Here is a 56,727-nt window from a genome sequence, read left to right as displayed (position 1 = left end):
GCACACAAACCATCGTCGCCGGCGGTTCGTCGATCGATACGACGGTCAGTGGCGGCGGCAACGAGGTCGTCTCGTCCGGCGGAACGGCGACCAGCACGATAGTCAGCGCTGGCGGAACGCAGACGATTTCAAGCGGCGGTTCGTCGATCGATACTACCGTCCGCAGCGGTGGGAATGAAGTGGTCTCGTCCGGGGGCACGGCGACCAGCACGACGGTCAGCGCGGGTGGTACGCAGACGATATCGGGCGGAGGCTTGTCCGTTGACACCTCGGTCAGCAGCGGAGGCGTTGAAGTGGTCGCGTCGGGGGGCACGGCGACCAGCACGACGGTCAGCGCGAGTGGCACGCAGACGGTTTTCAGTGGCGGCTCGTCGGTCGATACCACCGTCAGCAGCGGCGGCAACGAAACCGTCTCCTCCGGCGGCACTGCGACCAGTACGACGGTCGACAGCGGCGGCACCCAGACAATTTCAAGCGGTGGCTCGTCAGTCGATACGACCGTGAGTAGCGGCGGCAACGAGGTGGTTTCGTCCGTAGGTACCGCCACCAGCACTACGGTCGACAGCGGCGGCACCCAGACGATTTCGAGCGGTGGCTCGTCAGTCGATACCACCGTCAGCAGCGGCGGCAACGAAACCGTATCCTACGGCGGCACTGCGACGAGTACGACGGTCGGCAACGGTGGCGCCCTGACAATCTCAAGCGGCGGCTCGTCGGTCGATACGACTGTCAGCAGTGGCGGCAACGAGGTGGTTTCGTCCGGGGGCACCGCCACCAGCACTACGGTCGACAGCGACGGCACACAAACGATTTCGAATGGTGGCTCGTCGGTCGACACGACCGTCAGCAGCGGCGGCAACGAAGTGGTTTCGGCCGGGGGCACCGCGACCAGTACAACCGTAAGCGGGGGCGGCACGCTGACGATTTCGAGCGGCGGCTCGTCGGTTGATACAACGGTCAGTAGCGGAGGAAACGAAGTGGTCTCCTCCGGTGGCATTGCGACCAGTACGACAGTCGGCAGCGGCGGCACCCAGACGATTTCGAGCGGCGGCTCGTCGGTCGATACCACTGTCAGTAGCGGTGGCCACGAAGTGGTCTCTTCAGGCGGCACGGCTACCAGCACAACCATTGACAACGGTGGCAGCCAGACCGTTGCGAACGGTGGCTCAGCTGTCGATGCGACCATCAACAGCGGCGGGACCCAGACTGTCCAGAGCGGCGGCTCTGCTATCGGCAGCATCCTGAATAGCGGAGGTACCGAAACGGTTCTGTCCGGCGGAAGCGCCACAAGTACTACTGTCGGGAACGGCGCGACCGAAAACGTTTCAAGCGGCGGCGCTTCCACCGGCACGATCGTTGATAGTGGCGGCAGCGAAGTCGTATCGGCAGGTGGGATCGCCAGCGGCACAACCGTCGAGGGCGGTGGCACACAAACCATCGTCGCCGGCGGTTCGTCGATCGATACGACGGTCAGTGGCGGCGGCAACGAGGTCGTCTCGTCAGGCGGCACGGCGGTAAGCACGACGCTTGATGCCGGTGGCCAGCAGACGGTCGGCAGCGGTGGCGCAGCAACCGGTACCACCGTAAGCGGTGGTGCCCAACAAACGGTCCAGACTGGCGGCTCGTCCACTAATACCACCGTCAACAGCGGCGGAGCGCTCGATGTAGAGGGAGGTGGCACCGCCACAGGCGTGACGCAAAACAGCGGCGCGGCGATCGTGACCAACACCTCCGCCAATGTATCCGGAACCTACGTATCCAGCGGCACTTCCTCCACTTTTACAATCGCCGACAACAACGCAAGCGGTGTGGTGGTGGAAAACGGAGGGGCCCTGACCGTCCTCGCAGGTGGAACCTCAACCGACACAACCATTAATAGCGGTGGTTCCGAGACTATCTCATCCGCGGGCGTAGCAACGAGTTCCACGATCAACAACAGCGGCACCCAGCACGTACTGTCAGCAGGATCCGCTGTTGACGCAGCGATCAACGGCGGTGGCCAGCAAATCGTCGATAACGGTGGCGTCACCATCAACACGCACGTGAACAGCGGCGGTGATGAAATTGTATCCAGCGGCGGCTCGTCGGTTGACACGATTGTGAGCGGCGGCGGCAACGAAATCGTCTCCTCAGGCGGGACCGCCATCAGCACGACCGTCAGCAGTGGCGGCACGCAGACCATTTCGAACGGCGGTTCGTCCGTTGACACCACAGTCAGCAGCGGAGGTATTGATGTGGTCTCCTCCGGCGGCTCGTCGGTCGATACCACTGTCAGCAGCGGCGGCAACGAAACCGTCTCCTCCGGAGGCACGGCGATCGGCACCATTGTAGACGGCGGCGGCACACAGACGATTTCAAGCGGCGCTTCGTCGATCGATACCACCGTCAGTAGCGGTGGGAATGAAGTGGTCTCGTCCGGGGGCACGGCGACCAGCACGACGGTCAGCGCTGGCGGGTCGCAGACGATTTCGGGCGGAGGCTCGTCCATTGACGCCACCGTCAGCAGCGGAGGCGTTGAAGTGGTCTCCTCCGGCGGCTCGTCGATCGGTACCACTGTCAGCAGCGGAGGCAACGAAACAGTCTCCTCCGGAGGCACCGCGATCGGCACCATCGTAGACGGCGGCGGCACACAGACGATTTCAAGCGGCGGTTCGTCGATCGACACCACGGTTAGCAGCGGCGGAAATGAAGTGGTGTCGGCCGGAGGCGTGGCGACAAGCACGACGGTCGACAACGGTGGTACGCAGACGATTTCGAGCGGTGGCTCGTCAGTCGATACCACCGTCAGCAGCGGCGGCAATGAAATCGTCTCCTCCGGCGGTACCGCTACCAGCACCACGGTCGACGCCGGCGGCGCCCTGACGATCTCAGGCGGTGGCTCATCGGTCGATACCACGGTTAGCAGCGGCGGCAACGAAGTCGTCTCCTCCGGTGGCACGGCAACCAGCACCACGGTTGACAACGGCGGCACCCAGACGATTTCGAGTGGCGGCTCGTCGGTCGATACCACTGTCAGCAGCGGCGGCAGCGAAGTCGTCTCCTCAGGTGGTACGGCAACTAGCACCACGGTCGACAGCGGCGGCACCCAGACGATTTCGAGTGGTGGCTCGTCGGTCGATACCACCGTCAGCAGCGGTGGCAACGAAATTGTCTCGTCGGGCGGCACCGCGACCAGTACAACGGTTGACGGCGGAGGCACTCTGACTATTTCGAGCGGCGGCTCGTCGGTCGATACCACCGTCAGTAGCGGCGGCAATGAAATGGTGTCTTCGGGAGGCATTGCGACCAGCACAACGGTCAGTAGCGGCGGCACCCAGACGATCTCGAGCGGTGGCTCATCGGTCGATACTACCGTCAGCAGTGGCGGCAACGAGGTGGTCTCCTCCGGCGGTATCGCAACCAGCACAACGGTCGACAGCGGCGGCACACAAACGATTTCGAGCGGCGGCTCGTCCGTTGACACAACGGTCAGCAGTGGCGGCAACGAAGTGGTTTCGTCCGGGGGCACCGCGACCAGTACGACCGTCAGCGGGGGCGGCACGCTGACGATTTCGAGCGGTGGCTCGTCGGTCGATACGACTGTCAGCAGCGGTGGCAACGAAGTGGTCTCCTCCGGTGGCATTGCGACCAGTACAACGGTCAGCAGCGGCGGCACCCAGACAATTTCGAGCGGCGGCTCGTCGGTCGATACCACAGTCAGCAGCGGTGGCAACGAGGTGGTCTCCTCCGGTGGTACCGCAACCAGCACGACCGTCAGCAGCGGCGGCACTCAAACGGTTTCGAGTGGCGGTTCATCGGTCGATACCACCGTCGGCAGCGGCGGCAACCAGGTAGTCGCCTCCGGTGGCACGGCGACCAGCACCACGGTCGACAGCGGCGGCACACAGACGATATCGAGTGGCGGGTCTTCGGTCGACACGAACATCAGCAGCGGCGGCAACGAGGTGGTCTCCTCCGGCGGCACCGCGACAAGCACAACCGTCAGCAGCGGAGGGACGTTGACCGTATCGAGCGGAGGGAATGCAAGTGGCACCAACGTGAGCAGTGGCGGATCCATCAGTACGGGTAGCGGTGGCACCGTCAGCCAGATTGTTGTCAACAGCGGAGCAGTCGACGTGGTGTCTTCCGCAGCGTCCCAGAACGACGTTCTCGTCAAAAGTGCAGGCCTGCTGGATGTCCGCACGGGTGGCAGCGCCACGAACGTGGTGCAACAGGCAGGCGGTGAAATGAGCGCCACGACTCTCTCACTTGTCTCTGGCGTGTACGTGTCGGGCGCGACCTCGAGCCATTTCTCGATCGGGAACAACAGTGCTTCCGGTGTTGTCATCGAGAATAGCGGCTACCTGGGTGTACTGGCGGCCGGTATCGCGGTCAACACGCGCGTCAACAGCGGAGGCGAGCTCGTCATCGCCGATGGCGCAACTGCAACCGGCATCGTGCAAAACAATGGTGCCGATCTGCGCCTCACCACCCTCTCCGAGGTGGCGGGCACATACGTCTCGGCCGGCACCTCCCGCACGTTCTCGGTAAACAGGGGCACGGCGTCAGGTGTCGTCGTCGAAAACGGTGGCTATCTTGGCGTGCTTGCTGGCGGCTCATCGCTCAACACAACGATCAATAGCGGCGGTACGGAAGACGTGCGCTCAGCCGGAACGACGATAGGCGCAAACATCAACAGCGGCGGTCAGCAGCTGATTCACTACGGCGCATCGGCCGTCAATGCCACGGTCAACGCCGGCGGCGTCCAGACGGTTAGCAGCGGCGGCTACGTCATCGGTACGAATGTAATGTCCGGTGGACAACAGAATCTCCTGTCAGGCGCCGAGTCCGTCAGCACCACGCTCAATAGCGGGGCTTCGGAGAACGTCGCATCGGGGGCGATCTCGATCAATACAATCATCCGGGAAGGAAGCACTGAGAACGTCATTGTCCAGGGGTATGCCTCCTCCTCCACCGTGCTCGGCGGCGGTACGCTCGTCGTCTCCAGCGGGGGCGTACTAAGCAATGGCGCCGTCAGCTCAGGCGGGACGGAAATGGTCCTGGCCGGTGGTTCGTCGACACAAACCACGGTCAACGACGGCGGGCTGCAGTACGTCGATGGCGCACCGGAGGGCTATGCCTACGCTGCGACGATCAATAGCGGGGGCACGCAGGAGGTGGCGACTGGGGGCACCGCGATCGGGACGCTCGTCAACGCGAGCGCATTCCAGCTCGTCGACAAAAACGGTATCGCGGTTTCGACCACGGTCTACGGCACACAGATAGTGTCGTCCGGCGGGTATGCAAGCGCGACAAACGTTCTCGCCGGCGGCACCACGCACCTTCTGGCCGGTGGTTCATCCAGCGATATCACCGTCACGTCCGGTCAGGCCATCATTGACGGCGTTGCAGACCATCTGCAGGCCAACGCATCAAGGATAGGAGGGACAGGCTCTGTACTTGGAGCGCTTGAGTTGACACCAGGAAGCACGCTCATCGCCGATACTCCTGGCACAGGCCTGCACGTCAGCGGTAACGTCTCGTTCGACACGGGATCAACGTACAACGTGACTCTGGTTAAGGGCGGACAGGTCGGCGTCCTCACTGTGACCGGTAACCTCACGATCGCCAGCGGCACGAAAATGGTTGTCACCGCTCAGGACGGCGCCTATTCGCCGGGCATCATCTATACGCTCGTGCATTATTCCGGCACTGAAACCGGCAGTTTCGTCCAGCCGACCAGCAACCTCGCCTACCTGACGCCGGTGCTCACTTACCAGCCGGGCTTTGTCAATATGCAACTGAGCGCGAACTCAACGTTCTCGCAAACGGGATTCGTCTTGCCGGGAGCCACTGTCAACGAAAGTAATGTCGCCAGCGCGCTCAACCGGATCTACGCTGGCAACGGGAATGTTGGAAACGCCATTACCAAGCAGTTGCTCGTCGCGTCTAACCCGGAGGCATCGAACGCCCTGGATCAGTTGTCAGGCGATGAGTCGGCCGTATCGCGCCAGATTGCTGAAGACCGGGTCGCGCAGGCGCAGGGCGTAATTGCCGACCGTATGGCTGCAGCAGGCTCCGACAAGCCGAACGGGTTGTGGGTGTCAGCTGCAGCTGAGCATGACAGCACAGTCGCGAATGGCTCCCTTGGGTCCACTGCGTGGCAGGACAGATCGGCGAGCCTGTCTATTGGCTACGACCATCAGATCAAGCCAACGACACGGGTCGGCGCCGCCTTGATTGCCAACAATGACGTGGTCGATTTCACGGACAGGAACGCTAATTCCTACATTAATGGTGCGCAGGTTGCGGTCTACGGGGCTTACACGCCGGAACACACCGCGGTCTATCTGTTTGGTATGGCCGGAGTTGGATACTGGAACAACGGCACGTCCCGTACTGTCACTGTCGGGCCGCTTTCAGGAACAGCGAAAGCTTCGTTCGATACCCTCAGTGAGGCAGTCTACGGTGAAACCGGGCTTAACCTGCAAGCTACTCTCGGCACCGTTCAGCCCTACCTCGGCGTACGAGCCGCGCATTACGCACAGAACGGCTACCGTGAAACCGGCAGTGACATGTTCGACCTGAACGTCCAGAATGCCAGCGATAACATGGTATCCAGCGTACTGGGCGTCCGGTTTACGGGCAACTCTGGCAGTCTGTTGAACCGCCCTATCCAGATGCAGACCAGCTTCGCTTGGGAGCATCGCCTGACCGGTACAGGACGCTCGGTGGTGGCCGCACTCTCGAGCAACCCCGACCAATCCTGGAAGGCATTTGCAACACCCGCGGATCGTGATGTTGTGCGAGCCTCCCTCGGTGCATCGTGGCAGGTCTCCCCTCGCACGACGGTCTATGGCAACGTCAACGGTGAAATCGGGTCCCACACCGAAGACTACGGTGTGCGCGTCGGCGTCCAGTGGAAGTGGTGACGAATCACTCGATGCGTTGACAAGCCGGGAAACCACGCAAGATGCATCGCTTGGTTCCCGGCTTGTTTTTTCAGGTCGCGCTACCGCAGCGCCCTCTCTGATTGACCTACGCCACAGGCCCTAAAGCTAGGACTGGATCGCCCAATACGGCATCGTTCCCAAATCCAGTATGTCGTTGCTCTGGATTCCGAAATAAATCGTCTTTCCGTAGAAAAATGGCATACCCAGGTCGAGATACGCCTGACCGAACAGGTTCGTATCGACGCCGATGTTGTTATAAGCCACGAAACTGTTGTTCACCATCGTGCTCATGGCGTTGGCGATCGAAAACGTCACGCCAGTTATCATGCTGCCGTTTGACCCGCCAAGGGCAGCCGTCAACGTTAACGCGGAAGTCGGACAATAGTAGGCTTGCGATGAGAACGTCGTTGGGCACTGTGTGATGGTCGCGTCAGGGAAGAAATACGCACCGGAACCGCTATCGATGATCCCGTTCATGGTTTGGCCGCCGTACGAAGCGCTCAAAGCGCTATCGGAATGAGTCAGCTGCGTGAGGGACGACGCCATCGTGTTGTCGGGTTGCGTGTCGATACCAAAGGTCATGGTCCCCGTTACCAGAGCACTCCCGGTTGCCGGAATACCAGGAAAGGTCAACACCACTCCATTATTGTCGCTTGCGAACCGCGTGGCCGGATTCGGCACCTGGTCTGATATCGGCATCGTCACCGCATGGCAGATTTGCCCCACGCAGTCGTAATAGATGGTCTGCGCGACTGATAAGCAGAGGCTGTTGCAGTCCCGCCGCAATGAACTGACGCCCAGAATCCCTTTTGCGCCAAGGGACTGTGCGCCGTTTGCTGCCATGTCCGCACCAAAGCCTGCACAATCGGCCGGCACGGTCGCGAATGAGTCATCGATGATCTGGATCGGGAGCGAAGACGCAGTTTCACCGGCTATTTTCAGATCGACCGATGAAATCGGACCCCACGAGTGACCAGAACCGAACTCCGAACATTCAGCAAGCGGCAGTCCCGTATTCGGGTTTGTTGAATTCGCAAGCCCCAAAGACGAAGGAAGAGCTGAGCGCAGCAGGCGTAGACCGGTCGAACCGGTGTCTACAAGCACATGATCGATCGTGGTGCAGTTGCTAGTGCCTGGAGCGCAAACCGTCAACGTGACGTACGGCGTGTTGAGCTGCGCATACGTCGAGTCAACTGTAACCGCCACCGTGTTCTGAGCCAGTGCGGTCGTAGTCGTCGCAGGTTGCTGAACCGTTGAGTTGCCGCTTGAGCTGCCAGTCTGTGTCGATGGTGCCGTGCCGCCACCACCGCCACCACATCCCGCAATGGCGAGTGCCAGCAGCCATGCTAAAAGCATCTTCTTCATGGTAGTCCTCGCTTATCGGATATCGGACAGGGAAACGCCAGACGGCACGGCGGCCGGAAGATAGGCATAGCCTTGAAAGTCGCCGGCGTGTCCGTACGACTGCACAACCAGATCGGATGAAGACAATCCGCGCTGCGACGGCCCTGCTGAATGAAGACCCGGGTCGGAGAGTTTGGCTTTTGAGAAACGGCTAAAGTAGCTTCCCAGCAATACGTCGAGGTTTGGCAAACGCGGGCCCGTCCAGGCGACCGCAAATACCAAATTGTTCGCCTTGGCGACGAATTCGCGGACAACAGTTCCCGATTCCAGGGTGACGGTGTTCACGCTGTATGCAGATGTTGCCCCGCTGTTTGCCGACGAGGCGCCCGATGCGCTGTAGCTTCGGGCGCTGATCGCTGCTCTGGGTGATGCCAGAACTGCCGACTGCACGTGAGCACTTCCGCCGCTGAGAGGAAAGCTGCCCAGAGCCGCATGTGCGAAGGTCGCGGCAAAAAGGCTCACCGGCATGACCGCCACAATGACAGCCCGATCGAGCATCCGCCGTATCGTTGCTCCTGACACTGCATATGATTGAATCACTTCTTATTTCCCCGTTTTTATTGGATTCTATTTGTTCAAAACGAATAGATAGAATCCTTTGGCCATTGATTATTCTACTGGTGGAACAAATGCATTGAAATATATCGGTCTGAAAGTTCCGCCTTTCCGTGGTCAATCTCGGATCGTTGGATCCATGGCCAAGACTTTCTCCCACGTCCTGGAAATCGGGTCTCGCTCGAACGCGCGCCTAACCCCATCGGCAAATACGATCTTCATCAAATCAAGGGGCGATCCGGTTACCAGGGGTTTTGCTTGAAACACTCTCAGCTGGTTCGCTTGTCCACAGGTCACTCAGCTTGAGATCTGTGTGTTCACCAGAGTGATGAGCTCTTCGCGAAACGCCTTTGTCCTTTCGACGTTAGCCATGCTGTTCCTCGCTATGCATCTGTTATCGGCACATGCACGCCGACCATGAGGAATTTTCAGTTATTTATGTTTCCCGGTCAACATATATTCGGCCAGAATCGCATCGAGCGCAGCGCCTAAGTTACGCAGCCCGTGTTGTTTACGATATGCCTCCAAAAACGCCTTGGAACGGGCCTCTACCGCTGCGTCGAGGCGGACCTTGCCGACGTTGGCCACACGCTCGCGGTGAGCCACCTTGCCCGCTCTAAGCTGTTCCTGTCGTCGCTCTGGTGTCAGGGACGCTGGGCGTCCACGACCACGCTTTTCTTCACTCATTTAAACGACCTCAAGCACTTCGCGAACCGCCGTTTCCAACTGGGTAAGTTCGACATACAACGACTCACATAACGGACTGTCAAACGCGGGTGACAGGAAACAGCACGAAAACCGAATCATGTTGTTAGCCGTACGAACCGCACCGGGACGTGTCGTGCTGAGCAGGCTAATCGCCTCTTTAGTCAATGTGGTTTGTGCGGTCACTATGGTTTCCCGGCTATTCGCCCACTTGCTGAATGGCGAGGCATGCCGCGATCTGATATTCGACCGGTTCAAGTATCCAGAGGTTGTCGTTACCCGGATACGCACCCAGCATTGAAAGAGCACGGTTCATCTTGGCCCCAATGGTTTGCCCCCACGAAAGCTCCTTGACAATCTCGGCAAACGTCCACTTCACTTTCGTCATTCTGAGCAGTCCTTTCTGGATTGAACCCGTGGGAGACCATTCAGCCGGTCCAACCTAACCAGCAACAGGCCGAGCCTTCAACAATGAACAGGCGACGCCCAGGACAGCTTGCTCGTCAGGTTCTCTCGAAAAAGCGACGGCAACTTTTGGGGTTTCGGACCGCGATCCGACTTGCGCACCCGCTTTGTCGTACAGGCGTGACGCCTGAATCCACGTTGAATCGCCACCACACGCACCGACGCGCTGATATTCGATCACAGCAACTTTGCCTTCCGGTGCTGTCACTGTGCGGCGCTCCCAGTAACTCACGCGTCCATCGTTTCGAAGCGCAATGGAGTTCGCATCCACGTAGAGCCCATTCACTTGGTTAGGGCTCCACTGAACAGCCCTCCAATCCGATCCAGAGTCCGGGGGAAGCTCCGCTTTGGCAGCAATTGCGACCGTCATCAGTCCAGCAGCCAGAGTTAGTTTTTTCATAGTGTTTTGTTCCAGTTTAAAGAGTGGCGACGCGCAGCTCGCGGCCTATGGGCATTCCACGTGGCGGCTTTTCCGCTGCCTACTGATACTCAGGAATTGTCGCAAACTCAGCGGAGGTCGTCTGTTAATCCACACCGCGCGCATTTCTCGCGAGCGTAATCTAGATCGCCGACGATTTTTCTGTCGGTCTCTTCCCATTGCGGCCCGACGAGACAGCATTTGACCTTTCCAACAATGTCTGATGCCTTGCAGTTGTCCGGGGCCTTGCATAGCTTCATCGCTTTCGCTCCTTTTCCTATGGTTTGCCAACTCGCTTCGCCGCTGGCAAATCGCCACAACGCAGCCAGCTCGATTCGTCTTCTACCCACGACCGTCGGTCATGTGCCGTGTAGTCGAAGTTGCGCAGCCTAAACCACACCCACCACGCGACAAAGCGGGATTCAGTTTCGCGGACTGCGTCGCCCTGCGCATCTGTGAACGAACAATAGAGTTAGACACAACGCAATCAATAAAATCAGTCACCTAGCGACTCACGTGATCGCGCTCCTTCGAAATAGAGTTTGACACGATATCAACTCAAAGCGATCCGAGAAGATATCTTGCGACAAAACAGTTTGACACAACCTCGTGGACAAAATCGAGACGTCATTGCTCATGCCCGCAAGCGTCATGCTCGCGCGTCTCTTTTCTCGCCGAACGCCCGCTGCGGGGAACAGGCTATCGGTTGGGTCGAGCGCGTCCCTCGTACAGAAAGCTCATCGACTTCGGGCCGGGCGCGTAACCCGTGTCGAGGTGGTCAATGACGAAGCCGCCGCTCTCAATCATGAGCGCAATAGGCCGATTCAGATGGCAACCGCCGCTGATGCACTTCCAGGCGGGCGTCAAGCGGTTCTGCCATTTACACACGCGTTCGTCCGGCGCGAGACCGTGCTCGACGAAGAGCAGGTGCCCGTCTGGTTTCAGCACGCGGCGCATTTCTTCCAGCGCACGAAGCGCCTCCGGGATCGTGCAAAGGGTCCAGGTGGTGACGACCGTATCAACGCTTCTGTCTTCCAGCGGGATGGCTTCTGCCGAAGCGTCCAGAAAAGTCACCGGTCGCCTCGCCTGCTTCGCGTTGCGCCGCGCCATAGCCATGAGCCTAGGATCGGGCTCGAGTGCGAGAACCTCTCTCACGCCCGCTTCGTACAGCGGCAAGTTCAGGCCTGACCCCGCACCGATCTCGAGCACCGTGCCTTGGGCCCTACCGATGACCCGCTCCCGGTAGGGCCCAAGGAACGTATTGCGCATCGCGAGATCGCAAAGATGCGGTAGAACGACATTGCGGTAGAAGCCCATGTCCTGTCTCCCCTCTCCCATACAGCGACGCGTGTCCGAGGTGCGCTCGTCCCGCAATCGTCGAACCGCCTTTGGTACTACTTGGGGCGCGTGCACGCGTTGGGCACCGCCGGTCCCAAAGGGCATCGATATCCCCGGCGCCCGCGCCTCACCGTGCGTCTGATTTCACCTACTTCGGCTGCGCGCTACAACCCGTAAATACGGCTTGAGCGTCTTGAAGCCCTGCGGATACTTCTTCCTGGCGTCTTCATCGGAAACGGACGTCGGGATGATGACGTCGTCGCCCGGCTTCCAGTTTACCGGAGTAGCAACAGAGTGTTTCGCGTTCAGTTGCAGAGCATCGAGCAGGCGCAGCACCTCATCAAAATTGCGGCCGGCGCTCATCGGATAGACGAACATGGCCTTGACCTTCTTGTCGGGCCCGACGATGAACACTGCACGTACCGTGGCATTGTCTGCTGCGCTTCGCTGTCCGCCGCTCGCGTTCGGGTGAATCATGTCGTAGAGCTTCGCGACCGTGAGGTCCGCGTCGCCGATCATCGGATAGTTAACCGCGTGCCCCTGGGTTTCTTCGATGTCACCGACCCATTTTTGATGGTCGCTGACGGGATCGACGCTGAGTCCGATAATCCTGGTGTTGCGCTTGTCGAATTCCGGCTTCAGACCGGCCATGTATCCCAGCTCGGTGGTGCAAACGGGGGTGAAATCTTTTGGATGCGAGAACAGAATAGCCCACTTGTCTCCGATCCACTCGTGAAACCGGATCGTTCCTTCAGTTGTCTCGGCCGTGAAATCGGGCGCTTCCTCGCCAATGCGGATCGACATGTCAAACCTCCACTACGTGTATGAATCGGAGTAACCATGCCGCGAAACAGCGGGCACTCCGGGTTGAGAATCACGAATATTCGGCAATAGCATTCGTTGCGACAGTTCCAACGAAATGACCATCCCGTGACCGCGGCGTCATGAGAATTTCGCCGGGAACCGCCGACTACGGCGATACCCGGCTATTACCCGGCTCGGATCACGGCTGTATAGCCAGCATCCGAAATGGCTCTGACCATCTCACCGGACGACACGTCGGAAATGATGGTCACGCATTTCGCACCAACATCCACGGTGACCGAAGCCGCGGGGTCTGCTTCCCTCACGGCCTCCGTGATTGCGCGCGCGCAATGCTCACAGGTCATATCATCGACTGAGAACTGCATGATCTTGCTCTCCAGTTTTACGCCAGCATGTGGGTCTTGTCACGTATTGACGCGACCAGCGGTCGGGAGGAAGGATGCTCAGCCCATTGGACGGCGATCGTGTATGAAAGTATCCGTTTCCGAATCAACGGGGCGGACGTTGTCCGCCTCGATCCGTTGTATGCCTTGCAGAATCGCGCAGCTTGACCGGCTGTCGCCCGCACATTGCTGCGCGAGTTGATCGAGCGAATCGCGCATGGACGTCAATTCGGCTATCTGGGCGTTGAGTTCCGCGATGTGTTTCAAGGCAACGGCCTTGACGTCGGAGCTGGCCCGGTCCTCGTCGCGCGACAGGGCCAGCAACTGCCGGACGTGTTCGATGGGAAAGGCGAGCGAGCGCGCTTGCCGGATGAAACGCAGGACGTGAACGTCGCTATCCTTGTAGATCCGATAGCCTTTATCGGTGCGCCCGTGCGGCTGAATCAGGTCAATACTTTCGTAGTACCGGATCATCTTGACCGACATGCCAGTGGCCTTGGCGGCGTCTCCAATGTTCATGGTTGTTCCCCTCCAATGGTTATCCATAGATTTAAACGCGTTCGTGGCGTTCACTCGGCGAGCGCCACCACTTGAGAAGAAGTGCATTGCCCACGACGCTGACGCTGCCAGGCCTCTCGCTGCCAGAGCGTGCCTGTCTTGCATGTGCCGGTTGTACATCTGCCGCATCGTCATGAGAAAGTTCAGGCGGCGACGTGCGCGTACTCCCAATGCGGTCATGAGAGCATGCCGCATGGGCGTTCTTGCCGGGGTGAACGCACGCGATGGCGCATTCGCCCAGCACGGCACGGCAGCCGTCGCGTATCGCTACTTGGTGATACGCGATTGGGGCTGCCGATCCTGCGCCGTGTCGCTCGAAGGCGATCGATGATCGTCCTTGTTGGAGTGCATGCCCTTCATCATGAAAAGCATGGAGAGCGGGCACAGAAGGAACAGCAGGTAGGGACCGAGGCCCAGCACCAACGTCCGGAATTGCGGCAATGCCGCGTAGGCGAGCGCCAGGACAGCCAGCATGGCGACGCCCGTGATAACCATTGTTTTCGTGCATTTCATGGTATTGCTCCTAAATCAAAGCCCGGCGATTGCCCGAATCAACAGGCACTACCGAGTCATTTCGCGGGTGGGGTCTGGATCTTGTCGGCGTACTTGAGCATGATGTCGCCCATCGCCTTCATCATTTCCCCGTGCATCTGCATGGCGAGTCTTTCGTTCCCAGGAGGGAGCTGCCCCATCATCGGGCAGCTGCGCATCATCTCACCGCTCATCATTCCCCCGCCCATCATGGCGCCGCCATGATCGTGCATGCCCGATGGCGGTGTTCCTGCCGCCGAGCTGAAACCACTCGTCCCCAACAGCGCAAGGGCGAGCAACACAGCAGCCACGTATTTGGTATGCATATCAATCTCCTTGGTTATTCCAGAAATCGAGAACTGAAGTTCGTGTGTCCACCCCCCGTGGCATCGGACGAATATCTCTGGCTGAATCCGGCAAGCCGAGATGTCACCGTGCCGGCTCGAGGACGTACGCGCGCGTTGACGCCTGCGTACCGTCTTGACGCCCAATGCCAGCGAAGGGAGCTACAGAACCTGAGGGGGGCGCTGCGGAAGGTCGGGGATGAATTGCGGAAGAAGTGCGGCGTCGAATGACGCGTAGACGGGCATAGCGGTGGCGGCGACCACCGCCACCAGGGGTGCCGGGATCGCTGCAAGATTGCAGCCAGCGCTGCCGATACTGCCGTGGCAATCGGACTGGTGCATGGTTGATACGGGAGTGGCCGCGTGGGTCGCGCCAGCCGGGGCTGCCGTATGCTGCACTGCCGGTTGGTGCATCGTCGTAGGCGATGCGCTCATAGCGCCTGACATATCCGGACAAATTGATACCGACGCGGCAAAGCCCGCCAGGGGCAGCCAGGCGATCAGCAGATACAGTATCAATTTAACGGCGTGTTTCACGTGTCGGTTCAGACTCAGAATAATGACTTCAATCAGGCGATGCTTGTACCCGGACTCGCATCATGATGCGAGCGCCGCACCGCGGTCGGCGGTTTTATGATCCAGTATCTGCCGGATATCGGGGCGGCTGATCCCTTCCAGAATCGGACAGTGAGGCCGTCTGTCGCCCGAGCAATGCCGCGCGAGATAGGAGAGCGTGTCGCGCATTATGACGAGCTCGGCAATGCGGGCGTCCAGTTCGCCGATGTGCCGTGTCGTGATCGCCTTGACTTCCGCGCTCGCGCGATCCCGATCCTGCCATAACGAAAGCAGTTGCCTGATCTGCTCGATGGGGAATCCCAGCGTGCGTGCTTGCCGGATGAAACGCAGCACGTGAACGTCGCTGTCACCGTACGTCCGGTAACCACTGTCGGATCGCGCAGCGACCTGTACCAGGTCGATACTTTCGTAGTATCGGATCATCTTTGCCGAAACACCCGATGCGCTGGCCGCCTGTCCGATATTCATTCCACACCTCACCTATTCCATTGCCGCGGCTTGCTAACAACATCGCCGGAGCGGCATTTAAACGCTATGCGCCCCACGCTCCGACAGAGCGACCCGAGGGAAAGCCCGCGACGCCGTTTGCGTCCTGCGCCGTTCCAACCTGATTTCACTCTAGACCTTCCAGTTACGGGAATGTCAAGGTTTTTTGAGGGAATTGCCCCATCAAAAAAGACCTTGACCTGCCCCCTTGACACTCCAGCGGTGGGAGTGTCTAGACTCCGCTCCATCGTTCGATTACGCGGTGTGCAGGCACGGCAAGACAGTGGACGCCTGTGAATGTCATCAGTCGGCGTTGCCCTCTTCGAGGGCGATCCGGATGGCCAGAATCACGGCAATCATGCCGCCCCAAGAGATGAAAATAATGCAGAGTGCGATAACAATGAAGGCGACGACTGTGCAATCCGGGGACCGGATGGCCGGACCTGCTGCAAGCGAATTCGCATGTCCCACGCGATGGTTTGCCGGCGTGCCGGGTGCGTTGACCCTCCCCCAACGCGAGGCCTGACCCGACTCATGCGCCGCCGCACCAAGCGTACGTTTACTGTCATAACGCTGCTCATCGCGCTGTTCTTCAGCCAGATGTGGGTCGCGGCGTATGCCTGCGCAACAACACCGCATTCCACGTCGACACACCAGACGGTAACGGCCGTCGCCTCTGATGGACACGGTGATCTCCGCGATCATCACACTGCCGCGGTTTGCCATGCTCACTGCGACAATTCGGCCCAGCCTGATCATGCCGGACAACCGGCGCCGTCACCGCTCGCCTGGCTGCCGCTCATCTGGGGCGGCTCCGCGATACCCGAACTGGCCGTCCAGCAGCACCTGCCCGCGCAGTTCGAGCCGATCATGATATCGGCGCCTCCCCCTCCTCGAATCCTGTTCCAGGTTTTTCGCACGTAGCCCCTGACGGCTGAACGTTGGTCGTGCCTTGCGCAAGCTGGCACGCGATCCCGCTCACCCGTTCGGAGGCCTCCATGCCCTTCCCACCTCGTGGTCATTCGCCGTGCGCGACAGCATGTATTGCTGGCACGGCTGCCGTCCTGCGTGGACGTGCTCACATCCGACACGTTGCCGCCATCTGGCGAACCAGACATCGCTCTGGCGATCGCGTCGGTGCGAAATCGCGCCCTTCGCACGATCCGGGTCGACGCTCCGGGCTCTCCTGAAACCGGGTGATCGCAGTGTTTGTTTAGCCCTGGCGGAAAGGCCTGCAGGCCCGGCTGTGCGCGCCCGTTTCCAGGCATTTCTCGCCGTTGATTTCCGTCACTGCGCATCCGCGCATGACGCTGTTTTCCTTACTTCTGATGGAATCGATCATGAAAGTTACTATCCTGCTGAACCGCACGGTCCTCGCGACATTGCTCCTTTCTGCCTCCGTTACGGCCTTTGCCGGTGGTGGCGGTGGCCCCCGTGGCTCCGGCCCCACCCCCTATTCGTCACCTGCTTCGCGCGTCGAGCACGTTTCGGCGAACACCGAGCGGGCCGTCCCGCTCGCGGCGGATACCGCACCCGTCGCCGATGACCAAGTCACCCACGGCAAGACCCGGGCGCAGGTCCGCGCGGAGTTACTGCAGGCCGAAGAAGCTGGCCTTGTGCCCGTTCGCAGGAACGACTACCCGCCCAGCGCCGAGACGGTCGCTCGCAACCGCGTGCGATTCCAGCAGATCGAGCAGGCGTGGAAGGCGGGCGGACAGCTCACCGCTTCGGACCAGTAACGGGCGCACTGTCATGACCCCGGAGCTGAGCCGATGAACGCGGCCGTTCGCACGGTCGGAGAGTCGGCGGCGCTCCGGGTCGACGCATGTCGACGACCCGTAAGTCGCGCGGTCGCCACAACTTGTCCGGGCGCGAAGGTCCGCGCCGGCACGTGCCTTCACGAGAGGACCGCGCATCGCCGTCGCGGCGTATTAACGCGCGACGTCTTTCAGACATTCAAGGAACCAACCATGAAACTCACTACCTTGCTCAATCGTTCAGTCTTCGCGACGCTACTGCTGTCAGCGTCCGTATCCGCCATTGCCACTCCTCCCCGTCTCCCACAACCGGACTGGCATCCGTATGTCAACGCGGCGTCCACGTCTGCTCCGTTACTGGCAGAGGTTGAGGTCACCCGCGCATCTGAGCCGACGGTAGCTGCCAACCCCGCGCAAGACACCGGGACGGTCGTCAGCGCAGGGGCAGCCGCTCATGGCAAAACGCGGGAACAGGTCCGCACGGAATTGCTGCAAGCGGAAGAAGCGGGCTCAATACCGATTGGGAACGTTCGCTACCCGGCCAGCCCGGACTTGATGGCGCGCAACCGGATGCAATTCCAGCAGGCGGAAAAATGGTGGCGAGCGAGGGGACAGCTGAACGCTTCAGGACAATAAAGGCGCGTCCGGCTCGCGAGAGATTAGTAGCCGCCAGAACGTCTCTTCGCGAGGTCGATCATGTGGCAAACGTAACGATCAGCACATTGTTCCAGCTGCGTTCTACCGTGAAAGCTGGTGCTTCGTCGCGGGTGCAAATCGACATGTTTACTCTTCACCGTATGCGTGAGTCGGAGCATTCCGGCGACGAGTGGCGTTGCACACTCCGGATTGAGAAACACGAATGATCGTGACGTTCCCCTCAGGAGCGAGATGCCGATTCGCGAACGAGATGCGGTCATCGCACCCAGCCGCGCTTTGGCCGCACTAGGTGCGGTTCGATGGCTACCGCGGACGACTTGTTACACGCGTACCAGAAGCCGATCGCGTCCAACTGAATGCGACCCACTCCGAGTAAAGTCGACGATTGCTGAACGCTGCATTACCGAACATCTCAATGTCATGGTTCATCGCGGCAAAGGCGTCTGACTCAAGGTATAGTCCCGCGCACGCACCGGATCGGAAACGCCAGTCCAGCCAGGCGTTGCCAGATTCTCCGAATCGTGTCACGTGACCCCGGCGTCGGTGGAGTAGACCGTCGCTGAGGTGAACTCATAGGCGGCGATGTCTTTGCACTTTCTAGACGCTGCAACCAACTGCAGCGGATTGTTGGGGTTGATGGTGATACTGCTTTCACTTCTTGCGTCGCTCCGACTGGCGCCGAGAGTCACCTGAATGTTGGCCGTTGCTCCCTATCCTTTTCGTGCGCGCTTGTTCACGGATCCGCACGGCTGGCTCGCGCCTGCACAAACGGGCCGACTCGATCGCGCCTGTCAGATCTGAAGCGCACCGCCACCAACGCAACGCGATCCACCGCCGTCGATACGGTGGATCGTGCACGCCGCTCACGCTGACGCACAGCTGCGCACGTCTATCCGAGGTAGTCTTGCATCGCGCGAAAATGCGGACGCCGATATGCAGCCGCCGTGACGACAGACGTCAGCACGTTGGCGAATCTTCACACTTCGCGCTGGTCGCCTATCCTTTGCCTTCAAGACGCTTGACTTCCTGTTGAGCTACATGCGCCACCATGGCCATGGCTGCTCTCTGAATGCCGATACCCCCGGGACTGGCGACAAGCGTGGCGATCCGCTGGATCGCGACACCCAGCAGAATATCCAGTTCGGGTCCCCAGGGCGGAATATGTACGATATGCCCGCCCACGATCTCGTCGCCACCGCCGTCCTGAATGATGCCGTCCAGAATCTGGGCGACCTGCCCATACAGGCCGGGTGGAATCCTGACCTGTACACGGGCCGGCACGATGTCGGTCCAGAGTTCCTGGATACCAGTCCGGGTGTCCGTCCAGAGCGGATAGAATCCCCGCGTGCTGGCGTCCAGCCCGAAGTAGTCACCGATGAAGGTGACGTTGGAATCTCCATGGGACCACGGTGCGTCGATGGCCGGATCCCATGGCTGGTCCGTCACGGTGGCACGATCGAACGAGATCCCGCCATCAACCGACTGGGCAATCATCACATCGATGAGTGGCGTCGATGGCTTGGGTCCGAACTCGTAGAAGGCGCACCCGATCACGCCGTTGGGATCAGTGACGATCTGCGGGTGGAAGTGCTGCAAACCCGAGGGTAGCGGTCCTGCCAGCAACGGCTTTCCCGAGAGACCGGTGGGCCAGCTAGCGCCACCGTCAGGCGACACTGCGCAGTAGATACGGGACACGCCTTCGCGGAAGTCGGCCCATGCCACGGCGACCGTGCTCCCGAAGACGCTGACCGATGGGATCGTCAGCACGCGAAAGTTTCCGCCCGGAAACACCGGCCACCCATGAGGCGCCGGCAATCCGGCATTGAGCGTCGTCACGCCCGTGGCCGGCGATACCGCCGGCGCAAAACTGTCGCCCCCGTCCGTCGACACGATCATCTTGATCTCGCTTCCCGCGATCCAGGCGATATAGATGTCACCGTTGGCCGCGACTCTTATGTCCGGTGAAAACGAATCATTGACGAGCACCGTGCCGGCGGGCGTCACGCCAGGTCCCGCACCGATCCAGGTCGCGCCATGGTCTGTGGTGCGTGCGAACCGCATGTCGGATCCGTCGTCCCAGACTGCATAGACACGGCCGCGAAACGGACTCGACGGATTCGTGTCTCCTGCCGCCCACTGCTTGTCATCGCCAGCGCTGTTGTGGATCGGCAGCGGAGCGCTCCAGGTCTGTCCACCATCCGACGACTGGTAGATCACGATACCGACAGTGTCGAAGGTCGGCGGATTGTTGCCCGACAGACCCACCAGATAAACGTTTCCCACATCGTCCCAAGCAAGCGCAGGGTCGGTGAGAAGCGTAAAGCCGGGTAGCGCTAGGGCGGCAGAATCATGCCATGAGAGGCCGCCATCCGTGGAGTATTCGGTGGCCAGAATGAAGTCGTAGTTGTGAATGTCCCGGAACTTCTTGGATCCCGCCACGATCTGTTTCGGGTTATTGGGATTGACGACGATATTGCTTTCGCTTCTCGCGTTGTTCACGCTCGAATCGTGCGTGACCTGGATATTCGACATGATCCCCCCTTATCGGTTCTTCGAAAGGTCGAGTGATTGTCCGCCGCGAAACCTCCATTCATGGTTCTGGTCACGAAGACGTGACCAGAACCATGAAAAGGTCCCGGACGGTAACGGCTGGCCAGTGGAGCCCGACAGCCCGGCTCGATCAACCCAGCTGGGAAAAGGTGCTTCACAAAATCATGTGTAGTCAACGATGCGGGCAGGCCGATTTTGTAACGTGCACGCAGTAAGAGCGGGAGGCCGATGGTACGTGGCGTCATCACCCCTTTTTGCGCGCCGAAGAAGCACGTTGTTTCGGTTCGTGGCTCGCGTGCTCGGCATGGCCGCGAACGAGTTCCAGGGTAGCGCTGCCGGTGGTGACATGGCCGTCATTGCGCTGGAAGATGGTCAGCTTTGTCGGCGCGTCGAGATCGAATGCCGTGGGAAGCTTGACCGATAGCTTCAGGCGAACCGTCTGCCCTGGTTCAACCGCAAAGCCGACTCCGGCCACTCGATGGGTCAGGTTCCAATGCTTGCCAGTAAGCTTGGCGCCGTGCATGTGATTCCCGTCAGGTACAGGCGGCTTCTCCCCCTTCCTGGGCGGAAGCACTTCAAGAATCATCGGAACGTCCTCGAGCCGGTGGCCCTTTTGGACGAAGACCTCGATGAGCTTTGTATGGCTGTACGGGCTGCCGATGATGAAGGGCAACTCGATCAGGCTCTCGGCATCAGCGAAGACATGTGCATAGGACAGGTTGCGCTGACAGACGTTGTTGTCGCCCCAGAAGTAGCTGCCGTAGTCGCACGTGCCGGGCGAGACCAGCAGGGGCGCACCATCAAGCCCGCCTGCGGAGTCGTTGTTGTCCCCGCGCGCCTCGGCCAGGAGGCATGGGTGCCAGGTGCCCTCCTGAGGAATCTGGGCGGCTGGCCAGCGAATGGGTCCGAAGATACGGGTGGCGCCCACTGCCAGATTCATCGGCGCACTCTCACCGAGGTACAGGTGCCTCTGCTGGACCGCTGCTGTCTGCCAGTCGCCCGGATACCAGTCCTGCGGATAGCGAAACTCCAGACCGGGCAGCGCATCGAGTGCGGGATAGTTGCCCACGGTGACCGCGAGCGTGACGTTCTCCGCGGGATTGGGCCCGAGGTTGCTGATCTTGCCGTAGATGAAATGATCCGTCACACCGTCGCGCAGCAGATCCTGATCGACCCAGACAGCATTGCCGTCCTGCTGCCGGCGCACGATCAGATCCGGAGCCTCCCAGTGATTGCCGGGTGACGGGACAGTTCCAGTGTCGCTCGAGGAGTCCCTGATGTAGACGTTCGCGGGACGGACCGCGACACGCGCAGTGAACATTTCCTGGGTACCGGTGCGAGTGTCCATCCAGAACGGGAAGAACCCGAGCAGGCTCGCGGCCAGACCGAAGTAATCGCCAATGAAGGTGACGTTGGGATCTCCGTGCGCCCAGACGGCATCCACTGTGGGGTCCCACGGCATCTCGGTCACCGTGGCCCGATCGACGAAGGTTGCCGCGTTGTCGGCCGACGCTGTCAGGACAACGTCGATCAGCGGTGTCGTGCCGCCGCCCTTCGGCCCGAAGAGATAGAAATCGCAGCCGACGTCCCCCTGTGGCGTGCAGGCAAGCTGCGGCTGGAACTCGTGCTGATCAGGGGCAGAGACAGCGCCGCCGCTCATCAGCGGCATGCCGGAGCCACTGCCCGCCTGCCAGACGGCTCCGCCATTGTTGGAGCGCGCATAGTAGATGCGGGCGACTCCCTGTCGATAGTCGGCCCAGGCAACAACCAGGTCGGTCGCATTGACGCCGACACAGGCCGTCGCTACCGTGGGCGTCCGGAAAGTGCCACCAGGTAGCTGGCCGGGCAAGCCCGTGATTCCGCTCGCAACCGTGGCCGGGTTCGAGAACGAATCCCCGCCATCGGTGGATTTGACGAACTGAATGTCGGCGCCGGCGATGAAGAAGATGTAGACGTTACTGTCCGCGGCCACGACGACCTGGGGTCCGAACGATGCCGGAGCAAGCGACGTTCCGACCGGGTTCGCTCCGGTCCCACGCCAGCTGGTTCCGTAGTCGATCGTGCGCCCGAAGAGCAGTCCACCCGGACCGTCCCAGGCAGCGTAAACACGGCCATGATAGGGGCTGCCGGGATTGGTATCGCCTGCGGCCGACTGCTTGTCATCGCCAGGCGCCGAGTGAATGAGGTTCGGAGCGGACCAGGTCAAACCACCGTCCGTAGACTTGTACACGGCGATGGCCATCGGCTCGGGTCCCTGAAACGGAAGAGCGACGAGATACGCGCCTCCGACATCATCGAAGACGACCGTCGGATCCGAAACGCCGTCCCAGCCCGCGAGGAGCCCGAGGGGCGCAGCCTCCTGCCACGATCGACCCGCGTCGAATGTCGAATACGCGGCGAGCGAGAACGCATAGGTGTGCGGGTCGGTGAACCGTTTGGACGACGCGACCATGTTGTACGGATTGGTCGGATTGACTTCTATCGTCGATTCACTTCGGTCATTGCTGGGGCTGGCATCGCAGGTGACGCGGATGTTGTATCGTGGTCCAAGAATGAGCGGGAGCATCGTTCCTCCTAGCCCTACCTTCGCAAGCTCGGCATTGTTCGCTGGTGAGGCCGAGGCGGAATATGGCGTAGATATTGAATTTCGCTTGATTCTTTGACTCGGAGATGCTACATGAAAGAACATGCATATCTTCGAACGGGAAGTCAACGGTCATCGCTACCGTATCGCGGCGCAGTCCGTGTGGGATGCCCAGCGCGGCCGCTCCGTTGCACGCCAGATCGTGCTGGGACCGGTCGATCCGCCGCGAGTCGCGGATCTGAGTGCGACCCAGACGGTAGGCACGCGCAGCGTCGGCGACGTCGGGGCGTTGATCTGGGTCGCCGAACAACTGGACCTGGTCGGGCAGATCGATCGGGCCTGCGGCGGGGTTGGCGCCAAAGGCGGCCCGTCGGTGGGCGAGTTGGTGGTGGCGGTGGCGATCCAGCGCGCCTGTGCACCGGGACCCAAGCGGGAGCTCGGTGAGTTTCTCGATGCGAGTCTGCCGCGCCTGTCGTGCTTGCCCGGCTCCGCGTTCACGGGCCAGGCCTATCATCGCGTCGCGCAGCAAGTGACCAATGAGCAGTTGGAGCAGGCGCAGGTGGCCATCGCGAAGGCTGCCGTCGCGCGCTTTGGGCTCTCCGCCGACGTGCTCGCGTTCGATACGACGAACTTCGACACCCACATCGACACGCAGACGCCCGGCGAGCTGGCCCGACGGGGACACGCCAAGAGCAAGAGAAGGGACCTGCGCGTGGTCGGGCTGGGCTTGCTGGTCAGCGAGACGGGCCATGTGCCGCTGTTGTACCGGACGTATCCCGGCAACGGCTCGGACCAGGCGGTGCTCGCGGCGTGCCTGACAGGGTTGGCGCAGTTGCACGAGGCGCTGGACAGTGCCGAGGGTCGCGAGCGGCGAGCGCAGCGCACGGTGGTACGAGACGGCGGGTTCTGGAGCCCGCAGCTCGAACTCGATCTGGATGCAGCCGGCTACTACAGCCTCATCTCGTTGCCGCTGGGGCACAAGGCCGCGGAAGAGGCGCTGCAAATGGCGGCACAACGCGGTGCGATGAAGCCGCTGTCGGGGAAGCTCGGTGACGTGCGGGCGGCGCGGATGCGAACGACCGTTGGCGAGTTGGACCGCACGCTCGTGGTGGTTGAGAGCCAGGAGCTGCTGGCGGGCCAGAAGCGCGGGATCGCGGTGGCGCTGCGCAAGGCGAAGGCGGAATTGAGCACGCTGCAGGGGTTGGTCGAAAAAGGCCGCATCACGCGCAGTCGGCTGGAGCTGCGGGTCAAGAAGGCGCTCGCTCGGGAACATCTGGCGAGCTTCGTGGTGACCACCATCGCCGGGAGCGAGTCGGCACCGACCTTGCACTGGCACGTCGATGACGCATTGCGTCGCACGCTGGAAAGGACACGGCTGGGCAGACGGGTGCTGTGTACGGATCGGCACAACTGGAGTACAGGGCGTATCGTCCACGCCTTCCGGGGGCAGTGGAATGTCGAGGAGTTGTTCCGCCGGGCGAAGAAAGGGGGCGTGGTTCCCTGGGGCCCGTCGCACCAGTGGGCCGACGGATCGCTGCGGCTGCACACCTTCGCGACCGTGCTCGGCCTGATGCTCGTGAGCCTGGCCAAGATCGCACTGCACACCGAGGCTTCGGCCCGTCGGATGATGGAGGCCCTGGCCGAAATCAGGGTGACCCTGGTGAGGACGAAGACCGGAGCAACCGGACGACGGCCCACCGCGATGCTGGCGCCGGAGCTCACGGCCGAGCAGCGGCGTGCCGTGAAGGTCTTCGAGCTGCAGCGCTGGGCACCAACATTATTTCATGTATGAGTTCAGAGCCAAATTTGGCCATCAGTGAAGGACATAATCCGTCGATTTGACACCTTGTTTTGCGAAAGTCGGGCTAGGTAACGCCATTGGCAGTAGCCTCTCTATTTTCTAATCCACCTCGGGAAACAGTTTTGCATCCGTGGTCGACACTCAGAGAGGGATTGGACTACGAATCCCCGTTGTTGTTAGCTCTAAGACGAACTGACCCGGCTAGATTCGCAGTCGACCACCGCAAATTTTTCGATGACCCGGGCGACCCTGATAGGGGAGCGGTGGTCGGTAGGCATCACGCACGGTGCGGGCGTACTCGCGTACCATGTATATCGTTTCGCGCCGGGCCAGCATGCGGCAATCAACTGAGGGTCGACAACGGCAGTTCGACCGTGGGTTTTCGAGACATGGCTGTCAGCGCTGACCCAGGGGCTTCGCGGCCAGCGGCTGCAGACATGTGCATGACTTGCATCACCGCTGTTCACTCCTTCAGCAGACGCCCAACATCGGCTGCCATCGCATCGATGCTCGTCCCGGGGCTCATCAACAGACGCAAGTGGCCTGTCGGATCGAAGACATAGATCGCGCTCCCGTGATCGACGCTGTAGTTGCCATGCGCGTCGGCCTTCTGCGCGCGGTAGTAGAATTTGAACTCGCTGGCCACGGCCGCGGTGCTGTTCTCGTCGCCGTAGAGGCCGAGAAAGCTCGGGTCGAACGCGGAAACGTATTGCGCAAGCACCTGCGGGGTGTCGCGCCTGGGATCGACGGTGACGAAGAGGCCCTGCACCCGGTGGCCGTTTTCCCCCAGCTTGCCGCGAACCCCGGCTATCTCGGCCATAGTGGTCGGACACTGGTCGGGGCAATGGGTGTAGCCGAAGAAGAGCATCACCACTTTCCCCCTGAAGTCGGCGAGGCTCCGCGGTTTGCCAGTGTGATCGATCAAATGAAAATCGCGCCCCCAGCGAACGCCGGTGATGTCGGAGGACACGAATCGTGGCGGTGTCGATGGAGAGCCGGCGTGGTCGTCGCAGGCGACCAGTGCCAACGCCAGTAAGACGGAAAGGACGCCCCGGGCGATATACATACTTCGATCTGTCGGCAACTTACTCATGGTCTTTCGTCTCCTCTCCTACGGTCTACGCCGGCAAGTAGCGTCGTATCAGCTGTAGCATTCGCGGGTCGTCCCACGTTGCGGGCCCAAGCTTGCGGCCCGCCTCGCGGCCGTTACGGTCGACCAGCAGGGTGATCGGAATGCCGGTCGTGATCACGGCCGCTGCGTCGTGGAAGGTGTCAAGATACGGGTGCAGGTGCTTAACGCCAGTCTCGCGAAAGAATGCTTGAACCACCGGCAAGCCGCCCGCGTCGACGGACACCGCTACGACTTCGAAGTGCGGTCCTCCCAGCGCTGCCTGCAGGCGGTCCAGCGTTGGCATCTCCTCACGGCACGGACCGCACCAGGTAGCCCACACGTTGAGCAGCACGACCCGGTTGCGAAATGCGGCGAGGCTCGTCGCTGCGCCGTTCCCATCCGTGAATCGCAGCGACGGCAATTCGCGCGCACGCGCATGGACCACGACGCCACCTACGATGTCACCAGACAAGAGGCGCCAGTACGCTGTCGCGCCGGCGGCCAGGCCCGCGGCTCCGAGCCCTGCTATCAAGGCTCTTCTCGTTGTGCGCCGGTTGCGCCCGGCTCCAGGTTTCGCGGTGGCGTCGCCTGGAGGCATTGGCGCATCGGAGTGGCCGGGGGGCTCGTTGTTCATGCGCACTGCCTCCGAATGAAGCCGGAGATTTCCTCGGGGCGCGAGAAGACCACTGCGGCACGGTCGCCACGCATGCCGGTGCCGAGGAGCACGGGCTTGCCAGCGGGGGGCCCCTCAGCGCTGCCATCCGTTTTGAATCGCAGGTTGAACTCCCAGAAGGCGTGGGTTTTCCCGTCGGCCGTAGTGAGGCGGTAGGTATCGCCGCAGTAGCGGATCGCAGTGACCTGCGAAGCCGCGTCGGCCTCCTTCAAGTTCGGCAGGCCCCGATCGGGTGCGGACACGCGACCGCTGGACACCGCCTTGACGTAAGCGAGCAGATCGGCCCGAGTGCGTGAATCGGCAATGCCGGGAAAGTCCATCGCATTGCCCGGGACCACCGCCGCAGGTTTCGTGAGCCACTCATCCAGGTGCCGTTCGTCCCACACCAGACCCGATCGTTTCAGCGCATCCGAGTAGCGCGCGAAACCGGCGGCGGTGCCCGCTTTGCGACCCCAAACACCGGCCAGACTCGGCCCCGTCATGTGCCGCCCCGGCGCAAACGAATGACATTCCATGCAGGCGCGGGCGGCTTGCGCACCGCGCACGAGGTCGCCTTCGCCGTGAGCTGGCGCACCGAAGGCAAGCGTGGCCAGTGCGGCCAGGATCGCGCGTCGGCAAGGTTGCCGCTTCATTCGACAGATCCAGTTTGTGCACGAGATCAAGCGTTGACCGTGATGTGGGCGTAGCCGCGCAATGGCGTGCCGAGTCGCTGCCGCTGCGTCTGCCAGAACCGCTGGCGCAAGGGCAAACAGCGCAGCGGTGATCGTAGCGTGTGGCCGTATCATGTTCTCGCTCCTTCCGTCGGCTCTCATACACAGATCCGTCCAACCTTGAGCCCAGGTCCCAGCAGGCGGCCCGACCTCACGTCTTGAGCGCGCTCTCCTTACTTCGACTCCGAGAGCGCTTCGCCAATCATCCGGTTCAGTTCGGGAAAATCGGCCTCTCCAAGAATGCGCTTGAGGACTCTGCCTTTCCCGTCGACCAGGTACGTTGTCGGAGTGAGTTGCACGTTATGAAACTGCTGTGCAAGGCTGCCGTCCGCGTCCATCACTATCCTGAACGGCAGATGATGGGTCTCTGCGTAGTTCCTGACATACAACGGCTGGTCATAGCTCATCGCCACTGCGACGAAGTCAAAGTGTTCGCCCCTGAACCGGTTGTAGGTCTGAATCATCTGCGGCATTTCCTTGATACAGGTTGCGCAACTCGTGGCCCAGAAATGAACCAGATACACCTTGCCGCGCAGGTCAGTGGTACTCAGCTTTTGCCCCGATATCAACGTGAACGTAGCGTCGGGAACGGTTTCTGTCCTGCCCAGAGTCATGTACGCCGCCGCGGCAAGGACGGCGATCGCGAGAACCGTGAGAATCCTGCTAACTGAAAACCTGAACCTGCGAAGGCCTGCCATGATAAAACTCCCAACCAACAACCTACCGGTCAGCGTTTCGGGCTCCAGATCCCGGCAACCCGCGCAGACCATCTCGGCGCAATGCAGTCTGTCACCGGACAACCGATGTTGCTGTTTACACGGCCAGCGTTGCAGCGACCACGACTTGAGATCAAGCCCGCACCTGGACCGCCAATCGGGACTGCCGGCGCCCAGACCGCATTGCTGATCGTAATCGCATCACGCCTTCTTCACGTACGCGCTGCACCACCCTTTCGCGTTCACCACCTTGCCGGCAAAAATCGTACAGGGCGCCGTTGCATCACCGGCCTTGCCCTGGAAGAACTGGCAGTTCGCACACGCCTGCCCTGCCTGAAACTTCGGGTACTTCGCACGGTCGACCTTCCCGACATCGGTTCTGTACCCGAGCGCCTGTGCGTTCGCATCGGACTCGAGGACTGGCGCGGCGTCGGCCCATGCCTCGTGCGGCAGTACGAGCGACGACGCAACGCCCACAACACTGATCATGAAACTACGGCGGGATGATTTCATGGTTTCACTCCAGATGACCTTTCACTGTTTTCGCTTCGCGACCGGATAGCGCAATCGCGGATAGCGGGCGCCACCTCGTTACGTCTCGATCAGATAGTTGCGCATCAAACCGGTATCCTCGTGCTCCAGCATGTGGCAATGGTAGAGAAACATGCCTGCATAGTGCTCGAACCGGAGCAGCAACCGGATGCGCTCGCCAGGCATTAGCAGCACGGTGTCTTTCCACCCGTCGTCGACCAGTCCCGCAGCCACGGTGCGGTGCGCGGAAACGAAGTCAGGCAGTACGGTACGGCCGAGCACGCGGAACTGCAGGCCGTGGACATGCATCGAATGAGCCATCAGCATCATCGACTTCTCGTTACGGAATTCCCAGAGTTCCGCACTGTTGCGCCTCACGGTTTCCGTCTTCGTCACGTTGCCCATGTCGAAGCTGCGCCCGTTGATCCCCCAGACCATCATTCCCATCGTGATGTTGAACACCTTCGGAGCTCGCGCATTGATCGCGTCCCGAGGCAAAGCCACCGGTAGCGACGCGAGCCGCTTTGGAAGTTCGGCCTTTGTATTTATGCGCTGTTCGACCCGAACCTTCAGGACGGGGAACGACGCACCGTTCGGTAGTGATGCATTACCCATCATGCCGCCCATTGCCATCTCGCCATCGAACGCCAGGCTTTGCAGCGTGAGTTCAGTTCCAATTGATCGCTGACTGAAATCCACCCAGATGTCCGCGCGTTCCGCGGGCGACAGCGTGACGTACGGACGCGTCGCCGGCCTCTCCAGCAGTCCACCGTCGGTACCGATAATCGCGAGAGGCGAGCGGTCGCTCCACCCCAGCTTGTAGATGCGCGTGTTCGAGGCATTCAGCAGCCTCAGGCGATACGCACGGGTCGCTACCGGCAACACGAAATCGGGTTTCCCGTTGACCAGAATCCGGTCGCCCAGGAAACCCACCATCCGCGCCATCATCTGCCCCATGCCATCACCACCCATCATGCCTCGACCCATCATCCCGCCGCCGCTCATCATCCCCTGCGCCATCATGCCGCCACCGCCCATCATGCCGCGTCCCATCATTCCGCCATCGCTGTCGGGCAGGTACGTGAACTGGTTCTGGCCGTCCAGCACGCGGTCCTGAATCACCAGCGGTACATCGTAAGCACCACTGGGCAAGCCGAGGGCTGCCTCCTCGTCATCTGCAACGATCAGGAGCCCGGCCTGGCCGAAGTAAATCTGCGCGCCGGTACGCCCGTCCGGGTGCGCATGAAACCAGTACGTCCCCGCCCGGTTAAGCACCTCAAACTCGTAGACGTAATGCTGGCCGGTCGCAATAGCATTACGCGGATGCCCATCCATGGCTGCCGGCACGTACAGGCCGTGCCAGTGGATGATGGTCGGTTCGGGCAATTCGTTGACGAGGTCAATCCTCACTTTCTGACCGCGTTGCACGCGCAACACGGGCAGGTAACCGTTCGACAGGAAACCGAGCCCGCCCGGATCGCCCTTCAGGACCTTGCCGTCGTAACGCCAGACGCGGGTGGGTTCTCCATGCAGGATCTGCACGTGGTCTTCCCTGGCGCGCAACTGGACCTCAAGGTCCGGAACGAACTGCGGATTCCTGACGCCCGGTTGCGCTCGCGCGGGGCGCAGCGTCAGTAGCCCGGACGCACTGGCTGCGACAAGACAGGACAGAGTGGACGCGCGCAGAAAGGCACGCCGCGTTGCATCCTCCAGTCGTAACATATCGTTCTCCGTGCCGCTGGCCTTCAGACCCGTTGATTGAACGTTCTACCCAGTTCGTCATTGACAGCGGGTCCGGGCTGCGGCTCAAGGCATCGCTTCGGACGAGGTGCTGATACGGAAGAACCTTTCGACCGGGAACACCGCGACGACTCCATCCCCGCCCGCGCCCGTATGCGCGATGGCCGTAACCTCCCTGATCAGAGCGTCGACATTCGCTTCCTGGGCAAAGATTTCGATCTTGATGTGATCAGTCGTCCAGTCATCGGAGAAGTAGTTTGGGTGTTCGCCGAACCCTTTGACCTTGCAGACCGTGACACCGTGGATGTGTATCGCGCCGAGCCGCTTTTCGAGCTTCTCCAGCACGTCGGACCTGACAATGGCGACAACGCATCTGATTTCCATGATCTCCTCCTGAGTAGCGGATGAATGAAGCCTTATTCATGCTGCCAGGGTCAGCGTTGGGGTCACCCTTTAGGTGCCCATTTGGCATCGACCGCGGCCTGAATTTTCCCGGCGTCCCGAACCCCGTTCTGCGTCATCTGATAAGCGATTTCCGCGGTCCCCTGGCACACCGCGCAGTCGACCGCCATCTTGTCTTCGAAGCATTGCAGGTTGGAGCGATGCACGCCGCGATTTTCACAGCCGCACCAGCAGTAGAGCTGGTTCAGTACCGCGGGTATCTGTGTCGCCACCCAGTAGGAGTGCCTGATGTCCTTGTCGGAAAACTGGTTCGGATCAAGAACGTGAGATGCATCCGACCGTCCGCTTGGAATGATGCGCAATCCGTTCGGGCGCAGCATGCCAACCTGCCACTTTGACTGAGGCGCCGCAGGTGAATCCGGTTTCGCAGTGGCAAGGCTGAGCAGCCGGTGCCTCGTGATGAGGGGCAGCAAGGCGAAGCCTGCGGGGAACATGGCGAACGCCAGTATGAGTAGTGCCAGCAGGCGCCATCTCCTGCCGTCGGGACGGTGCGTTGCTGCGGGTATGCCCGTTCCCTGCGTACCCGTCGCCTTCCGGTTGTGATCTCGATGTTTCATTACAGCCTCTCTCGTCGTCACAAGACGCCTGCTACAGCGCGGCATGCGTAGCCGCACTGCAGAAGCACATGCGATGCATCCTGCTTACGTTCACATCAGTCCTCGTGGTCCGCTCGATCCCTGTCCGGCCGCTTGCCTCGCATCATGAACAGCATCGACAGCGGGCAGACCACCAGGCAGGTGAGAACGATGAGGTTCAGCCAGGAAACCCGGAACTGAGGCAGCAGCCAAAATCCCAGCGCGACCAGGACCACGAGACCCAGCACCATCGTGACCGTCGCTTTCACGTTGCGTTTCATAGAATGTCTTCCCGACACATGGCGTGTCCTTCGAACCCGGAATGTCGCCACATCACTTCGACGGCGATATGCACGGTCCGTCGGCATACCTCGACGTGACATCGTCCGTCGCCCTCGTCACGCCTGTCGCCGCAAGCGTGACGGGTATGAGCAAGTACGTTCCCGGGCAACGCCGCCTGTGGCGCACGTGCGCGCACTCGCACTGCCACGCAGGCAGCGGAACCGGGACGTGTTGATGACGGACTACAGGGTTCGCGGGGGAGGCTGAAGCGGTTCGGGGATGAACTGCCCGAAGAGGAACGGAATCGTTGCCCGGTACACCGGCAACGATGGGATGTCGAGCGCGGCATGCGTGGCCGGCAAGATAGCCGCGCCACATGACAGACCGCCAGAACCATGACAGACCGACGAGGCGCCGCTGGCATGCGTGGACGCTTTCTGCGCATCGGGCGCCATGCCTGTCATGGAGGAAACGCCTGCCGGTTGCGACATGCCCGAAGACGTCATTTCCGGACACGCGCCCGCCTGCGCGGTGTAGCCAAGCAGCGGCAACCACGCGATCAGGAAGCAGGCGACGAAGCGGTTCCAGAATTTCATGGGTTCAGTATAGGCGCTGTGGCTGCACGTTGCCATGACGCGGCGACTGTCTCAACAGCGGTTTCATGAGCTACCGGTCCCATCGTTTGAGGTGCGTCAGGAACGCGTCGGCACTGACAAACCCCACCAGTTGTGCGTCATCTTGCTCCTCACCGTTGCGGTCATAGAAAATCAGTGCTGGCGGCCCGAACAGGCCGTAGTGCCGCAGCATCAGGATGTCCTCGGTGGTGCCCTTTGTCACATCAATCTTCAGCAGTTTCCAGTGCGCAAATTCATTCATCACGCGCGGGTCGGCGAAGGTGAAGCGTTCGAGTTCTTTGCAGGTGACGCACCAGTCCGCATAGAAATCCAGCATGACTGGCTGGCCACGCGCCGCCTTGAGCGCCTGGTCGAGCTCGGCATTCGTCCGTACCATTTCAAACCGCGCCGTTGCACTTGCGTCCGCGTTTGCGCTCACCGGTAACGATACGCGCACCACGCCGCCGAGCGGTTTCAGAACGTCGAAGTTGCCCGATGCAACACCAATGAATTCAGCGACTCCGGCAACCAGCAACAATAGGCCGAGTGCCTTGCCTATCCGGACAACACCAGCCGCATCTGGCGGCAACGGGTCGATGGCGCGCAGCATCATGCCGCAGCCGGCCAGCAGCAACGCGATCAGCACCATCAGCAGCCAGTCTGGCAGTAACGAATAGACGAACCACAGGGCCGCAGCCAGCAGCATGACACCCAGCGTGTTCTGAACCGCGACCATCCAGTGGCCCGACCTCGGCAGGACGTGCGCCCCGAACGTGCCAACCAGCAACAGCGGAAGACCGATTCCGATGCCCATCACATACAGGGCCAGCGTTCCGCCGATCACATCACGGCTATTGGCGATATACAGCAGCGCGCCCGCCAGTGCCGGTGTGGAGCACGGCCCGACAATCAGCGCGGAGAGCATGCCCATCACGAACACCGGAACAATCCGGCCACCGGGCAGACGGTTGCTCCATTCGGTCAGGCGAGTCTGCGCGCTTGCGGGTAACTGCAGCCGGAACACTCCGAACATGGCAAGTGCAAATAGCACCATGAGCACGCCGAAGCCGGCCAGTACCCAGGGTTGCTGCGTCAGGGACACCAGCGGAATACCGGCAAGCGCCGCAACGGTGCCTGCCAGCGCATAGGTCAGCGCGAGTCCTTGCACGTAGGTGAACGACAACGCGAAGCCACGCCACCTGTGCGGTAGGTCCCGGGTGCCACCGATAACGGCGGTCACGATCGGGATCAGCGGATACATGCACACCGTGCCCGCCATCAACAGGCCGGCCAGGAGGAAGCCCAGTAATTCAGGTACACCAAGACCGTTCGCCGGTCGCAGGTTCAGACCGAAAACAGTAAGCGTCCGATTTTTACCGATCACTGTGGTTTCACCGGAGCCGGCCGTTGCTGTTGCGGTTCCGTCCGGCACGATGGCGGCGACAGTCCCGTCGGCCGCGATCCGGTAGGTTCGCGTCAGCGGCGGATAACACACCCCCAGGTCCGCGCAGCCCTGCGACGTGACGGAGAGCACGATGCCCGATGCGATGACGTGAGGAAGGGGAAGCTGTAGTTGCACCGGTCGGTGATAGACCTGGACCACCCCGAACGTTGGATCATTTTTCGATTCTGACGCCGGCATCCCGGCCGGCTTCACGGGCACACCGTCCACAGCGAAGCTGAAGCGGTCGCGGTACAGGTAGTACCCGGGCTTTGTACCAAAGTCGAGCGTCACCTGCTGCGGCCCGCTGAGGCTGACCTTCAGTGGGAAGGCATCATGGGGCGACAGCAGATCGGACTCGTTCACTGCATGCGCAGCGAATGGAGCGAGCACAAGCAGAAAAGCGAACACCATGCGCAACGCCCGGTTCAGCGTTTCCGCGAGACAGCGAGTACCGCGACGTCTACTGGATGATGTCATTCGCATGGCAATGCTCCTACGCAAGACGTGAGCGAAAACGCACCCCAGGCCCGCCGTTACGCGACGGGCCTGGGGTAATGGTGTCAGCGCCCTGTCACTGCTGTTTTTCCAGTTTCACGATGGTCAGCGTGCCATTGACGCTTTCAACGCGGACCTTGACCTTCTCGCCTTCCTTCGCCCTTTTGACCATCGATGTGTCCTTGGCCTTGTATGCCATCGTCATGGCCGACATGCCAATGTTCTTCAGGTCGCCGTGCTGCAGCGTCACCATGCCGGTCGACGGGTCGACCTTCTTGACCACTGCGTCAGTGAGTGCGGTATCTGTCGATGAAGCTGTGTCCATGGCACCTGTCTTCATTTTCATACCCGCCATGTCGTCGGCTGCCAGCGCGGTGCCGGCAAACACGCTAGCGGTACAGAACAGAACGGATACGATAATCAACTTCTTCATTGGCTTTCTCCAGGGAGGGTTTGCGGCACGGACGTGCCAAGAGGTACTGCATGAGATTGAGATGCTTTTCTGGTACGAATAACGCGCCTGCGTTGCAGTAGAAACCACGCGGCCGGAATGATTAACATCGACAGCAGCGGCGCGGTCACCATCCCGCCCACCATCGGCGCAGCGATGCGCTGCATGACTTCGGACCCGGCACCATGGCCCAGCATGATCGGGATGAGACCCGCCAGCACCACGGCAACCGTCATGGCCTTCGGTCTGACCCGCAGCACGGCACCCTCGCGAATAGCGTCCACGAGTGTCGCCTCCGTAAACGGTTCACCTCGCTCGAGCCGACTGTTGAGCGCCCCCTTCAGGTAGAGCAGCATCACGACCCCGAACTCGGCCGCGACCCCTGACAGCGCGATGAATCCCACCGCCGTTGCGACAGACACGGCGTGACCGAGAATCCAGATCAGCCAGAAGCCGCCGACCAGCGCGAAGGGCACGGTCGACATCAGCAGGAGCGCGTCGGCCGCCGAGTTGAACGTCAGGAAGAGCAGCACGAATATGACCACGAGCGTGACCGGAATCACTGTGCGCAACTTGGCTGCCGCGCGTTCGAGGTACTCGAACTGGCCGGACCAGGCGATCGAATAGCCCGGCGGCAATACGACGTTCTGCGATACGGCCTGCTGCATCGCCTTCACAGCCGATTGCAGGTCCGTATCGCGAATGTCGACGTAAACATAGCCCGACAGCCGCGCATTTTCGCTACGGATCATGGGTGGGCCATCGGCAATCCTGATGGCAGCGACGTCGCCCAGCGTGATCTGCGCGCCCCGGTCGGTCACAACCGGTAATTGACGCAGATTCTCGACCGAGTCCCGGACCTCGCGTGGATAGCGGATATTGATTGGGAAACGCTCGCGACCTGCGATGACCTCGCCGACGTTGTCACCTCCGACCGCCGATGACACGACCGACTGGATGTCGGCCACCGACATGCCGTAGCGGGCCGCCGCCAGTCTGTCGATGTCGACGTCGATGTAGTGCCCGCCATTCAGCCTTTCCGCCAGCGCCGACGTGACGCCCGGAACGTTCTTCACCGCAGCCTCGACCTGCGTTGCGATCCTGTCGATCTGCCCAAGATCCGCGCCGGAAATCTTGACGCCCACAGGCGTCTTGATGCCGGTCGACAGCATGTCCAGCCGGTTGCGGATCGGCGGTACCCAGACGTTCGACAGGCCCGGAATTTTTACCCGCGCATCGAGTTCATCAACCAGCTTCTCCGGTGTCATGCCGGGGCGCCATTCACTACGTGGCTTGAACTGGATGGTGGTCTCGAACATCTCGAACGGCGCAGGGTCGGTGGCCGTGTCAGCGCGGCCCGACTTGCCGAATACGGTGGCCACTTCCGGAACCGTCTTGATCAGGCGATCCGTCTGCTGCAGCAGTTCGGCCGCCTTGTCTGCCGAAATGCCCGGTAACGCGGTCGGCATGTACAGGAGGTCACCCTCGTCGAGCGGCGGCATGAATTCGCCACCGAGCCGCGACACGGGAATCAGCGTGATGGCGAGCGCGACGACCGCCAGCCCGATCGCCACCCACGGCCGCCGAAGCGTCGCTTCGAGCAGCGGGCGGTATAGACGGATCAGTACGCGGTTGATCGGATTGGCGTTCTCGTGCGGAATCCGGCCCCGAATCAGATAACCCATCAGCACGGGTACGAGCGTCACCGACAGTCCGGCGGCAGCGGCGATCGTGTACGTCTTCGTGAACGCCAGCGGCGAAAAGAGCTTCCCTTCCTGACCTTCGAGCGAAAAGACCGGAATGAACGAGAGCGTGATGATCAGCAGCGAGAAGAACAGTGCCGGCCCCACCTCCGCCGCGGACGTCGCGATGAGCTCCCAGCGCTGTGTCGTCGTGATTGGCGTATCCGGGTTCTTGTGGTCGTACGCTTCCAGATGTTTGTGAGCGTTTTCAATCATCACGATGGCCGCGTCGATCATCGCGCCGATTGCAATCGCAATGCCGCCCAGCGACATCAGGTTCGCGTTGACACCCTGATAACGCATCACGATGAACGCGGCCAGCACACCCAACGGAAGCGACAGGATCGCGACGAACGCACTGCGCAGGTGGAACAGGAACACTGCGCAGACAAGCCCGACGATGATGAACTCCTCGATGAGCTTGTCCTTGAGGTTGTCGACCGCGCGTTCGATAAGCTGCGATCGGTCGTAGGTCGTCACGACTTCAACTCCGGCCGGCAATGACCGCTTCAGGTCAGCCAGTTTCGCTTTCACCGCGTCGATAGTCGTCAGCGCATTCTTGCCTGAGCGCATCACGATCACGCCACCCGCGACTTCGCCTTCCCCATTCAGCTCGGCGATGCCGCGGCGCATCTCCGGCCCGATCTGGATGCGCGCGACGTCCCCCAGCAGGACTGGCGTGCCCGTGTCGTTGGTACGCAGGACGATGTTGCGGAAGTCATCCAGTGAACGGAGATATCCGGACGACCTGACCATATACTCAGACTCGGCCAGTTCCACCACCGACCCGCCCGACTCCTGGTTCGCCTTGCCAAGCGCGTCCGCGACGGCGGCTTGCGTCAGGTTGTAGGCTCGCAGTTTGTCTGGATCCAGGACAACCTGGTATTGCCGCACCATGCCGCCGATGCTCGCGACCTCTGAGACGTCCGGCACTGACTTCAGCTCGAACTTCAGGAACCAGTCGTTCAGTGCGCGCAGTTGTCCGAGGTCGTGCTTGCCGGTACGGTCAACCAGCGCGTACTCGTAGACCCAACCCACACCGGTTGCATCGGGCCCGAGCGAGACGGTCGCGCCCTGCGGCAGGCGGCTCTGGACCTGGTTCAGGTATTCGAGCACACGGGAGCGTGCCCAATACTGGTCCGTCTTGTCGTCGAACAGCACGTAGACGAAAGCGTCGCCGAACGACGAGTACGCGCGGATGGTTTTCGCGCCCGGCACGCCGAGCAGCGTCGTCGTGAGCGGATAGGTCACCTGATCTTCGATGACCTGCGGCGCCTTGCCCGGATACGACGCCTTGATAATGACTTGCGTGTCCGAGAGGTCGGGCAGCGCGTCGAGCGGGGTCTCCGTCAACGAATACACGCCCCAGGCAGTGACGAGCAAGGTCGCGAGCAGCACCAGAAACCGGTTGTGGATGGACCAGCGAATCAGGCGGGCAATCATTTGGCACCTCCGACTGGCTCGACTTTCGTCAACATGTATCCGTCATCCGACTGCCTGAAGACGAAATGCACGGCCTCGCCAGACTTCACGTCCGGAAAAGCCGTCGGCGACGGCTTGCCAAAGGTCATCGTCATTGCACCCCAGCCCAATGCCGGCACGGGTTGGTGCGAGAACGTGATGTCGCCAGGCGTGACCTTTTCAACCTTGCCGGTCGTTTCGTAGGTCTGGGCAGCCGTCGCAGCAGGGCTGGAGGCAGGCGCCGCTGTCGACGCGCCGGCGCCAGGCGCGGCGGCACCTTCCAGCTTCGGCAGCACCGACTTCAGGCTTGCTTCGGAGTCGATCAGGAACTGGCCCGATGCGACGACCTGCTGACCTTCCACGAGGCCGCCTGTCACTTCCGTGTTGTCGCCGGCATCGTTGCCGACCGTGACCTCAACGGGTTGCAGCCGCCCGTCACTGTTCCTGGCGATCACGACGGACCGCTTGCCGGTAGTAATCACCGCTTCCGAAGGTACGAGAAGGCGCGACACAGGTTTCGCTGCACCGATACGCGTGCGCATCAGCATGCCTGGGGTCAGCTTCAGCCCTGCATTGTCGATTTCGAGACGCGCCTGCAGTGTGCGACTGCTCGTGCTGATGCCGGGCAGGATTTCGCGAATGTGTCCCGTGAAGTGTTGCGTCGGGTCACCGACAAACACCGCGTCCACAGTCATCCCGGGCCGAACCTGAAGGGCCAGTGCCTCGGGCACTTCGACGATGAGCCATAGTCTGCTCAGCCCGGATACCTTGGCCAGCGTCTGGCCGGGCGACACCATCGCGCCATCGCGCACATTGAGTTCGGTCAGCACGCCGGTTTCCGGCGCGGACAGCGTGACGTGTGTCTGTGCCTTTCCGGTCCGGTCGAGACTGGCAATCACGCCCTCCGGAATCGACATTGCCCGCATGCGCGCACGGGAAGCGGCCAACATGCCGTCATCCATGCCGCCGCGCTTCAGCGCCAGATATTCCTCCTGCGGCGCCAGCCAGTCGGGAACGAAGAGCGACGCAATGGGCGCGTCCTTCGCCACACGCTGCATCGGGGCACTCGCGTAAAGGTGGTCGATGTAGCCCGTCACCCGCGACTGGACGACGTCCGCCATCGACTCGTCGAACTGCGTCGTGCCCACCGCGTCGAAACTTTCTGCCGTGTCCTGCCGCCGCACCGTTGCGTATCGAATCCCCAGATTCTGCTGCAGCCCCGCGTCGATCCTGATGCCGCTCGAACCGCCTTCGTCCGCATAGACCGGTTCGAGCTGCATGTTCATGAAAGGCGATTTGCCGGGCTTGTCGAAGTGCTGGTTCGGCACCATCGGGTCGTGCCAGTACAGCACCTTGCGCCCCGTCTTCGGGTCGATTTTGTCGCTGGACGGTGTAGCCGCGACAGCGCTTGCGCCACCCATCTCCTCGCCATGCGTGCCTGCAACATAACCTGCACCCACGAGCACGACAGCGGCAAACACAGCCAGAACCGCGCGCACCAGTTGTTTCTTTTCCATAGCTTTCTCCTTCACTGAGCGGCGGACATGGTGGCGGGCACGACCTGGTATTCCAGCTGCGCCCACGTCAGGGATACATCACGCTGGAGGTCGAGCACCTGCAATTGCGCGTCGAGTTGCCCACGTCGGGCAGCGAATGTATCGGCAAGCGAGCCTGTGCCCGCCTTGTACGCCGCCGTCGCCAGTTGTACGCGCTGGTTGGCCGCCGGCAGCAAGGCCTGATTGAGACTGGCAATGCGCTCGCGGCCGTTAGCCAATGTGGCTGACAGCGTCCGGACATCCGCTGCGACTTGCCGCTGGGTGTCCTCATACATCAGGCGTGCCTTGGTCCCGAGTTCTGCTTTTTCGGCCGCGTCCCGGTCCTGGCGGTTCTTCCGGTTGATGGGCAGTGGGATGCTGACCCCTACCGACACCATGTTCGAGAACCCTCCTCCGCGCTGCTGGTAAGAGACTTCCCAGCTCCAGTTCGGACTCCGGTCGCTGTTCGCGACAGCCGTGTCGGCATCCGCGACGGCAATCTCTGCAGAAGCCGCGATGAGCGCCGGCTCCACGTGCTGTAGCTCCTCGGGCGGCAGGGAAGTCACGAACGACTGGGGCGCCGGCGGTTCTCCGGCTACGTCAGTGACCGGCGCGGCAGTCCATCGCGACAGCGCAATCAGTGCGGTCTGTAATGTCTGTTGCGCCTTGAGCAACTGGTCCTGCGCCTGCGCCAGCATGAGCTGGGCTTGCGTAACGTCGGCCGCCGACGCTTTGGCACCCCTGTAGGAGGCTTGCGTGGCCGCAAGCTCATGCGTCATATGCATGATCAGTTCCTGCTGCAACGACACCGTCTTTTTTGCGTAGGCGGCGTTCAGCCACGCGGTCGCGGTTTGCTGACGCACGTTGGTGAATTGCGTGAGATAGCCCGACCGCTCGCGGTCGACGACCTGGTTCGCCAGCGCCGATCGTAGCCGGCGCTTTTCAGGCGAAACCCATTCCTGCTCGATGCCGATACGGCGCATCGTCATGAAATCCTGGCCGATGGTGAACCGTTGCGGTCCGTTCACCGGCAGGTTGTCGACGCCGGCCTTGAGCATCGGGTCCGGCAACTGGCCGGCACTGATGACCGCCTCTGAGCTGGCCCGCACGGATGACTGGGCGGCCTGCATCGCAGCGGAGCGGTCCGTTGCGGATTGCACTGCGGCGTCAAGTGTGAGTGCTGCCTGCTGGGCGTGCGCTGCCACACTCGCAAAGGCGAGCAACGCGAAAAGCGTGCGCGCGTGCACCGTTGCACGCCGTAACGACGGCGTGCCGAATGTTAAAGACATGTTCTAACCCCAAACGGTCGAATCCCATACGGAATCACGTCCTGGACGCAGGACGACCTCACCGCGAACGCGGCGAACTTGCTAGGGGGTTAGATTGCGCGAGGCGGTCGCCAGAATCCGCCCGGCTCACGGACGGACAGCGACTGTGCGTAGTGGAAAACAACGGGGCTGGAGCGCCCGGCGGGACGGGTCACCTCGGTGCTGGAGACCGGGTGATAGAGGCTGCCGACCTGGCATTGCGCCGTCACCTTGCACGAAAAACCTTTCGTCTTCCCAGCCGGTGCAGACTTCATGTTTTCGCAGCCGGACATGTCCGATGACATTGCGCTGCTTTCACCTGCGCCCATGCTCATCTGCATCGGACACGCACCCGTCAGCCCGCTCGCTGCCAGCCCACTGATGGGCAGCGCAACGCAGAGCAGCAGCAGGAACAATGTCCGGAAGAATTTCATGGCGGCAATTATAGCGTGAAAAATATGGCCAGTTTGTGGCGTCGTCTACCGGTTGTGCCACCCAGCTCGACGTGATGGTGCAGTTGGCTACGGCGGGTATTTTGCGGCAGTGGGACGGTCACTGGAATTGCGCCGGCACGCAGTCTTGCGCTATTCATTTTGGGCTTCAGTTGGACGCGACCAGATTCTGGTATGCATGTAGCAGGTCGTCCGCAGTAGCGAGGCCATCGATCCGCAGCCAGGGTTTTCCGGGCGCCGCGCGCAGCAGTACCACAGGGTTATGGTCCATCTTGTCCTCGTGATACACATTGAACGCCTTCTGGGTTGCAATGCTCGCAGCGACGGTACCGGTATAGTGATGCCATTCAGGACCCGCTCCAAATCTCGTCGCGTACTCCCTCAGACGTGGCGGCGTATCGTGCTCCGGATCGATCGAGATCGAAGCGATGTGCACACTGTCCCGGTCCCGGCCGAGTTCGCTCTGCAATTGCGAGAGCGTTTGACTTGTCACTGGGCAGATCGTCGTGCAGGAAGTGTAGATAAAAGTCAGGACCACAGGGCGGCCGTCGTCCAGTTCATTCTTCAGGGAGACAGTCTGGCCGTCATCGCGCACCAGCATCACGGACGGGAGCGTGTAGTCCGCCGTTGATGTAATCGCCTCTCGCATCATGTGATGGTGGGCATGCGGATCGACGTCGTACGCGAGTGCATAAGGGGCAGCCGTAGCGATCGTGCTCACGGCCGCGATCGCCAACGCCCGGCCCCATGCTTTTGTGAACGTTCTCATTGCACCCTCCAGCAACAATCGACAGGCCGCCGCAACTGATCGCCCTGCGTCGAAATCGTCTCCGATTGTGCGTTCTCACTTCTCCCCGCATTTGCATTGTGCAGACGGGCGATGGAGCCTGGCATGGGTGAACTCCCTACTGATGCGGTAGGGCATTCCATCGAAGTTCGCTTGACCAGGCGAGTGCCAGATTTGAGACCAACGCATGATTTGCTAAAGCGGCGCGCAGGCGCAGTCACCATCATCACGCAGGTGGTGGTCTTTCGCTGATTCTTGCTGCGCGGCCACGACAGAATCAGTAGCGAGTGGATGTCGGTCGGCTTGGCGTGGAATATTCAGGCGGATGACCAGGCTGCGCATCGCATGAAGGGACCGGCTTCGAGGCGTTCCGCGAACAAAGGCCGCATGCTCGCGTCCTTCGCGCTTCGGATGCGACTCGGGTCACGCGCAGTCGATCGCCGTCAACCGTTCAGTCGTATACGGGGAATGCGGCAACACGTCGGCGCTGATAGCTTCTCCCCCCGACTGCTCGCCCCCGAAATTCTGGTGGGCCGTCCCACTGCCGCGAAATACCCGCTGCGGCCAGTTGCACCATTACGTCGAGCTGTGCGGCACGCTGCAACAGCGGTGCCCATCCACAATGCTCGACGATTGCACGGACTGCTTCGTACCCCACGCCCGACACAACGGCCGCGTTGTTGATAGATAGCAGATCACCACGCGTAGCCAGCACGCCGTATGCCCACCACGTCCGGCGGGCGCGGAAGTGCCACGTGGACTCACGGTTCTCCGCTATACGCGCCAGCGTCATGGGGTAGCGCGCCCGATGCGAAGCAATGTCAGCGAGGCGCCGCGGCAGCGCGTCAAAAAGTCGACTCTTTGTCACCTGTAGCGGTTTTCCGACCGCAGCCAGAACGTCGGCCGCAACTGCATCAACTTTTACCGCGAAAATCGCGTCGTCCGGCGAAACCGCCGTCAATACGTCCGCCGGTTGCTTCGCCAGCTCCAATGGTAGCGACATCGCGTTGGAGAGCCACGCCCGGTCGTGATCGTATAGCCATGCCGTGGGACGATGCGCCTTGCGCCAAAGATCTTCAATTGTCATGGCCGGATTACGGGCGAGTTCGGCCTGTATCCGGCTTCGATGTACAGCCCTGGGCATTGGCGCGCCCGTCTCACCGGACAAATCAGGACTGTCGGCCGCGGATCGGGTTCGCCGGACTGGCAGGGTGTCCGCCTCGCCACGCTGCAGACTCAACGCAAACCGGTCGCGCGTCCCGAACAGGAACAGCGACAGTAGCAGGTGCCGCGTAATGGGCATGTCCCACGCGGCGCCACCTTGCGGAGTGAAGCGCAACCAGAAGCGCATTCTGCGCGCAGCATACGCAGGATCAACCGAGGCAAGAAACGCGTCGCCCAATTCCTCGATCAGATGAGCCTGAAATTCCCGGATGCGGAGCCCCGCACCGTAGGCAAAACCCAGCTCGCGGATGCGACGCCTGTATGTTGCCCGCAGACATTCGGAGGTCGTTCGATCGAGCGGCCGATCGAGGAGATCGTGCGCGAAGCGCGCGTAATCGAGCGCGACCGTTTCGGCCACTGGGCCCGACTGTTCCCACGCAACGGCCTGCCACCCGCATGGGCACGCGTGCCAAGGCTGCCGCAACAACCGATTGTGAAATTGAAATGGTCGGCGACAACCCGGGCAACTCGACAGGAGAGTCAATTGATGTATCCAGCACACGCTAACGCCGGGGACATGGTGTGCACGGCGCCAATACGCCATCCCATGGTCGCGCACGTCTTCCACCGCGCAGGCTGTGCATAACTGTGCTTCGCCATGCATTCCGACAACGCGGCGTGGCAACCGGCTCAATGCCGCCTCGGCTGTGAGCGACGCACTCTGCGAATCACTGCCCTCGCCGAGAAAGGGCGCAAAGAGCGGCAGCAACGTGTTCTGCTCGAGAAGCATCTTGAGTGCCGCGTCTGGGTCGTCCGACAGGCGAGCGGCGAGCCGTGCCAGACCCGGCGGAACGATTTGCTCCAACGTAAACGGCGGGCTGTCGAACAGATCGAGAAACGTGTCCGCCTCGGTTCGGTTCCCGGACAGGACGTGGTGGCGAGCAACGCGTGACTGGATCGTCTCGTCAGGCAGTGAGGGAGCAAAAAACAGAAGACTCGGCATGCAATATCAAAAACTGAAAAGCGGGCAGCCCTATCGTCGTTCTGCGCGGTGGCAGCTCAAACGGCACCACGCGCTCAACGCCGGGACACGTCCCGGAGGACGATCAAGAAGCGTCATAGACGGCGGAAAACTCTAGCGCGTCCGACGACACCCATCCCGCCTCACGGAGCGCACCGAGCGGATCTTCGCACGCGGCAAAGCGGCTCGCTTCCGACGTCGCGATAGATTCTGGCTCGCCCGCGCCGGTCGCCGCAGACCGTTCTGACTCGACATCTTCTACCGGTGCCGTAACGTGACTGGCTTCGGAACGTCGCAAGGCGTGAAGAACGGACAGCCGGGTCGAGACCATTTCATCCCGGTCCTGCATGGCCATCATCGCGGCGATCTGACGGTCGGCCGGAAGCAGGTCTTCGAATTGCGCCATCCGTCGCGCGTCGCCGCTGCGCAGGGCACCGAGCGCAGGCCTGAGTAACTGCATGCGCGTGTCCGCAATCGTTCGCAGCAATCCGACTGTCAGTCGTTCTTCGCCGGTATGGATCGCGTGCCGTTGGGCAAGCACCAGCAGTTTGATCAGAAAATCCGTCACGCCCTGCGTCAGGTCGTACAGCACCGCGCGCATCTCTGGCGTCAAGGGCTCGACATGGCGCACCCATTGATACTGCCATGCCGCCTCGACCAGCAACGCCCATGCGGGATCATCCGCCTTCGGCTGCATGAAATCGCTTAGCCCCAGTCCCGCCGCCCGACGCGCGTTGCGCATCACATCGGCAAACAGTTCGATCATCGAGTTCGTGCCGACAAACACGACCGGGATGCCAATGCTGTTGATCAGGTTGACGAAGAAATTCAGCATGTTGTCCTTGCCGCCCGTTTTTGCCGCGCGCAAATGCTGCAGTTCATCGATGATCAGAACACCGACGAAATGCGTGCTGGCGATCTGCTCGATCTGATGCACGAGCTGCACGATGCCCCTGACCGAGCGGTAGCGCGTCGCATACCGGTCCTCGCCGATTGCCCGATCCAGCGCCCGGAAGAACGCGTGACACAGCCCCGATAGCGAACCGTCGAACGGACACTCGACCTTGAGCCATGGAATCTGCGCCTGGATCAGTTCCTTTCCGCGATACCGCCGGTGCCGGATGGCCTGGGGGTAAAGCCGCAAAATCGATTCCAGGGCGGTCGATTTGCCGATTCCGCTCAGGCCCACCACGCTCAGCGTGGATGCGGTCGACCGGAAGCCGCTGTCGGGGCCGCCATTGACAGCCAGCGAGTACACATGCCGCCAGGTCGAAGGCATCACCGGATTGCGGCCGACATAGCCGCTCCGCATCAGGGAAGATATCGCCGATTCGAGTTCGAGATGAATCGGCAGCGGCTGAATCAACTGCAGCAGCCGATCGATGCAGTGCAACCTGACTTCTTTCGAGAGACTGCGTTCATCGCCGGGCTCGTCCGGAAACAGAGCCATTGCGGTCGCCGCCTCCGCCTCGGTTCGGATCGCTGGCAGGGCTTCAATCAGCGGATTACCTTGGTACTGTGCGACGGCAGGTTCACGATATGTGGCAGCGACCAGATTTCCGCTCGACGTCATGTATTGCTGCCCTTCGGGCGCAACCGCCCCAGCAGACTCAACACCTCACCGCCACGTTCGCCCGCGTAAGCTTCGGCCACACTTGCCGAGGCCGGCTTCGGTGTATCAACCCGCTCAGTGGGCCCGGCTTCCAGACCGGCGGCGATGACGAATCGCTGCTGTTGGATACGTTTTTCAAAGGCACGATTGGCCTTGATATTGCCGATCTGCTGACTGGCGGGAACGGGGGTTATAGGCCGGACCTCTTCCTTATGGTGCCGGGCGTGTTCGACGGTCGCCTCAATGTGCGCGTCCAGATGAATCTTGTCGTTGAGCGCGGAGTAGGTATGCTCCGCTGTCGGCGTACGGATCATTTCAAGCATGTCTATGACCTCCTCGAGGCGGTGCTCCGCGACCCGCTCCTCTGATGCCAGCAGATCGCAGCGCACAAAGTTCCGCTGTTCGTCCTGAAGCCAGACATGAGCGGTCGAGTTGGGGTCGTACCAGACGGTGATCGGTTTGCGGCCATCCTTGCGCGATTTCGCAAACCAGTTCTGCTGCATGGCGTGCGAACACGTGTAGTACATGCCTTTGAAGCAGATGCCACCTCGCTGGATTGATGCGGTTTCACGCGGCAGCAGGTGCAGATAGACGAGATCGTCGGGCTGCATGTTGGGCGTCGCAAGTCCATTGTCCATGCCCCAGCGCCACAGGTTGATGGGCGAGGGTTCGAGCTCATCGCGAATCATCCCAGCGGTGAGCCGTTCCGGCCGCCGACTATGGTGGTTATAGTGCAGCACGCTGCGAATCATGATGCTCGTGAATTCGGCCAGATCGAGTGTGGCATCGAGCCGATAGTCGCGCTGCCCGCGCTCCGCAATGCGCTCTCTGACCGCGCCGGGAATCCAGTGGATCTGCGAGGTCCTGTTCAACAGCCTGAAGCGGCTTTCGACGATCGATTTCCAGTCCGGGCGAAATGGCGGGGCAATTGCAATATCGATGTTGAGTCCCGACACAATGCCTTCGGCCGCCTGCCCGAGCATTTCCGCCCGGTCAGCCATGAGTTCCTGCGGCAGATGATGGGACGGCCACGCGGACGATGCGATCTCGACGCCGTACATGCGGCAGAAAGCTGCCTTGTCGGTGAACGCGTTGAACACGGCGTGGCGTGCACCGTTCCAACTTGGGCCTTCCAGCCCTACGAAGATCCCTGCGATCAGCGTCGAGAACACGTCGACGATGACGTACACAACCGGACGGCCGATCACCCAGTTGCGGTTATACCGGCTGACAAGATAGATGTCCGCAATCGTCGAATCGATTTCGAAGCGATGGCAGGGCCCGTACACGCCGTCGCCGGCGCGCCCGGTCAGCCCGCGATGATCCTTCTGCCACCGACGCTCTCCTACGCGTGAGCGCAACACCGTCAGGTCGTCGAATGCCTTTTTGCCCCAATAGCCGAACTGCCTCAATGTCGGCAACTGGTCCAGCGGCTTGAGAGTCAGATCGTCCGTCGTCGTACCCCGCACGACGTGTTCCTCGACATAGAACCGCCGCAGGGTCTGGTGATAGGCATCCGTCACCGTCCCGACAGCATTGCTTCGGTACAGTGAATAGCCGATCCTGATGAAGCTCTTGTCGTCGTCGCCGAGAATCTTGCCGACCCGCTCGCCGGCCGACGCCAGTCGCCGAGGCGGTCGCCCCGGACGCTTTCCGCAGGCAAACACACGAGCCTTGCCAGGCGCGCCCACGTTTTCATAATCGGGCAGGAGCGCATTGCGAATCTGCCCGTACATCCAGTATCGATACAACAGACGGTACAGCGTCTTGCGTTGCATCCCTGTGGCTTTGGCGTGTGCCGCTACCAGCGAGCCCATAGCACGCGGCTGAAAAATCCCCCCAGCGACCTGTGCGTTGACCAGTCCGGCGATGCGTTGCCAGTTACGCTCGCGGACCGCCTTCCCGGCATCCGGGATATCTTCCTCAACCTGCAGCATGTATGCCGGCAGCCGCAACTGGCTGCGTCGGACTTCACCCCGCAGCAACCACGCCCGGATATCCTGACTCGCTACCGTCCACGGTCGCCGCGGCGTTTCGGCGACCGTAATCAAGGTCATCGATGACGCATGCTCGTCGATCCACAGGATGCGCGCCAGCTTTTCAAACGGCAACGCATCGGACACCGCTTCAAGTACGGAATTGACGGCAGGAAGCGTATCGCTCATATTAAGCGGCTCGTTTCACGGAAGACGCATCTGCCGGCAGGACCCGCAACGTCGGCGCCTGCGACGTCAGCAGCATCGGGGTCGATAGGTCCACAAGGATCACCTTGTTCCAGACCAGATGCTTAAACAGCCTGACTGCATCGGAATAGGCCAGATTCAGTCGATAGGAGACGGCTCGAAGCAATGAAGAAAGCGTCCGGTCATGAGTTCCCGCTTCATCGAGACATTCAACAAACCGCGCCTGCAAATCGCTGGCCTGCAAGCCACCCTCGACCTGCGCCCCGGCGTAGAGCCAGATAAGATTCCGCGCGAGCGCCGGCGCGACGCTACGTTGGGTGACGATCTTCCAGTCGATGTCGCGCGCCATCCAGTACGAGCGTTCGAGCTCAAGTTTTTCGAGAGTGCGCGTGAGGCTACGACCGGGCGACAGCTCGTCTTCGTACTTGACCGTACGCGCAAACTCACGGAGGGATCCATCATCGGTTCTCAACGAGACGACGAAATCGGTGGTCATCACGTAAGGTACCTGGGTGCCTGCGTATCGCGGATAACGGATGTTGTGCCGCCGAGCGCACTCTTGGATCGGTGCAATGGGAAACAACGGAAACTGCTCGCGGATGTCGACAACCCGCTCCGAAAATTCCAGCGCGAGCAGATAGGCATATTCAAGATCGGACAGGACGTGGTGTATTCGACCCGTCTTCAGACCATGAACCTTACGCGACCGGCCTCGCGATGGCACGTCCTGTACTCGCAGCCACGGCTTGTAGTCTGCCCCCGTACCCTGCCCATAGCCTTGGGCAACGTACCGGTCAATGTCTCCCGGCGTCTTGAAGCGTCGCGCCCGCATGCCATGCCCGATAAAACGAAACCGCGCAGTATAGCGAGCACCACGCCCGTGTCAAACTCTATTGTCTTGTGTCAATGTATATTGTTTTGTGTCAATCACTATTGTTCGTTCACATCGGTCTCTTCCCATTGCGGCCCGACGAGACAGCATTTGACCTTTCCAACGATGTCTGATGCCTTGCAGTTGTCCGGGGCCTTGCATAGCTTCATCGCTTTCGCTCCTTTTCCTATGGTTTGCCAACTCGCTTCGCCGCTGGCAAATCGCCACAACGCAGCCAGCTCGATTCGTCTTCTACCCACGACCGTCGGTCATGTGCCGTGTAGTCGAAGTTGCGCCGCCTAAACCACACCCACCACGCGAAAAAGCGGGATTCAGTTTCGCGGACTGCGTCGCCCTGCGCATCGCGCACAACGTACCGAGGCTTTGAAGTGGTCATAGACTTTTCCTGTTTCTAGGGCAGCGCGATCACGCACTCTAATTTCGTCCATCGCGTCATGCTCACTTCGCCGTGCGTATCTGCGATCCATGCCCCATCTGGATACGAACACAGACACAGCGAATTATCTGAGGACAGTATCTTGTCCGCCGCGGGCGACCAGTCCTGTCCGTTCGCAAGCATGATTTTCGCCAGATCAACAATCTGCGGGGTGATCCGCATAGTCAGGCGCCTATCTTGCAGCTCCGCGCAAATCCTGCTGGCATGCGCGGCGCACTTCGCTTGCTTGAGAATCGTCGCCATAAGTTTTCCTATGCTTCGCGAGCGGGTTCAACTAGGGGTGGCCACGGTGTTTTGCCGCTTTCCTGCACCGCAGCCACAACGCGCCGCAGAGCGGCCTTGTGGGCTGGTGTGGAACCGGCGATGGCTCGCAGATCGCCAAGCGCCGAGTCGAGACGGCGCTCATTCAGTTGGTACTCGCCGCTGCCGCCAAGGAGGCGATCAACGAACGAGAAACCTTCTTTAATGCCCATGAAATAACCGACCTTCTCCATCCGTCTGCGCACCTCAATTTCTTCTGGCGGTACGTCGACCTCAGTGAGAGCAAGCACATCGCGATCCGGCAGAGGGCGCGAATAGCGCTCGTCCAGTGCGTTATTCACGAAGGTGTATTGCCACGAAAAGAAGATTGTTGCCACCATTTCGTTTCCCCGTCGTTGCTTTTTCTCGGTCCTAGCGTTCTCTGAGCGCGGGCCGATACTCTACCGTGGTTTACTGAAGACGGCGTCACACCCTTTCCATGTGCCTCCATCCGGGCCGAGTTCATCCGTGTAACCCCGATCCAGAAACCACTGTAGCGTGTTGATCCACTCGCCAATGCCATCAACGCCGATTGTGCGGTAGGCGTCACCCGCCTAGTTGCGAATTGCGATCTGCATGCGGGGATATTGTGACCACTTGTCAACTGTATTGGTCTTCAAACCGCTGACGATGTCGCTATCGAACTCCGCGATACGCACTCCACTCACGAGGCGGCTTGCAAGATACTGTTCGCCGTCGTCCTCATCGTCGAAATCGTCATCGTCCGTCAGCCACGCGAGGCGTCCGATGCGCGCGATCTCCTCCGCGCCCGCAGCGGAAAACCCCCCTTGTTCGACGAGGCGTTGCTCCAGTTCCTCCGGCGTCTATGCATCGACATGCATTTCATCGTCAGCAGATACCGGCGCACCAGCAGTCACTCCCGGAGCATCCCCGCCAACGATCTGGTCCTTACCGTAGTTTGTTTCTACGCGCAGTTCCCGGCCGCCGTCACCGTCATCGTATTCCTTCAATATGACGGGTCGCTCTTCAATTCTGCCGTCAAAAATCTTTTGCCACATACCCCTCCCTTTTTCTCGGCTGGCTACCGTCTAAGAGCCGCCCCCCGGCAAGTCCGTTCACGGTTGCCCATATTCGCAGGCAACGGTGAAATGGATTTTCCTACTCGTGGTCTCGAAGATCTGCCAACGACTCTTCGAGCGTATCCGCAGCGTCGAAGTGCAGCTGCACAATGGCGTCATTCAGCGGCTCGCCCGATGGCATCTTGCGGGATTCGGCCGAGTCACGCAGCACGTTGATCGCAGCGCGGAGTGCGAGTGCAGGGGTCAACTTAGACATGGTTCGCTTTTCCCGGTTACCTCATCGCTTTCCGATGGCCTTGGCCGCCCACTCTTTGGCGGCGTTCACTATCTTCGGCATACGCTCCAATTTCTGCGCGCGGCGCTCGGCGACGATCTCACCACACGCATCTATGCATTCATCGCATATCGTCGCATCCGCAATGCCGCGGACGAGCAGTTTGGCAACGTGCTGGCTGTTTCCGCAAAAGTCGCAAAGCAACACATCATTGGCGCTTTTCATTGTGTCCTTTGCTTTTACGATCAGTGAGCGCAGATGAAGCAGAACGCCGAAACAGGCTCTGTGGGGGCCGAGCGAGCAGCCGACGCCATGACAAATTGACCTGCCAACAGCAGCGCCACGGCGAGAGCGAGATAAACCATGCCCCGCATTGTTGGCCCGCCTTCTTCACGCGCAATGCGGCCAATCGCAGACTCTCGGAATGGCTCACTCATTGCAACGCGAAAATCGACATAGAACAGCATTATGGCGAGCAGCCCAAGGATGACAGCAACCGCAGGCAATCCCGAGTAAAACGCGAGCGCGGCACATGCAACAACGAGCCAGCACAGCAACTTCCATGTCCAACAGGTCTTTCCCATCGTCGTATCTCTTACCGTCTTTCGGCGCTCGCGCGCTAGATGCTTTTCCGTGCTGCCGTTAGTTGAGTGCTTCGCTGCTGGGGAACAGCGCGTCGAAGCCCGGTACGGGAATCACGCGACCCTCGTTCAGGCATGCTGCGGCGGCCACCAGATGCTCAGACGCGGCACGTTGCGCGTGGGGCTTCCAGCCTAAGTGATCGAGCGCGGTGTTGGCCTCTTCCGCAAACACCGCCGCAACTTCTTGCGGCCCAATGCCTTGTGACTTGATGTGGCCGTTGACCAGCTCGATCAGCGCTGCCCGAAATTCTTCTTTTCGCTCGATGTTTGGCATGGTGTTTTCCACTGCGTGTTACTGATACTCGGGAAGCGCGTCGAACTCGGCCTGCGGTATGTCGGCATGGTCGATGCGAACATCGGCGTTAGCGGCATCGTCTCCGGCGAGCGCATGAATTGCTTGCTGTTCCTCACCGGCGCGAACAACCAGCGTTTCGTCGTTCACAGTCACTTTCGCTACTTGCATGTGGACTCCAGTTCGTCCGGCATCCGGCCGGCTGTGGGGCGCGCACGCGCCGGATGATTTTCCCATCAATTTGCTTCGAGCGCGATGCCCTGTTTTTCCAGCCACGCCATCCAGCCGTGATAGCGGGCGTCGTAGGCACCGTCGGCACTGCCGTGCCAACAGAAATCGTCAGGACCGTGAAATTCCCAATGCTCCTCATGAAAATGATACGTCCACGCGTCGCTCAGTTTTACTTCGGGGAAATGCTTTCGGACAAGCGCCGTCGCCGCAAGAAGCATCGACCGGTTAAACACGTCGTTGAGAGCGTTGCTCGCCTTCGTATTTCGACGTTGGCGATGCGCGGCCAAGGAAATAATCTTGCCCATGCTTTTCCGATCCGTTTTCGGCTCAGCGCTCGCCAATGAGAGGTGCCACCACAGCGCGCAGTCCGTCCGACCAACGCTCCTTGTTCAGCCAGCCGTTTGCGCCGGATGCTCCCATCTGCATTCCGCGCTCAAATTCGGACTTCTGTTCACCTTTCACAAAGAACAGGTCGATCATCTGACTAGCCTTGTCCGGCGCGACTGCCATATTCAGAGCGGTGACCGCTGCGTTTACCGAGGCAAGGCCGCCCCTATCCAATCCGACGTGCTGACAAGCCACATCCGAGAAACCGTAGATGTAGCCGCACAGCGCGGCACCTTGATTTGGCATGAAAGACGCATCTTCGAGGCGCACCACCGTCGTATGGGATACGATCACCGTCCCGACAGTCCGACCATGTTCCATCCCCGCGGAAACGAGCTTCGATTGCTGCGCAGCCACCTTTCGCGCATCGAGAAATTCCAGTATCCGCTTCAGCATAGCTTTGCCCTTGTGAGAACTACTTTTCCTATTGATTCGCGCGGTACAGGATTCGCGTTTTCATTTTTGGTCTATCCGATCCGGCTGGGAACAAATGCCGTCGCGTCTCTGGTAATGATCCTGTCGACAATGCTGAACACCGCGCCATCAAGCACCACACCCTCCGCCGCTGCCTTGTCCAGTGCACCCTTCAAGAGTCGGGGTGAAATCGTGCTGTCACCAAGGACTCGATACAGGTCGAGCATCTGGTTCAAGAGCTCCTTCTTCTTGCGACGCGCCCCCCATCGAAATGGCAGTCCGATGAGCGACCACACAACCGATACCACCCACAGTCCAGCAATGGACCAACCTGTCGTCTCCTGCCCCCTGCTAAATGCGAAGTATGCGATCGCCGGCAACAACAAGTATCCAAGGGCAAAGCCGATCACCTTGAAGAGAGCCGACAGCGCAAAGTATTTGGCCGGGTTGCCGTTAGCGAACGTTGCCGCAAAGCCAGAGACGTGATAGGAAAATGCGTCGAGTTCCGCGAACACGATCGCATCGAGCAGCAGCCAATCGAATTTGTTGGTTCGAATTTCGGGATGGCTGAGGTATTCAGCTGCGACGCGCAGCATCTCGTCTTTCTGGATGCTCATCCCGCGTGTCGCATCATTGGCGCTGAGGATGTTGAACTTCTGGTGCGCCCAATAATACCGTGGCTTCTCGTTCTCCTTCGTGTAATTTGAACCCGCATTTATGTGCAGGGCGTAAAACAAGTCAACCGTTGCTCTCAAGGCGCGTATGCATCGCTCACGGAACTGCTCGGCGGTCCAATTTTCGGCGAGCGCGTTCACCTTCAAAGCGGGAAGAATCGAACCGTGCCAAATGGGCTCGACGTACGGTCGGGCGTCCTCTCCCATCTGCTCCGCCCAATGCTCATTGATCGGCTCGGCTACCGAGTCAAGCTGTTCCTCGTCGATGCTTTCCCCATCTTCGCGACTCATCAAGAACCCCTTTTCCCGGTTGTCAAATCGAGCAACGGTCGTCATCAGCCGCGGACGACGATGGCATCGTTGACCGCTCCAACTACGCGGTCGATAAATTCGTTGCTGCTGCTTATGAGCGCACGTGATTCGCCCGATGCGGTCTTGATGACGATGAAGAAAGTCGGTTTTTGGCTGGCGGCTGCCGCGAACGCGGCGATCGCGACAAAGGCGCCAATGACATGCATCGCCAGATTAGTCCCGAAAGCAGCAAAGATGACACCGACGAGGCAGAGAAAGAGCATCGCCGCGCGCTTCGGTTCCTCGCGCAGCTTGCGCACCGACGTCACACCGCTCATGGCGTACGTTTCATGCGGCGTAATGAACCGGACGTCCGTCACCGTGACGTTGCCTTCGTTGAAGATAACCGTTTCTTTCTTGTCTTTCGTTTCTTTCATTAGAATCCCCCGTGGCGCGTAGACGCACCGTGCTCGAAGTCTAGCTTGCCCTTGGTGTCAGTCCTGAATCAGAAACTGCTCCCGCGACTGCCCTTTGATCCACAACGGCTCACGTCCCATGCCGCTCCATGTAGCACCGGACACTGGATCGCGATACTTCGCCGGTTTGGTCCCCGACTTCGGCCCGCGCTTGCCTCTGGGTTGAGCAAATACCTGCTCCGGCGTCAGCGAGTACTCGTTGATGATCTCGCGAACCTTTTCGATCGCAGCAGTCACTTCCTGCTCTTGCGCGGCGTCAATTTGCCTTTGCAGTGCCTCACGTTGCTTCAGAAGTTCACGGTAGCTTGCCACGCATTTCTCCAGTCTGTTCACTTGGTTGTCTCACGTTCGTAGCGCGACCTTTGGAATACGGCCACACCAGCCTTTCTTATTCGCCCTTGAACCGGTAATCAGGGTGCCTCGGCACGTATCGCTTCCAAGCGTCAATCCAGTCCGTTGCCATTTCCCGTTGCGCTTGCTTCAACGAAATTTCCTCATTGCAGACCATCTTGTAAAGCACAAACTCAAGCTCATCTTTCCTATCAGCACTCCACTCGCTATTGCGTGGCTGCGGCCACAAGTTGCGTTCGTCGGTGGGTGCGCCGCCAATAGAAAGAGCCACAAGATGGTCTTCCTCGTAGTCACGCGCCTTGCGGTCACCGTGGCCGAATTGTTCGATCTGGCGCTTCTTTAGAGCATTTGTGTAGTACGCCGGAGGGCGGATTGTCTTGGTGTAGCCCTTGGCGCACACCGTCTGATGAATATTGGCTTGAGTTACGTTGGGGTTAATCGCGCCGGGGGTGAACCGCGGATCTGGAAGATCCCCTGCACGCGCAGCTGCCGCAACAAACGTGAACATTGCCGCTAAGACGACTTTATGGAGTGAATGGTTCAGCATCCGTGGCTTTTCCTTTCTACCGGTAGCGTTCAGGGCGCTTCAAGCAGTCTTGCAGGACTATCGTTTCAATCGCGTCTGGAGTCTGACCTTGCATGACCTCCCAAACCGTGGCGATGATGTCCGTGTGCTCGTCAATTTCACGCTTGCTATGGTCCCTAAGGATATATGCCCACGTCTTTTTCGCATAGTCTTCGCCCTGGTCACTCTGCTTGTTGAAGAACTTGTCGCGATCCTGTGCCGCCATCAGCGCGAAATGCGAGCGCTCGTAACAAAAGTCAGTCGGATACGCGTGCGCTAGTCCGCTCGCGAGCAACAAGGCTAGGCCCGGAGCCGCCATGAAACCAACAAATTTCAGCATGAGTTTTTCCGGTGGGTCTAGTTCGTAACAGCGCCGATAGCGCCACATGCCGCCCTGACGTTTTCGATTTGCTTTTGCACTTCGTCTCGAATCCGCCAATCCACAAGTTCGGCGCTATCGGAGGCCATTTGAGTCATCTGAACTTGGCAAAGCGTCAGCATAGGTTCGCCGACTCCTCTCAGACTGCCTGCGCCTGCGCCTGCGCCTCCGCTATTCGTCTGCCGTGCGGCGGGACGAACCAACTCAATAACGTTCTCCAGCGCTTGCAACGCATATGCGACCGTCAGCTCCGAGGCATTGATTGAGGCAAGCTGGAGAGAGTCGTCGTTATGCCCGGTAAAGTGGATGCGATCGAGCAACGCGTTCCGCGCGGTTATCGCAGCGTTGATGCGCGATCGCTGCTGCTTCAGTAAGTCGGCAGCCGAGGCAGCAAACGCGCCGCTAGTGGTGAAAATCAGCAATGCCGCGACGGCGAGAACCTTGTAGCGCATGTGTGCTTTTCCTAGCTGAATTCACCGATCAATCGGGCAAACCAAGCAGTTTCTTGAACGCCTTGCTGTCCTCGCGCCGAGCCGGGTCAGTTACCTGATCGCGCGTGACGGTCTGCCACAGAAGCCATGCACCCGCTGCGTAGCCGCGAAGATGCCGCGCCGTTTCCGGGTCGGTCTCTTTCTCCGCGCGAGCCAACTCGTCTGTAACGATTTGCTTGGCCGCTGCGGTGATTTGGTCGTAGGTGTAGTTTTCCATTGAGGCGCTTCTCCGTGTTACTTCGCTTCAGCGATGTAATCGCCGTTCGGACGCACCAACAGCGTCGCTGGGAAACCGCCCCGCTCCTGATGCACCACCTTCCAGACTTCCAGAACGTTGGAGTTCACCCGAACATGGACTTCTTTTGTTGTCGACCCGACGACGACGCACCCCATCGCCGGAATGTCGTCTGGTCTGCCACCAAGCCAGAACGCCTTCTGCGCGTCTTTCTCTTGCGGGCACTCATCGTTGCCCACGATAGGCACCGCGTGTCCGTCTATCAGGACTTGATATCCCGGCTTCATGACAAGTTGCGGCTGCGGCATCCCAGCTTCGTTCAGATAGAACTGAGCTAGGTCTGCGATATACGGGCGCGCAAACGCCACTAGGGAAACGCTGATTAATGAAGCTCGGCGGTCATCGCGAACGTAGCCGAGGA

At 60.6% G+C, this 56,727-nt stretch carries 59 protein-coding genes and 1 pseudogene; 5 read left to right on the top strand and 55 right to left on the bottom strand.

All coding sequences use genetic code 11. The features are described 5' to 3' along the window. Nucleotides 1–11 precede the first annotated feature (11 nt). Both M0D67_RS42170 and M0D67_RS37250 read left to right on the top strand, forming a co-directional pair. Nucleotides 12–3,968: pseudogene (locus M0D67_RS42170) on the top strand (beta strand repeat-containing protein); the annotation flags it as partial. 258 nt (nt 3,969–4,226) lie between these two features. Continuing rightward, entirely contained in the window at nt 4,227–6,911 is a 2,685-nt protein-coding gene (locus M0D67_RS37250; RefSeq protein ID WP_266242221.1) for an autotransporter domain-containing protein, read from the top strand. A gap of 126 nt (nt 6,912–7,037) precedes the next feature. On the opposite strand, the gene M0D67_RS37245 is transcribed toward M0D67_RS37250, so the two are convergent. The 14 genes from M0D67_RS37245 to M0D67_RS37180 form a co-directional block, all read right to left on the bottom strand. Continuing rightward, the gene (locus tag M0D67_RS37245; RefSeq protein ID WP_266242220.1) at nt 7,038–8,297 is read right to left on the bottom strand and encodes a DUF3443 family protein; all 1,260 of its coding nucleotides are present in this window, start codon (nt 8,295–8,297) and stop codon (nt 7,038–7,040) included. A 12-nt stretch (nt 8,298–8,309) separates the two neighbouring features. Next, nucleotides 8,310–8,834 (bottom strand): DUF2844 domain-containing protein, encoded by a 525-nt coding sequence (locus M0D67_RS37240; protein ID WP_266242219.1) that lies wholly within the window; start codon nt 8,832–8,834, stop codon nt 8,310–8,312. A 489-nt stretch (nt 8,835–9,323) separates the two neighbouring features. Beyond that, nucleotides 9,324–9,578, bottom strand: a complete 255-nt coding sequence (locus tag M0D67_RS37235; protein ID WP_266242218.1) for a hypothetical protein — start codon at nt 9,576–9,578, stop codon at nt 9,324–9,326. 217 nt (nt 9,579–9,795) lie between these two features. Further along, nucleotides 9,796–9,984, bottom strand: coding sequence for a hypothetical protein (locus M0D67_RS37230; protein ID WP_266242217.1), 189 nt, complete (start codon nt 9,982–9,984; stop codon nt 9,796–9,798). Between the two features lie 54 nt (nt 9,985–10,038). Continuing rightward, the gene (locus M0D67_RS37225) at nt 10,039–10,461 is read right to left on the bottom strand and encodes a hypothetical protein (RefSeq protein ID WP_266242216.1); all 423 of its coding nucleotides are present in this window, start codon (nt 10,459–10,461) and stop codon (nt 10,039–10,041) included. A 717-nt stretch (nt 10,462–11,178) separates the two neighbouring features. Continuing rightward, entirely contained in the window at nt 11,179–11,796 is a 618-nt protein-coding gene (locus M0D67_RS37220; protein ID WP_266242215.1) for a class I SAM-dependent methyltransferase, read from the bottom strand. 165 nt (nt 11,797–11,961) lie between these two features. Then, the gene (locus tag M0D67_RS37215) at nt 11,962–12,621 is read right to left on the bottom strand and encodes a peroxiredoxin (protein ID WP_266242214.1); all 660 of its coding nucleotides are present in this window, start codon (nt 12,619–12,621) and stop codon (nt 11,962–11,964) included. Nucleotides 12,622–12,806: 185 nt separating this feature from the next. Beyond that, entirely contained in the window at nt 12,807–13,007 is a 201-nt protein-coding gene (locus tag M0D67_RS37210; RefSeq protein ID WP_266242213.1) for a heavy-metal-associated domain-containing protein, read from the bottom strand. 78 nt (nt 13,008–13,085) lie between these two features. Then, nucleotides 13,086–13,544 (bottom strand): Cu(I)-responsive transcriptional regulator, encoded by a 459-nt coding sequence (gene cueR / locus M0D67_RS37205; RefSeq protein ID WP_266242228.1) that lies wholly within the window; start codon nt 13,542–13,544, stop codon nt 13,086–13,088. A gap of 306 nt (nt 13,545–13,850) precedes the next feature. Continuing rightward, the gene (locus M0D67_RS37200) at nt 13,851–14,096 is read right to left on the bottom strand and encodes a DUF2933 domain-containing protein (RefSeq protein WP_266242212.1); all 246 of its coding nucleotides are present in this window, start codon (nt 14,094–14,096) and stop codon (nt 13,851–13,853) included. Nucleotides 14,097–14,152: 56 nt separating this feature from the next. After that, entirely contained in the window at nt 14,153–14,440 is a 288-nt protein-coding gene (locus M0D67_RS37195) for a hypothetical protein (protein WP_266242211.1), read from the bottom strand. A 615-nt stretch (nt 14,441–15,055) separates the two neighbouring features. Continuing rightward, a complete protein-coding gene (gene cueR / locus M0D67_RS37190) occupies nt 15,056–15,502 on the bottom strand; it encodes a Cu(I)-responsive transcriptional regulator (RefSeq protein ID WP_266242210.1) in 447 nt (148 codons plus the stop codon). 321 nt (nt 15,503–15,823) lie between these two features. Beyond that, entirely contained in the window at nt 15,824–16,246 is a 423-nt protein-coding gene (locus tag M0D67_RS37185) for a hypothetical protein (RefSeq protein WP_266242209.1), read from the bottom strand. A 487-nt stretch (nt 16,247–16,733) separates the two neighbouring features. Then, a complete protein-coding gene (locus M0D67_RS37180; protein WP_266242208.1) occupies nt 16,734–16,862 on the bottom strand; it encodes a hypothetical protein in 129 nt (42 codons plus the stop codon). On the opposite strand from M0D67_RS37180, the gene M0D67_RS37175 reads away from it, so the two are divergent. Together M0D67_RS37175 and M0D67_RS37170 are read left to right on the top strand one after the other, a co-directional pair. Continuing rightward, nucleotides 16,861–17,259, top strand: a complete 399-nt coding sequence (locus M0D67_RS37175) for a DUF4148 domain-containing protein (protein ID WP_266242207.1) — start codon at nt 16,861–16,863, stop codon at nt 17,257–17,259. The two genes, M0D67_RS37180 and M0D67_RS37175, sit on opposite strands and share 2 nt — an antisense overlap. A gap of 231 nt (nt 17,260–17,490) precedes the next feature. Further along, on the top strand, nt 17,491–17,913 hold the full coding sequence (locus tag M0D67_RS37170; protein WP_266242206.1) for a DUF4148 domain-containing protein: 423 nt from the start codon (nt 17,491–17,493) through the stop codon (nt 17,911–17,913). 1,017 nt (nt 17,914–18,930) lie between these two features. Here the strand turns inward: M0D67_RS37170 and M0D67_RS37165 are convergent. After that, nucleotides 18,931–20,466 (bottom strand): sialidase family protein, encoded by a 1,536-nt coding sequence (locus tag M0D67_RS37165; protein WP_266242205.1) that lies wholly within the window; start codon nt 20,464–20,466, stop codon nt 18,931–18,933. 262 nt (nt 20,467–20,728) lie between these two features. Further along, nucleotides 20,729–23,050 (bottom strand): sialidase family protein, encoded by a 2,322-nt coding sequence (locus tag M0D67_RS37160; protein WP_266242203.1) that lies wholly within the window; start codon nt 23,048–23,050, stop codon nt 20,729–20,731. A 121-nt stretch (nt 23,051–23,171) separates the two neighbouring features. Between M0D67_RS37160 and M0D67_RS37155 the strand changes: the two genes are divergently transcribed. Beyond that, nucleotides 23,172–24,860 (top strand): transposase, encoded by a 1,689-nt coding sequence (locus M0D67_RS37155; RefSeq protein WP_266242201.1) that lies wholly within the window; start codon nt 23,172–23,174, stop codon nt 24,858–24,860. Nucleotides 24,861–25,332: 472 nt separating this feature from the next. On the opposite strand, the gene M0D67_RS37150 is transcribed toward M0D67_RS37155, so the two are convergent. The 39 genes from M0D67_RS37150 to M0D67_RS36960 all read right to left on the bottom strand — a co-directional run. After that, nucleotides 25,333–25,962 carry an SCO family protein gene (locus tag M0D67_RS37150; RefSeq protein WP_266242199.1) on the bottom strand — a complete coding sequence of 210 codons (630 nt, stop codon included), beginning with the start codon at nt 25,960–25,962 and terminating at the stop codon, nt 25,333–25,335. A gap of 25 nt (nt 25,963–25,987) precedes the next feature. After that, the gene (locus tag M0D67_RS37145) at nt 25,988–26,614 is read right to left on the bottom strand and encodes a TlpA disulfide reductase family protein (RefSeq protein ID WP_266242197.1); all 627 of its coding nucleotides are present in this window, start codon (nt 26,612–26,614) and stop codon (nt 25,988–25,990) included. Next, a complete protein-coding gene (locus M0D67_RS37140) occupies nt 26,611–27,285 on the bottom strand; it encodes a cytochrome c family protein (RefSeq protein WP_266242195.1) in 675 nt (224 codons plus the stop codon). Before M0D67_RS37140 ends, M0D67_RS37145 begins: the two co-directional genes overlap by 4 nt. Nucleotides 27,286–27,536: 251 nt before the next feature. Continuing rightward, nucleotides 27,537–28,061 carry a TlpA disulfide reductase family protein gene (locus M0D67_RS37135; RefSeq protein WP_266242193.1) on the bottom strand — a complete coding sequence of 175 codons (525 nt, stop codon included), beginning with the start codon at nt 28,059–28,061 and terminating at the stop codon, nt 27,537–27,539. A 219-nt stretch (nt 28,062–28,280) separates the two neighbouring features. Then, nucleotides 28,281–28,592: a high-potential iron-sulfur protein gene (locus tag M0D67_RS37130; RefSeq protein ID WP_266242191.1), complete on the bottom strand. Its 312-nt coding sequence runs from the start codon at nt 28,590–28,592 to the stop codon at nt 28,281–28,283. A gap of 78 nt (nt 28,593–28,670) precedes the next feature. Continuing rightward, the gene (locus M0D67_RS37125) at nt 28,671–30,332 is read right to left on the bottom strand and encodes a multicopper oxidase family protein (protein WP_266242189.1); all 1,662 of its coding nucleotides are present in this window, start codon (nt 30,330–30,332) and stop codon (nt 28,671–28,673) included. Between the two features lie 84 nt (nt 30,333–30,416). Then, a complete protein-coding gene (locus M0D67_RS37120; RefSeq protein ID WP_266242187.1) occupies nt 30,417–30,734 on the bottom strand; it encodes a P-II family nitrogen regulator in 318 nt (105 codons plus the stop codon). 62 nt (nt 30,735–30,796) lie between these two features. Further along, nucleotides 30,797–31,369 carry a PCYCGC motif-containing (lipo)protein gene (locus M0D67_RS37115; RefSeq protein WP_266242185.1) on the bottom strand — a complete coding sequence of 191 codons (573 nt, stop codon included), beginning with the start codon at nt 31,367–31,369 and terminating at the stop codon, nt 30,797–30,799. Nucleotides 31,370–31,464: 95 nt separating this feature from the next. Then, nucleotides 31,465–31,668: a DUF2933 domain-containing protein gene (locus tag M0D67_RS37110; RefSeq protein WP_266242183.1), complete on the bottom strand. Its 204-nt coding sequence runs from the start codon at nt 31,666–31,668 to the stop codon at nt 31,465–31,467. Between the two features lie 243 nt (nt 31,669–31,911). Continuing rightward, nucleotides 31,912–32,265, bottom strand: a complete 354-nt coding sequence (locus tag M0D67_RS37105; protein WP_266242181.1) for a hypothetical protein — start codon at nt 32,263–32,265, stop codon at nt 31,912–31,914. Between the two features lie 70 nt (nt 32,266–32,335). Next, nucleotides 32,336–34,210: a protein-disulfide reductase DsbD gene (dsbD, locus tag M0D67_RS37100; protein WP_266242179.1), complete on the bottom strand. Its 1,875-nt coding sequence runs from the start codon at nt 34,208–34,210 to the stop codon at nt 32,336–32,338. 88 nt (nt 34,211–34,298) lie between these two features. Continuing rightward, nucleotides 34,299–34,655, bottom strand: coding sequence for a copper-binding protein (locus M0D67_RS37095; protein ID WP_266242177.1), 357 nt, complete (start codon nt 34,653–34,655; stop codon nt 34,299–34,301). After that, nucleotides 34,652–37,858 carry an efflux RND transporter permease subunit gene (locus tag M0D67_RS37090; protein WP_266242175.1) on the bottom strand — a complete coding sequence of 1,069 codons (3,207 nt, stop codon included), beginning with the start codon at nt 37,856–37,858 and terminating at the stop codon, nt 34,652–34,654. The genes M0D67_RS37095 and M0D67_RS37090 overlap by 4 nt, the downstream gene beginning before the upstream one ends. Continuing rightward, nucleotides 37,855–39,393, bottom strand: a complete 1,539-nt coding sequence (locus M0D67_RS37085) for an efflux RND transporter periplasmic adaptor subunit (protein ID WP_266242173.1) — start codon at nt 39,391–39,393, stop codon at nt 37,855–37,857. Before M0D67_RS37085 ends, M0D67_RS37090 begins: the two co-directional genes overlap by 4 nt. 11 nt (nt 39,394–39,404) lie before the next feature. Beyond that, entirely contained in the window at nt 39,405–40,700 is a 1,296-nt protein-coding gene (locus M0D67_RS37080) for a TolC family protein (protein WP_266242172.1), read from the bottom strand. 89 nt (nt 40,701–40,789) lie between these two features. Next, nucleotides 40,790–41,152: a hypothetical protein gene (locus M0D67_RS37075; protein ID WP_266242170.1), complete on the bottom strand. Its 363-nt coding sequence runs from the start codon at nt 41,150–41,152 to the stop codon at nt 40,790–40,792. A gap of 166 nt (nt 41,153–41,318) precedes the next feature. Next, nucleotides 41,319–41,939 carry an SCO family protein gene (locus M0D67_RS37070; protein WP_266242168.1) on the bottom strand — a complete coding sequence of 207 codons (621 nt, stop codon included), beginning with the start codon at nt 41,937–41,939 and terminating at the stop codon, nt 41,319–41,321. Nucleotides 41,940–42,408: 469 nt separating this feature from the next. Then, a complete protein-coding gene (locus tag M0D67_RS37065; RefSeq protein WP_266242166.1) occupies nt 42,409–44,124 on the bottom strand; it encodes a TniQ family protein in 1,716 nt (571 codons plus the stop codon). Between the two features lie 103 nt (nt 44,125–44,227). Beyond that, on the bottom strand, nt 44,228–45,592 hold the full coding sequence (locus tag M0D67_RS37060) for an ATP-binding protein (RefSeq protein ID WP_266242164.1): 1,365 nt from the start codon (nt 45,590–45,592) through the stop codon (nt 44,228–44,230). A 119-nt stretch (nt 45,593–45,711) separates the two neighbouring features. Next, nucleotides 45,712–47,919 (bottom strand): Mu transposase C-terminal domain-containing protein, encoded by a 2,208-nt coding sequence (locus tag M0D67_RS37055; RefSeq protein ID WP_266242162.1) that lies wholly within the window; start codon nt 47,917–47,919, stop codon nt 45,712–45,714. A 1-nt stretch (nt 47,920) separates the two neighbouring features. Next, a complete protein-coding gene (locus M0D67_RS37050) occupies nt 47,921–48,769 on the bottom strand; it encodes a TnsA endonuclease N-terminal domain-containing protein (protein ID WP_266242160.1) in 849 nt (282 codons plus the stop codon). 451 nt (nt 48,770–49,220) lie between these two features. Continuing rightward, nucleotides 49,221–49,508 (bottom strand): hypothetical protein, encoded by a 288-nt coding sequence (locus M0D67_RS37045; RefSeq protein WP_266242158.1) that lies wholly within the window; start codon nt 49,506–49,508, stop codon nt 49,221–49,223. Between the two features lie 8 nt (nt 49,509–49,516). Further along, nucleotides 49,517–49,906: a hypothetical protein gene (locus tag M0D67_RS37040; RefSeq protein ID WP_266242156.1), complete on the bottom strand. Its 390-nt coding sequence runs from the start codon at nt 49,904–49,906 to the stop codon at nt 49,517–49,519. Between the two features lie 483 nt (nt 49,907–50,389). Then, nucleotides 50,390–50,584 carry a hypothetical protein gene (locus M0D67_RS37035; RefSeq protein ID WP_266242154.1) on the bottom strand — a complete coding sequence of 65 codons (195 nt, stop codon included), beginning with the start codon at nt 50,582–50,584 and terminating at the stop codon, nt 50,390–50,392. Between the two features lie 100 nt (nt 50,585–50,684). After that, nucleotides 50,685–50,861 (bottom strand): hypothetical protein, encoded by a 177-nt coding sequence (locus M0D67_RS37030; RefSeq protein ID WP_266242152.1) that lies wholly within the window; start codon nt 50,859–50,861, stop codon nt 50,685–50,687. 21 nt (nt 50,862–50,882) lie between these two features. Further along, nucleotides 50,883–51,104, bottom strand: a complete 222-nt coding sequence (locus tag M0D67_RS37025; protein WP_266242150.1) for a ClpX C4-type zinc finger protein — start codon at nt 51,102–51,104, stop codon at nt 50,883–50,885. Between the two features lie 20 nt (nt 51,105–51,124). Then, the gene (locus M0D67_RS37020) at nt 51,125–51,463 is read right to left on the bottom strand and encodes a hypothetical protein (RefSeq protein WP_266242148.1); all 339 of its coding nucleotides are present in this window, start codon (nt 51,461–51,463) and stop codon (nt 51,125–51,127) included. 58 nt (nt 51,464–51,521) lie between these two features. Then, nucleotides 51,522–51,794, bottom strand: a complete 273-nt coding sequence (locus M0D67_RS37015; RefSeq protein ID WP_266242146.1) for a hypothetical protein — start codon at nt 51,792–51,794, stop codon at nt 51,522–51,524. A gap of 18 nt (nt 51,795–51,812) precedes the next feature. Continuing rightward, nucleotides 51,813–51,983, bottom strand: a complete 171-nt coding sequence (locus tag M0D67_RS37010) for a hypothetical protein (RefSeq protein WP_266242144.1) — start codon at nt 51,981–51,983, stop codon at nt 51,813–51,815. A 65-nt stretch (nt 51,984–52,048) separates the two neighbouring features. Beyond that, nucleotides 52,049–52,348, bottom strand: coding sequence for a hypothetical protein (locus tag M0D67_RS37005; protein ID WP_266242142.1), 300 nt, complete (start codon nt 52,346–52,348; stop codon nt 52,049–52,051). Between the two features lie 22 nt (nt 52,349–52,370). Continuing rightward, nucleotides 52,371–52,826, bottom strand: coding sequence for a hypothetical protein (locus M0D67_RS37000; RefSeq protein ID WP_266242140.1), 456 nt, complete (start codon nt 52,824–52,826; stop codon nt 52,371–52,373). A gap of 71 nt (nt 52,827–52,897) precedes the next feature. Beyond that, nucleotides 52,898–53,809, bottom strand: a complete 912-nt coding sequence (locus M0D67_RS36995; protein ID WP_266242138.1) for a hypothetical protein — start codon at nt 53,807–53,809, stop codon at nt 52,898–52,900. A 44-nt stretch (nt 53,810–53,853) separates the two neighbouring features. Next, entirely contained in the window at nt 53,854–54,246 is a 393-nt protein-coding gene (locus tag M0D67_RS36990) for a DUF6232 family protein (RefSeq protein WP_266242136.1), read from the bottom strand. 57 nt (nt 54,247–54,303) lie between these two features. Beyond that, nucleotides 54,304–54,597, bottom strand: coding sequence for an H-NS histone family protein (locus M0D67_RS36985; RefSeq protein ID WP_266242134.1), 294 nt, complete (start codon nt 54,595–54,597; stop codon nt 54,304–54,306). 76 nt (nt 54,598–54,673) lie between these two features. Continuing rightward, nucleotides 54,674–55,183 (bottom strand): hypothetical protein, encoded by a 510-nt coding sequence (locus M0D67_RS36980; RefSeq protein ID WP_266242132.1) that lies wholly within the window; start codon nt 55,181–55,183, stop codon nt 54,674–54,676. Between the two features lie 16 nt (nt 55,184–55,199). Then, complete coding sequence (locus M0D67_RS36975; protein WP_266242130.1) at nt 55,200–55,541, bottom strand: hypothetical protein; 342 nt, start codon at nt 55,539–55,541, stop codon at nt 55,200–55,202. Nucleotides 55,542–55,558: 17 nt separating this feature from the next. Beyond that, nucleotides 55,559–56,032, bottom strand: a complete 474-nt coding sequence (locus tag M0D67_RS36970; RefSeq protein ID WP_266242129.1) for a hypothetical protein — start codon at nt 56,030–56,032, stop codon at nt 55,559–55,561. Nucleotides 56,033–56,060: 28 nt separating this feature from the next. Then, nucleotides 56,061–56,288 (bottom strand): hypothetical protein, encoded by a 228-nt coding sequence (locus tag M0D67_RS36965; protein WP_266242128.1) that lies wholly within the window; start codon nt 56,286–56,288, stop codon nt 56,061–56,063. A 17-nt stretch (nt 56,289–56,305) separates the two neighbouring features. Then, the coding region (locus tag M0D67_RS36960; protein WP_266242126.1) for a hypothetical protein at nt 56,306–56,727 on the bottom strand (422 nt) is incomplete at its 5' end.

It is taken from the genome of Paraburkholderia sp. SECH4, assembly GCF_030511745.1.
Taxonomy (GTDB): Bacteria; Pseudomonadota; Gammaproteobacteria; order Burkholderiales; family Burkholderiaceae; genus Paraburkholderia; species Paraburkholderia madseniana.
This window is presented reverse-complemented; position numbering and strand designations above follow the sequence as displayed.

Coding starts and splice junctions, on each gene's coding strand:
- M0D67_RS37250 (WP_266242221.1), top strand. CDS start 4,227: ATGAGCGCCACGACTCTCTCACTTGTCTCTGGCGTGTACGTGTCGGGC.
- M0D67_RS37245 (WP_266242220.1), bottom strand. CDS start 8,297: ATGAAGAAGATGCTTTTAGCATGGCTGCTGGCACTCGCCATTGCGGGA.
- M0D67_RS37240 (WP_266242219.1), bottom strand. CDS start 8,834: ATGCTCGATCGGGCTGTCATTGTGGCGGTCATGCCGGTGAGCCTTTTT.
- M0D67_RS37235 (WP_266242218.1), bottom strand. CDS start 9,578: ATGAGTGAAGAAAAGCGTGGTCGTGGACGCCCAGCGTCCCTGACACCA.
- M0D67_RS37230 (WP_266242217.1), bottom strand. CDS start 9,984: ATGACGAAAGTGAAGTGGACGTTTGCCGAGATTGTCAAGGAGCTTTCG.
- M0D67_RS37225 (WP_266242216.1), bottom strand. CDS start 10,461: ATGAAAAAACTAACTCTGGCTGCTGGACTGATGACGGTCGCAATTGCT.
- M0D67_RS37220 (WP_266242215.1), bottom strand. CDS start 11,796: ATGGGCTTCTACCGCAATGTCGTTCTACCGCATCTTTGCGATCTCGCG.
- M0D67_RS37215 (WP_266242214.1), bottom strand. CDS start 12,621: ATGTCGATCCGCATTGGCGAGGAAGCGCCCGATTTCACGGCCGAGACA.
- M0D67_RS37210 (WP_266242213.1), bottom strand. CDS start 13,007: ATGCAGTTCTCAGTCGATGATATGACCTGTGAGCATTGCGCGCGCGCA.
- cueR (WP_266242228.1), bottom strand. CDS start 13,544: ATGAACATTGGAGACGCCGCCAAGGCCACTGGCATGTCGGTCAAGATG.
- M0D67_RS37200 (WP_266242212.1), bottom strand. CDS start 14,096: ATGAAATGCACGAAAACAATGGTTATCACGGGCGTCGCCATGCTGGCT.
- M0D67_RS37195 (WP_266242211.1), bottom strand. CDS start 14,440: ATGCATACCAAATACGTGGCTGCTGTGTTGCTCGCCCTTGCGCTGTTG.
- cueR (WP_266242210.1), bottom strand. CDS start 15,502: ATGAATATCGGACAGGCGGCCAGCGCATCGGGTGTTTCGGCAAAGATG.
- M0D67_RS37185 (WP_266242209.1), bottom strand. CDS start 16,246: ATGGCAAACCGCGGCAGTGTGATGATCGCGGAGATCACCGTGTCCATC.
- M0D67_RS37175 (WP_266242207.1), top strand. CDS start 16,861: ATGAAAGTTACTATCCTGCTGAACCGCACGGTCCTCGCGACATTGCTC.
- M0D67_RS37180 (WP_266242208.1), bottom strand. CDS start 16,862: ATGATCGATTCCATCAGAAGTAAGGAAAACAGCGTCATGCGCGGATGC.
- M0D67_RS37170 (WP_266242206.1), top strand. CDS start 17,491: ATGAAACTCACTACCTTGCTCAATCGTTCAGTCTTCGCGACGCTACTG.
- M0D67_RS37165 (WP_266242205.1), bottom strand. CDS start 20,466: ATGTCGAATATCCAGGTCACGCACGATTCGAGCGTGAACAACGCGAGA.
- M0D67_RS37160 (WP_266242203.1), bottom strand. CDS start 23,050: ATGCTCCCGCTCATTCTTGGACCACGATACAACATCCGCGTCACCTGC.
- M0D67_RS37155 (WP_266242201.1), top strand. CDS start 23,172: ATGCATATCTTCGAACGGGAAGTCAACGGTCATCGCTACCGTATCGCG.
- M0D67_RS37150 (WP_266242199.1), bottom strand. CDS start 25,962: ATGAGTAAGTTGCCGACAGATCGAAGTATGTATATCGCCCGGGGCGTC.
- M0D67_RS37145 (WP_266242197.1), bottom strand. CDS start 26,614: ATGAACAACGAGCCCCCCGGCCACTCCGATGCGCCAATGCCTCCAGGC.
- M0D67_RS37140 (WP_266242195.1), bottom strand. CDS start 27,285: ATGAAGCGGCAACCTTGCCGACGCGCGATCCTGGCCGCACTGGCCACG.
- M0D67_RS37135 (WP_266242193.1), bottom strand. CDS start 28,061: ATGGCAGGCCTTCGCAGGTTCAGGTTTTCAGTTAGCAGGATTCTCACG.
- M0D67_RS37130 (WP_266242191.1), bottom strand. CDS start 28,592: ATGAAATCATCCCGCCGTAGTTTCATGATCAGTGTTGTGGGCGTTGCG.
- M0D67_RS37125 (WP_266242189.1), bottom strand. CDS start 30,332: ATGTTACGACTGGAGGATGCAACGCGGCGTGCCTTTCTGCGCGCGTCC.
- M0D67_RS37120 (WP_266242187.1), bottom strand. CDS start 30,734: ATGGAAATCAGATGCGTTGTCGCCATTGTCAGGTCCGACGTGCTGGAG.
- M0D67_RS37115 (WP_266242185.1), bottom strand. CDS start 31,369: ATGAAACATCGAGATCACAACCGGAAGGCGACGGGTACGCAGGGAACG.
- M0D67_RS37110 (WP_266242183.1), bottom strand. CDS start 31,668: ATGAAACGCAACGTGAAAGCGACGGTCACGATGGTGCTGGGTCTCGTG.
- M0D67_RS37105 (WP_266242181.1), bottom strand. CDS start 32,265: ATGAAATTCTGGAACCGCTTCGTCGCCTGCTTCCTGATCGCGTGGTTG.
- dsbD (WP_266242179.1), bottom strand. CDS start 34,210: ATGCGAATGACATCATCCAGTAGACGTCGCGGTACTCGCTGTCTCGCG.
- M0D67_RS37095 (WP_266242177.1), bottom strand. CDS start 34,655: ATGAAGAAGTTGATTATCGTATCCGTTCTGTTCTGTACCGCTAGCGTG.
- M0D67_RS37090 (WP_266242175.1), bottom strand. CDS start 37,858: ATGATTGCCCGCCTGATTCGCTGGTCCATCCACAACCGGTTTCTGGTG.
- M0D67_RS37085 (WP_266242173.1), bottom strand. CDS start 39,393: ATGGAAAAGAAACAACTGGTGCGCGCGGTTCTGGCTGTGTTTGCCGCT.
- M0D67_RS37080 (WP_266242172.1), bottom strand. CDS start 40,700: ATGTCTTTAACATTCGGCACGCCGTCGTTACGGCGTGCAACGGTGCAC.
- M0D67_RS37075 (WP_266242170.1), bottom strand. CDS start 41,152: ATGAAATTCTTCCGGACATTGTTCCTGCTGCTGCTCTGCGTTGCGCTG.
- M0D67_RS37070 (WP_266242168.1), bottom strand. CDS start 41,939: ATGAGAACGTTCACAAAAGCATGGGGCCGGGCGTTGGCGATCGCGGCC.
- M0D67_RS37065 (WP_266242166.1), bottom strand. CDS start 44,124: ATGCCGAGTCTTCTGTTTTTTGCTCCCTCACTGCCTGACGAGACGATC.
- M0D67_RS37060 (WP_266242164.1), bottom strand. CDS start 45,592: ATGGCTCTGTTTCCGGACGAGCCCGGCGATGAACGCAGTCTCTCGAAA.
- M0D67_RS37055 (WP_266242162.1), bottom strand. CDS start 47,919: ATGAGCGATACGCTTCCTGCCGTCAATTCCGTACTTGAAGCGGTGTCC.
- M0D67_RS37050 (WP_266242160.1), bottom strand. CDS start 48,769: ATGCGGGCGCGACGCTTCAAGACGCCGGGAGACATTGACCGGTACGTT.
- M0D67_RS37045 (WP_266242158.1), bottom strand. CDS start 49,508: ATGGCGACGATTCTCAAGCAAGCGAAGTGCGCCGCGCATGCCAGCAGG.
- M0D67_RS37040 (WP_266242156.1), bottom strand. CDS start 49,906: ATGGTGGCAACAATCTTCTTTTCGTGGCAATACACCTTCGTGAATAAC.
- M0D67_RS37035 (WP_266242154.1), bottom strand. CDS start 50,584: ATGTGGCAAAAGATTTTTGACGGCAGAATTGAAGAGCGACCCGTCATA.
- M0D67_RS37030 (WP_266242152.1), bottom strand. CDS start 50,861: ATGTCTAAGTTGACCCCTGCACTCGCACTCCGCGCTGCGATCAACGTG.
- M0D67_RS37025 (WP_266242150.1), bottom strand. CDS start 51,104: ATGAAAAGCGCCAATGATGTGTTGCTTTGCGACTTTTGCGGAAACAGC.
- M0D67_RS37020 (WP_266242148.1), bottom strand. CDS start 51,463: ATGGGAAAGACCTGTTGGACATGGAAGTTGCTGTGCTGGCTCGTTGTT.
- M0D67_RS37015 (WP_266242146.1), bottom strand. CDS start 51,794: ATGCCAAACATCGAGCGAAAAGAAGAATTTCGGGCAGCGCTGATCGAG.
- M0D67_RS37010 (WP_266242144.1), bottom strand. CDS start 51,983: ATGCAAGTAGCGAAAGTGACTGTGAACGACGAAACGCTGGTTGTTCGC.
- M0D67_RS37005 (WP_266242142.1), bottom strand. CDS start 52,348: ATGGGCAAGATTATTTCCTTGGCCGCGCATCGCCAACGTCGAAATACG.
- M0D67_RS37000 (WP_266242140.1), bottom strand. CDS start 52,826: ATGCTGAAGCGGATACTGGAATTTCTCGATGCGCGAAAGGTGGCTGCG.
- M0D67_RS36995 (WP_266242138.1), bottom strand. CDS start 53,809: ATGAGTCGCGAAGATGGGGAAAGCATCGACGAGGAACAGCTTGACTCG.
- M0D67_RS36990 (WP_266242136.1), bottom strand. CDS start 54,246: ATGAAAGAAACGAAAGACAAGAAAGAAACGGTTATCTTCAACGAAGGC.
- M0D67_RS36980 (WP_266242132.1), bottom strand. CDS start 55,183: ATGCTGAACCATTCACTCCATAAAGTCGTCTTAGCGGCAATGTTCACG.
- M0D67_RS36975 (WP_266242130.1), bottom strand. CDS start 55,541: ATGCTGAAATTTGTTGGTTTCATGGCGGCTCCGGGCCTAGCCTTGTTG.
- M0D67_RS36970 (WP_266242129.1), bottom strand. CDS start 56,032: ATGCGCTACAAGGTTCTCGCCGTCGCGGCATTGCTGATTTTCACCACT.
- M0D67_RS36965 (WP_266242128.1), bottom strand. CDS start 56,288: ATGGAAAACTACACCTACGACCAAATCACCGCAGCGGCCAAGCAAATC.